The following is a 54,003-nucleotide window of genomic DNA, read 5'->3' as shown; positions in this document are numbered from 1 at the left end:
ACCCACCGCCGTGAAGAGCGAGGGCCACGAGCGCACCGCCGGCGCGGGCGCGAGCAGCGCGGCCACCCGGCGCGGCACCGGGCCCGCCGCGGCCAGACCGGCCAGACCCGCCGGCGCGGCGGCCGGGGCGGCCCGGGACACCAGCGCCGCCTTGCCGATCGCCCTGGCCACGGCACGACGGCTGCCGACCGTCCGCGCCGCGTCCTCGTCCGCCCACCGTTCCGTCGTGAACGACACCGCCGTGCGCAGCGGACGCAGGAACGGGTTGGCCTGCGCGGCCAGGCGCACCGCGAGCAGGAAGCGATGGTGACGGGCGGACAGGTGCGCCCGCTCATGCGCGAACAGTGCCCGCCGCTCGGCCGGTTCCAGACACTCCAGCAGGGCCGTGGTGACCACCACACGGTCCCGCCGGCCGCCGCCCGGCAGCGCGTACGCGTACGGGGCGCCGTCCGGCAGGACGGCCACCTCCGTGTCCCGCAGCCCCGCCAGCGCCCGATGGGCCCGGCGGCGCACCCGCGCGTGCCGCCACCACGTCCGGCCGCACACGGCCAGAACGGCGAACAGCGCGGGAATCGCCGCCTTGCCCACCACCTCGTCGTACGGCACCGCCGCCCGCACCTCCGGGTCCGACCAGCCGTCGGGCAGCGGATTGCCGGGCAGCTGGGCGGTGCCGACCACCATCACCAGGGCGAGACAGAGCGTGCTGCACGCCGCCATCACCGCGGCCACCCAGGTCAGCAGTCGCGTCGCGGTCCGCGGATGCAGATGCTGCTCGGCCAGGCGCGCGATCGGCCATGCCGTCAGCGGCAGCACCAGCGGCAGGAAGACGAAGACCCCCATGAGGCCTCAGTCTTCCCCGTCGGGCCCCGACGGACGCAGCAGCTCCCGCAGCAGCCGCTCGTCGTCCGGCCCCAGGCCGGTCACGAAACTGGCCAGCACGGCCTCACGGTCGCTCTCGGAGTCCAGCACCTTGCGCATCCGCCGGGCGGCCAGCCCCGCCTGGTCCAGCGCGCACGTCCAGGCGAACGACCGCCCCGACCGCTCCCGCGTGACGGCGCCCTTGGCCAGCAGCCGGGTCAGGATGGTGATCACGGTCGTGTACGCGAGATCGCCGCCCAGACGCTCCTGCACCCAGCCGGCGGTGGCCGGGCCGTCGGCCTCCTTGAGCGCCGACAGGACCAGCGCCTCCAGCTCGCCCTGCCCCCGCCGCCGGGGACGCTGCCGCTGCTCGCCCACGTCCTGTCTCCCTCCTGCCGCCGTGCGTTTCCCGCGCGGACATCGTATAGACGCCCGCGGGCCCGCCTGCGGCGCGCCAGGTGCGGGTCGGGCGACCGGCGCACGTGACCGGCGCACGTGACCGGCGTACGTGAAGTACGGTCCCATGCCCTGCCCCGCGATCTCTACAGTGATGTAGATTCGTAGCTCCGGAACCGAGCCGCGGGTCCGACCGCACCGGCCAAGAAGGAGCACACCGTGGGAGTTTCCCTGTCCAAGGGCGGCAACGTCTCGCTCAGCAAGGAGGCGCCGGGTCTGACCGCCGTCCTGGTCGGCCTCGGCTGGGACGTCCGTACGACCACCGGCACCGACTACGACCTCGACGCGTCCGCCCTGCTCCTCGACGCCTCCGGCAAGGTGCTGTCGGACCAGCACTTCGTCTTCTACAACAACCTGCGCAGCCCCGACGGTTCGGTGGAGCACACCGGCGACAACCTCACCGGCGAGGGCGAGGGCGACGACGAGAGCGTCAAGGTGAACCTCGCGGCCGTGCCCGCCGAGATCGACCGGATCGTGTTCCCCGTCTCCATCCACGACGCGGAGAACCGCGGCCAGAGCTTCGGCCAGGTCCGCAACGCGTTCATCCGCATCGTCAACCAGAACGGCGGCGCGGAGCTCGCCCGCTACGACCTCTCCGAGGACGCGTCCACCGAGACCGCGATGGTCTTCGGCGAGCTCTACCGGCACGGCGCCGAGTGGAAGTTCCGCGCCGTCGGGCAGGGTTACGCCTCCGGCCTGGCCGGCATCGCCGCCGACTTCGGCGTGAACGTCTGACCCGGAGAGACAGAGGGAGCGGAAGACCATGTTCGGACTGAGCGAACTGGCCATCATCCTCATCGTCGTCGTCGTGATCGTCCTGGCCAGAAAGGGCCCCGAACTGGCGCGCAACGCGGGCAAGTCGGCCCGCATCCTCAAGGCCGAGGCGCGCGCCATGAAGGAGGCGGAGCAGCGGCAGACGACGGACACGCCTCCGCGGATCATCCAGGGCGAGACGATCCCGGACCGCACGGAACACCCGCACGCGGACGGCAGCCGGGACACCGGCCGCCTGTAGTGGACGACGGGCGACGGCTGCCGGATCTGATCACCACGCGATCATCCCGGCAGCCGTCTCCGTTCGACTCCACACGCGCCGTCGCCGAAATAGAACGCGCGCAGGAGCGCCTCGAACCCCACGCCGAAGCCGTTGGAGGCCCCCTGTCCTGCCCCTAAGCTGAGCGTCTCGCGGACGTCACATCGCCCGTCTCTGTCGACGAAGGCGATCACACGCGGCGACGAAGGGGTGGGAGCAGTCGATGAGCGATGACCCGTACCTGCGGCGGTACGACGTCACGAGGGGTTTCTCGGCCGGGTTCCTCATTCCGGCGGGCGCCGGGCTGACAGCCGCGGCGCTGCCCTTCGTGTTCGACGAGGAAGTTCCCCTGTGGGCCACGATCCTCGTGATCGCGGTGATCGTCCTCCTGGCCGTCTGGGTGGCCGCCGCGTACCGCCGGGCGGCGACGATCCTCTACGAGGACCACATCCTGATCCGGACGGCGTTCACGACCAGGCGCGTGGCCTGGGAGGACGTGCAGGAAATCCGCAACGAACGCAATCCGGGGGCGGATCAGCACAACCTGCCCAAGAGCGTGATGGTGCTCTACGACCGTGACGGACGCCGACTCGCGCTGCCCCACCTCAGCGAGTGGGCCGTGGACTCCCTCGACGAGGAGCTGCGGGTACTGCGCGACATGTGGACCCGGCGGCGCGGAGAGGACTGGGCGCAGCTCCCGGAGGTCACCACGAAGCTGGACGCGGTCACGGCCAAGTCCGAAAGGGCGGCCGAACAGTTGGGCCTTCTCTCCATCGCCGTGGGAGGCTGCGCCGTGTGGCCCGTGATCGCGGTGTTCCTCATCCTGGGCCTCAACACGGACGTCCTGGACGGCATGTCGGGGAACGTCATGGCCGTCGTCCTCGTGGGCACCTTTCCTGCGGTGAGCCTCATGGTCTACGTGCCCTTGGCCCTGCGCCGCAGACGCCGCCGAACGTGACCCGGAGCCGACCTCTCGCTTGCGAGGGCTTGCAAGGGACGACCACTAACTGGCGTCCACGTATGCGAGATGCGCACCGCAGACCGTGCAGCGAAAGAGCAAGGCGGTCGCACCGCCGCCCAGGTGGGTCAGGAAGCGTTCGATCTGCTCCTCGTCGTACAGGCCCATGAGACGCATCTCCGACCTCAACTGCTCCAGCGCTTCCGGGTGTTCCGCCAGCTCGGCATACCCGACCTCGCCGACGAAGGCCGCCGCGTCCTGGCAGTGGACCAGCCAGTGCGGATCCTGCCAGGCGGAGAAGCCGGGTGTGCGTCGGGTGACCTCGTGCAGGACGTCCTCGCTGACGCCGTCGAGCCCGTAGGAGTCGGTGAAGTCACCCTCGAAACGTTCGGCCGCGCTTCCGTCCGCGATGCACCACGGGCACAACGGTCCATCGACGTCGTGCGCCGTGTAGAAGGTGGCCGTATAGATCCAGCCCCTGCCGCGCTCGCAGCACGCGCACCTGTCGTCGGACGCGCGGACGGATCCGGTGGCCACAGGGTCCGGGTGATAGCGGAAGAAGGGCAGGCCGTCAGGCGTCGCCGGTTCCCGGACGTGTCTCATGGGGAGCAGTGTGTCCGTGAGTTTGTCGCTGATCAAGCGAGGTCTTGCACGCGGCGTTCCAGGACGACGGCGTGACGCGCGGAGACGGACGCGTCCGTCCAGCAGGTCGCGGTCAGGTCCGCCCAGTCGGCGCGGTCGTTGTATTCGCCGTCCCCGACGACCAGGTCGAGCACCCGGACGCCGGTCACGTCGCCGTCCGCATCGCGTACCGGCCGCCCGTAGTGGGCGACGGGGGACGGCTGCCGGGACTGGTCACAGCGCGATGAGTCCGGCAGCCGTTGCCCTGAACCCACAGGCATTGAAGTAGAACGCGCGCAGGTGCGCCTCGAAGTCGACGTGCAGCCACTGACAGCCCGCCGCGCGGCTCCCCTCGGCGGCGGCACGGACGAGGGCGGTTCCTACGCCGTGGCCACGGCACCGCTGTGCCACAACGGTGTCCAACACGAAGGCGTGGACCCCGCCGTCCCAGGCGACATTGACGAACCCGACCAACTCCGCGCCGTCCCGGGCGCACACCCACCCGAGGCTGTGCCGCTCCAGCCTGCCTCGCCAGTCCGTCCGCCCGGCCGGCCCCCCGAACCCTTCCGCGTGCAAGGCGTTCAGGGCGTCGTTGTCGACCTGGCCCCGCCACTCATACGTGATCGTCATGAGGGTGCAGCATGCCCGCGGCGATCTCCCGTACCCGGTCCACGGTGATCCCGGTGCGCTGCTCGACGGCGAGGGGGTGATCGGTCGGCTCGAGCTCGACGTACGGACGCTCGCCGACCGGGCGGGTGTGCACGAGCGTTTTGAGGTTGAGGGTCGTCTGCGGATAGACCATCAGCTCGGTCGTCAGCCACCCGAAGTAGGGCTCCTCGGCCTCACGGCCGGGTTGGTCCCACAGTTCCGCGGCGCGGGCGAAGTTGGCCCGGCTGAGCGACACCCAGACACCCCAGGAGAAGACGTCGTCGGTACCGAGAACGGGTACCTCGACGAGCCCCTTGACGAAGTAGTGCTCGGCCCTGACCACGCACTGGTCCGAGGAGAGCAGACAGTCGTCGGCGTCGGCCAGGCCCGCGTCCCACACGGCCGGTGCGTCGGCGGAGTAGTTCATCGGCAATTCGGGGTGCCGGGCCCCGCATCCGGTACAGGTGAACCCAAGATCACTGGCCATGGTGCGGAAGTGTACGGCGCGGCTGTCGGGCCGCGCGCTGGAGGGAAACCACATGGCTGCCCGCCCACACCACCGCTATGGTGCGCAGACCGACCCACCGCATCAGCGGCCATCCGGGCGGACGGACGATCCGAGAACTGTGCATTCCCGCGGAGGACCTGGACGAGTTCAAGCGGGGGGGCGTTCCAGGACCTCGACGCGACACGCGGCTGCACCCCGGCCGCCCATCAGGCGTGTCACCGAGGTGCAGTCGCTGCTCGACGACGTGCGTGTCGCGGCCGTTCAGCAGGCCGCGGTCAGACCCGCCCAGTCGGCGCGGTCGTTGTACCCCCCGTCACCGGCGTCGCCGACCACCAGGTCGAGCACCCGGACGCCGGTCACGTCGACGTCCGCCTCGCGGACCGCGTCCCGGGTCACCACCCCGCTGTCGAACAGCACCCGCCCGTCCCCGATGATCTGGAACGTCGACGTGCCGCCCTCCGGGCCGACGTTGCGGACGGCGTCGTCGATGCCGACGGTGGTCCGCAGCCGGGTGCACCGGTCGCCCAGGTAGTAGCGGACGGTGGACGGCGAGGCGACTCCGAGACCCGTCCCGTGCACCTGACCGAGCAGGCTGATGGGCGACCCGCCGCCCACGCTCCGGTCGACCGTCGGGCTCATCCATCCGCTGGTGGCGCTGATCCACTCGTGGTGCGACAGCGCGACGTCGGCACCGTCCGGCGCCGCCGGCGCCACCCTCAGCGCCGCTGTCGTCGTCAGCCCGAGGCGCCCCCGGCCCGGCACCTCGTACGAAGTCTTCGCGGTCAGCGCTGCGTCACCCGGCGCCGCACCGCCCGGCAACGTCACCGTGAAGGCGAAGGCCGCCGTGTGCCCTGGCGGCAGCAGTCGCGGCGACGCGCCGGCGGCCCGCAGCGTCCATCCCTCCGGCGCCGTCAGCCGCACCCGCGGTGCGCCGACCGGCCGAGCACCGTCGTTGCGCACCGCGACCTCGACCCGGGCCCGGTCACCTCCCGCCGCCACCGGAGCGACCCCCGCCGGCACCGCGTCACCGCCGACGGCCGTCACCTGAGGAAGACCGGCGACCACATGCGGCGCGCCCGGCTTCCCCGACGCCCGTCCGACCCGGAACAGAGCGGCACCATGAGCCGGCACCGCCGCGCTGATGGTCCCCGCGCTCTCCGTGACCCGGTCCGTCCACGCGTCCTTCAGCGTGAAACGGCCGCCGGTCAGACCGACCGCCCGGGCCGTCGTCGTCAGCGTCGCCGGACTGTCGCCCCGGTTGAGCAGCACCACCGCGCGGTCGCCGTCGGCGAGGCGCTTCACCCATGTCTCCGTCGTCCCGGCGGGGCCCACCCGCACGGCCTGGACGGCGGCCCTGTCCTGGTCGATCGCGAGGACGTCGCGGTCGGCCAGGATGCCGAGCGAGGTCGCGCTGAGCTTCCGGACGTCGCTGCCGATGACCAGCGGCGCCGCCGCCACCGACCAGAGCGTCATCTGCGTACGGAACTCCTCGTCCGACATGCCCAGTTCGGGTCCGAGGTAGTCGGGGTCGTTGAAGCGTCCCGGCCCGGCCACCTCGGGGTGCCGCGCGTTCGCGTCGTAGTTGCGCAGCACGTCCTTGAACTTGATCGCGCCCACGAACCCGACGTCCGTGTAGGTCCGCCAGGACTGCGCGATCCCCGGTGCGTAGGACCAGGAGTACGTCGACTGCTGCTCCTCCGGGTAGTCGCCCCAGTCGGGGGAGGTCACCGGGTTGCAGAGGTTGAAGATCATGGGCCGGCCGCTGGAGTTGTTCCGCAGCGCCCGCGCGAACTCGGTGTAGACCGTCTTCGGGTCGAGGCCGGCGGCGATCCCGCAGAGGTAGTCCACCTTCACCGCGTCGAACTCCCAGGCGGCGAACTGGTCGGCGTCCCGCTGGTAGTGACCGCCGCTGCCGAGCCCGCACTTGCCGGGGATGTAGGGACCGGCGTCGGTGTAGATGCCGGCCTTGAGGCCCTTGGAGTGGATGTAGTCGACGAGCGGCGCGAGCCCGTGAGGGAACTGGCCGGGGTTGGGGACCAGGTCGCCGGCCTCGCTGCGCGGCGTCGGCGCCGCCCAGTTGCCGTCGATCCACACGTAGGCGTAACCGGCGTCGCGCAGACCGCTGCTGACCAGGAAGTCGGCGATCGACCTGATCTCCGCGTCGGTCGGGTCGCCGCCCAGCGCGTAGTAGGTGTTCCAGCCCATGTACGGCGTCGGGCTCAGCACCGGCGGTGTGCCCTCGCCGCCGGCGTCCGGAGGGGCGGCCTGGGCGGGCGCCTGCACGACCAGGAGTGCCGTCAGGAAGGCCAGCAGGACGGTGAGTTGTCGTTTCACATCGGATCCTTCGCTGTCCGATCAGGCGTGCGCCCGGCTCAGGGGTCGCGTCATGGTCCGTCAACGGACGTGCGCCTGCGGGATGTTGCCAGGGATCCTCCAGTCACCTCCCACCCGCGTCAACAATAATTCCTAAATTAAGAGTTGCCGCCGCGGTGCGGGTCGCATCGTGGGTAGCCCGTTCACGCATTAATTAGTAATAATCCTTGACAGCGGCTGCGACCGCCGCCACAGTCTTCGCCGTGACACCGGCGCCCCGCCCGGACTTCGGCGGGTCCGCCCCCGTGTCCACACCCCGCCCCGACCCCGCGTGCCGGCCGTCGGTCGCATCCGCCTCCGCACCCGCACCCGCCCGCCCCGCCGGGCGGCTGTCGATTAATTAGTAATTATCCTTGACGTGGCGCCCCCGCCACGCGAACCTGTAAGCGCCGCGACCAGCGCCCCGCCCCCCACCGGAGCCGGTCCCGCCGCGCGGATCCCCAGGGAGTGCTCATGACCCACCACCAGCCCAGCCGACGACGGTTCCTCGCCGGGCTCGGCGCCGCCGGCACGGCGGCCCTGCTCAGCGGCTGCGTCACCTCCGGCTCCTCCGGCAAGAGCTCCTCCGGGGGCGCGGTGACCCTCCAGTCCAACCTGTCGGCCCCGCAGGCCAAGGCCGCGATGGAGGACCTCGTCGCCGCCTACGGCGAGAAGGGCGCCGGCGAGGTCCGGCTCAACACGGTCGCGGCCGAGACCTTCCGCACCCAGCTGCCGACGTACCTCACCTCCGCCAACCCGCCGGACGTCTACACCTGGTACCCGGGGTCCGTCGCCGACGCCTACGCCCGCAAGGACCTGCTGCTCGACCTCGGCGAGGTCTGGTCCTCACCCGAACTGCGCGGCTACTCCAAGGCGCTGAACACCCTGTGCACCGCCGGCTCCGGCAGAAAGGTGTTCGTACCCACCACCTACTACTGGTGGGGCATGTTCTACCGGAAGTCGAACTTCGCGAAGTGGGGCGTCAGCGAGCCCAAGAGCTGGGACGAGTTCCTCGACCTGTGCGACACGCTCAAGAGCAAGGGCATCACCCCCATCGGACTCGGCGCGGGCGGCAACACCGCCTGGGTCGCCTCCGCCTGGTTCGACTACCTGAACATCCGCGTCAACGGCGCCACGTACCACCGCGACCTCCTCGCCGGCCGGCACCGCTTCGACGACCCCGAGGTGCGCAGGGTCTTCGACCGCTGGCGGGAGGTGCTGCCGTACTTCGACCCGGACGGCACCGCCGTCGCCTTCCAGGACGCCTCCACCTCCATGCTCAACGGCCGCAGCGCCATGATGCTGATCGGCACCTTCTTCGCCGACGCCGCCCCCAAGGACGCCCTGGACGACATCGACTTCTTCCGCTTCCCCGTCATCGACCCGAAGGTCCCGCTCGCCGAAGAGGCTCCCACCGACGGCTACTTCGCCGGCGCCCGCACCGGCCGCCGCGACGAGGTGATCGACCTGATGCGCTTCCTCGGCACCGCCGAGGCCCAGGAGATCTACATCAAGGGCTCCTCCGGCACCGTCCTGCCCTGCCACCCCGACGCCAAGGACGCCGGCACCCCGCTCGTCCTCAAGGGCCGCAAGCACATCGAGGAGGCCGCCGAGATCACCCAGTTCTTCAACCGCGACTCCAGCGACGCCCTCCAGCCCACCGCCGACAACGCGCTCACCCGCTTCATCGCCGAACCCAAGACCATAAGCTCGATCCTCACCACCTGGCAGCGCGACGCCGAGAAGATCTGGAACGCCTGACGTGGCCGTGCTGACCCCGACCAAGAGCACCTCCCCGGCCCCCGCCCCGCCCACCGGCAGGCGGCGCCGGGGAGCCGCCCGCCGCACACCCCCGCTGGTGCTCGCCTTCGTCCTGATCCCGCTGCTCGCCGAGGCCCTGTGGGTGTTCTGGCCCGCACTCCAGGGCTTCTACCTCGCCCTCACCGACTGGGACGGCGTGTCCGCGCCCACCTTCGTCGGCCTGGACAACTTCCGGGAGATGGCCGGCGACGACACCTTCCGCAGCGCCACCTGGCACACCGTGCTCTGGCTGGTCCTGTTCGGCGGCCTTTCCGCACTCCTGGGCCTCGCCACCGCGCTGCTGCTCCAGCAGGAACGCCGCGGCGTCGGCTTCTACCGGGCCGCCCTGTTCCTGCCCGTCGTCTTCTCCCTCGTCGCCACCGCCCTCGTCTGGCAGGCGATCTACCAGCCCGACGGCGTCCTCAACCAGGTCCTCGCATCCGTAGGACTCGAAAGTCTGCGGCACGCCTGGCTCGCCGACCAGGACACCGCCCTCTACGCGGTCATCGTGCCCGCCCTCTGGCGGCAGATCGGCTACGTCATGGTGCTGTACCTGGCCGGCCTCAAGGGCATCGACCCCGCCCTGTACGAGGCGGCCAAGGTCGACGGCGCCGGCGCCTGGCAGCGCCTCCGGCACATCACCCTGCCCCAGCTGCGCAGCGTCAACGCCGTCGTCCTGTCCGTCATCGTCATCGACTCGCTGCGCTCCTTCGACGTCGTGTGGTCGCTGACCCGCGGCGGCCCCTACCACTCGTCCGAGCTGCTGAGCACCTACATGTACTCCACCGCCTTCCAGTCCCTGCGCCTCGGCTACGGCTCCGCCCTCGCCGTCGTCATCTTCGTGCTCGCCTTCGGCGTCATCGCCTCCTACCTCGTCCGCGCCTTCCGGGAGGCCGACTGATGACGACCACCTCCGCGGCCGTACGCCGCCGCCGCGCCGCCACCGCCGGCTTCCACCTCGGCGCCGGCACCCTCGCGCTGCTGTGGCTGCTGCCCATCGCCCTGGTCCTGGTGACCAGCCTGCGCTCCTTCGACGACATCGCCGCCAACGGCCTGGGCAGTTGGCCGCACTCCTTCACCCTCGACAACTTCCGCCAGGCCTGGGTCGACGGCGGCCAGCAGCGCGCGCTGATCAACAGCCTGCTGGTCACCGTCCCCGCCGTGCTGCTCACCCTGGCCCTCGCCGCCATGGCCGCCTTCGCCCTCAGCCGCTACGAACTGCCCTTCCGCCGAACCCTGTTGCTGCTGATGCTCGGCGGCAACCTGCTGCCGCCGCAGATTCTGCTCATCCCGGTGTCCAAGCTGAGCGAACTCATGGGTGTGTACGACACCTTGCCCGCCCTGATCGGCGTGCAGATCGGCTTCGGCGTCGGCTTCTACGTCTTCGTCCTGCACGGCTTCATGCGCGCCATCCCCGCCGAGATCCAGCAGGCGGCCGTCGTCGACGGCGCGGGACCCTGGCAGATCTTCTGGCGGATCGTCCTCCCGCTCACCCGGCCCGCGCTGGCCGCGCTGAGCGCCCTGTCCTTCACCTGGATCTTCAACGACCTGCTGTGGGCCATCACCGTGCTGCGCAGCGACACCAAGATGCCCGTCACCGCCGCCCTCATCGGACTCCAGGGCCAGTACGTCTCCATGTGGAACGTCATCGCCGCGGGCTCCGTCATCGCCGCCGCGCCGACCGTCGCCGTGTTCCTGCGCTTCCAGCGGCACTTCGTGGCCGGCCTCAACCTGGGAGCGGTCAAGTGACGTACCGGCGCTGGACCTTGCGCACCGACACCACGAGCTACACCGTCCGGCTCTCCCCGGACGGACCCTGGGCCGAACTCGACGCCTGGGGGCCGCACGGCTGTGAGGACGGCCCGTCCGCCTACGACTGGTCCCGGCGCACCCACTTCCTCACCCCCGCCGACGCCGCCCCCGCCGAGTACCTGCCGTCAGGACTCCGCCCCTTCACCGGCGCCGACCTGGTCGCCTCCCGCCCCGGCGGCGACCGCGGGGTGTGGTGGGAGTTCGCCGGCGCCGAGGAGGGCGAGGGCTGGCTGCGGCTGGCCTTCACCGACGCCGTCCTCGGGCTGCGGACCGTCCTGTGCTACGCCACCGTCCCCGGCACCGACGTCGTCCTGCGCTGGACGCAGCACACCTGCACCGGCGACGAGCCGCTGCGCCTGGAGCGGTTCGACTCGGCCGCCGTCAACCTTCCCGCGGCCGACGGCGTACGGCTGACGTACCTCGCGGGACAGTGGGCGCAGGAGTTCCAGCGCACGCAACTCGACCTGACCCGCGGCACCTTCACCATCGGCAGCGTCCAGGGCGTGCCCGGACACGCCTACGCCCCCTGGCTCGCCGTGCAGGACCGCACCGCGCCGCACGACGGACCCGCGCCCGCCTACGGCGTCGCCCTGGAGTGGCCCGGCAACTGGCACATCACCGCCGAGGCCGAACCGGGCGGAGCCGTACGCGTCCGCGCCGGACGCGTCCCGCACGAGGGCGCGGTGCTCCTCGCCCCCGGCGACACCCTCACCACGCCCCGGCTGGCCTGCGCGTTCAGCCCTGACGGACTCGACGGACTGGCCCGCGTCCAGCACCGCTACGAACGCCGGCTCAGCGGTGAGCGCCTCCACCGCCCCCGCAAGGTGCTCTACAACTCCTGGGAGGCCACCGGCTTCGACGTCGACGCCGCCGGCCAGCTGGACCTGGCGAAGGCGGCCGCCGGCATCGGCGCCGAGCTGTTCGTCGTCGACGACGGCTGGTTCACCTGCCGCACCGACGACACCGGAGGCCTCGGCGACTGGTACCCGGACCCGACGGCCTTCCCCGACGGCTTCGACCGCTTCGTCGCCGACGTCCGCGCGCTCGGCCTCGACTTCGGCCTGTGGGTGGAGCCCGAGGCGGTCAGCCCGGGCAGCCGCCTGCACACCGAACACCCCGAGTGGGTCTACCGGATCGAGGACCGGCCCGCCCGCCTGGTCCGCAACCAGCTCCTCCTCGACCTCGGCCGCGAGGACGTCCAGGACTTCGTCACCGGCACCCTCGACCGCCTGCTCACCGCCTACGACATCAGCTACCTCAAGTGGGACATGAACCGCCCGCCCACCGAACGCGGCCGGCCCGGAGCGGGGCCCGCCGATCGCCTCGACCTGGACGCCGCCCACGTCACCGGCTACCTCCGCGTCCTCGACCACCTGCGCACCGCCCACCCGCACGTCACCGTCGAGGGCTGCGCGGGCGGCGGCGGACGCGTCGACCACGCCACCCTCGCCCGCACCGACGTCGTCTGGCCCAGCGACAACACCGCCCCGCTGGACCGGCTGCGCATCCAGTACGGCTTCCTGCACGCGCACGCCGCGCACGTGATGAGCTCCTGGGTCACCGACGCGCCCGGTCTGTTCGACCCGCGCCCGCGCAGCCTCGCCTTCCGCTTCGTCACCGCGATGTGCGGCGTGCTCGGCATCGGCGCCGACCTGCGCACCTGGAGCCCGGAGCGACACGCCGAGGCGGCCCGGTGGATCGCCCGCTACAAGCAGGTACGGGACGTCATCCACCACGGCGAGGCGCACCTCCTCGCCACGCCCGACGACCCCACCTGCGGCGTGCAGTACGACGCCCCGGACGGGACCCGCACCGTGGTCGCCGCCTTCAGCACCGGACGGCTCGACGGCGCCCCGCTCGTCCCCGGCCGCCCGGCCCGGCTGCGGCTGCGCGGCCTCGACCCCGCCGCCCGCTACCACGACACGCACACCGGCGTCACGTACGGCGGAGCCCATCTGCTGCACTACGGTCTGCCGTTCGCGTGGACCGTCCGCCACGACGCCGAACTGGTGGAGCTCGTACGGCAGTAGCCCCGCGCCGTCCCCCTGCCCGTCACCACCCCCGCCATCACCCTGCTGCACCGAAGGAGCCGGACCCCGCGATGGACCAGCCAGCACGACGCCACGGCGACCGCTACCACGGCCGAACCGCCGTGGTCACCGGAGCCGCCTCCGGCATCGGAGCCGCCACGGCCGAGCGCCTGGCGCAGGAAGGAGCCGCCGTCGTGCTCGCCGACGTCGCCGACACGGCCGGCGAGGCCGTCGCCGCCCGCATCACCGGCGCGGGCGGCCGGGCCGTGTTCGTCCGCGCCGACGTGTCCGCCGAGGCGGACTGGGACCGCGTGGTGGCCGCCGCGCACACCTTCGGCCCGGTGGACCTGCTCGTCGGCAACGCCTACACGGTGGAGGTCGCCCCCGCCCACGAACTGTCCCTCGCCTCCTGGCAGCGGCAGCTCTCCGTCAACGTCACCGGCAGCTTCCTCGGCTTCCGCGCCCTCCTCGACGACCTGCGGGCACGGCACGGCGCGGTCGTGCTGACCTCCTCCGTCCACGCCCACGCCGGCATCCCGGGCCACCCCGCCTACGCCGCCTCCAAGGGCGCCCTGCTCTCCCTGTGCGGGCAGCTCGCCGTGGAGTACGGACCGGAGATCCGCGTCAACGCCGTCGTGCCGGGCCCCATCCTCACGGCGGCCTGGGACAGGGTGCCCGCCGACGAACGCGCGCGCAGCGTCGCCGGCACCGCGGCCCGGCGCTTCGGAACCCCCGGTGAGGTGGCCGCCGCCATAGCCTTCCTGGGCAGCGACGACGCGTCCTTCGTCACCGGCTCGCACCTGCTGGTGGACGGCGGCTGGAGCGTCGTCAAGGACTCCGCATGACGACCACCGACCGTACCCCGCAGCAGAAAGGCTCTCCGACATGACGCCCTACGCCCGTCGCGGTGTGCACGGCCAGACCGTGGAAGCCCTGGCCCGCCGCATCCTGGGTGGGGAGATCCCCGAAGGCGCCACGCTCGACCTGGTGGCCCTCCAGAGCGAACTCGACGTGAGCCTCACGGCCCTGCGCGAATCGCTGAAGGTCCTCGCCGCCAAGGGCATGGTCGACGCACGCCAGAAGCGCGGCACCTTCGTCCGGGCGCGCGGCGACTGGAACCTGCTCGACGCCGACGTGCTGCGCTGGCAGTTCGAGGGCGGACGCACCACGGAGGCCGACCGCGCGCTGCTGCGCAACCTCGCCGAGGTGCGCGCCATCATCGAACCGGCCGCCGTCCGGCTCGCCGCCGCGCGCCGCACCCCCGACGACCTCGCCGCCCTCGACGACGCCATCCGGGCGATGGGCGAGGACGACAGCGACGCCGGCCACGCCGTCGCCGCCGACCTCGCCTTCCACCGGGCCCTGCTGAAGGCCACCCACAACGAACTGCTCGAACGCATGGAAATGGTCATCGAGTCGGGCCTCGCCCACCGCGACCGCATCGTGCACAGCTCCCCGCACAGCGAGAACCCTGTCCCCGCCCACCGGGCCGTCCTCGACGCGGTGCGCGAGCAGGACCCCGACGCCGCCGAGACCGCCATGCGGGCCCTGCTCGACCAGGCCGGCCGCGACCTGGAACGGATCGACGGCGACGACGAGACGGAAGGCCCCGGCCCGCAGTGAAGATCGCCCGCATAGAAACGTTCCTGGTCCCGCCGCGCTGGCTGTTCTGCCGCGTGGAGACCGACGACGGACTCGTCGGCTGGGGCGAGCCCGTCGTCGAGGGCCGCGCCGAGGTGGTGCGCAGCGCCGTCGACGTGCTGTCCGAGCACCTCATCGGCCAGGACCCGCTGCGCATCCAGGACCACTGGCAGGTGCTCACCAAGGGCGGCTTCTACCGCGGCGGACCCGTCCTCTCCAGCGCCGTCGCCGGACTCGACCAGGCCCTGTGGGACATCGCGGGACAGGCCTACGGCGCCCCCGTGCACGCCCTGCTCGGCGGCCCCGTACGCGACACCGTCCGCGTCTACGCGTGGGTCGGCGGCGACGAACCGGCCGGGCTGCGCGAGCAGATCACCGCCCAGGTCGAGGCCGGTTTCACGGCGGTCAAGATGAACGCCGCCGGCGCCACCTCCCCGCTCTCCACCCCCGCCGAGACCGCCGCCGTGATCGCCCGGGTCGCCGCGGCCCGCGACGTCCTGGGCCCCGACCGGGACGTCGCCGTCGACTTCCACGGCCGCTTCACCGCGGCCACCGCCCGCCGCGTCCTGACCGAACTCGCGCCCCTGCACCCGCTGTTCGTCGAGGAACCCGTCGTCCCCGAGCAGAGCCACCTGCTGCCCGGCCTGGTCACCGCGAGCCCCGTCCCCCTCGCCACCGGCGAACGCCTCTACTCACGCGGGGAGTTCCTGCCCGTGCTGAACGCCGGCGTCGCCGTCGTCCAGCCCGACCTCTCCCACGCGGGCGGCATCTCCGAGGTGCACCGCATCGCCTCCCTCGCCGAGACCTACGGCGCCCTGCTCGCCCCGCACTGCCCGCTCGGCCCGATCGCCCTCGCCGCCAGCCTGCAGATCGCGTTCGCCACACCGAACTTCCTGATCCAGGAGCAGAGCCGCGGGATCCACTACAACAAGGACGCCGACCTGCTGTCCTACGTCGTCGACCCCGAGCCGTTCCGCTTCGTCGCCGGGCATGCCGTACGCGGCGACCGCCCCGGCCTCGGCATCACCGTGGACGAGACCGCCGTGCGCGCCGCCGACCGCGCCGGACACGCCTGGCGCAACCCCGTGTGGCGGCACGCCGACGGCTCCTTCGCGGAGTGGTGAGCATGGCGCCGCTGCGGATCACCACCGACCTGGAGCACGGGGGACGCTGGACGTCCCTGCGGGCCGGTGACCGCGAATGGCTCTGGCGCGGGGAGGCGTCGGGGCGGGAGGCCGTCGCACCGGGGGACGCCTTCGTCGACGCGGGCGGCCTGGAGGAGTGCGTCCCCACGGTGCGAGGCACCCCCGACCACGGGGACGCGTGGGCGCGCCGCTGGTACCGGGAGGGGGAGAGCGACCGGGTCGACTGCGAGCGCTTCAGCCTCACCAGGCGCATCCGGTGTGCGGGCGCACGTGCGGAGGCCGACTACACGCTCACCGCCGACCCCGGGTTCCGGTTCGTGTGGGCGGCACACGCGCTGCTCGCCCTGTCGGACCGGGCGGTGCTGTGCGCGGCACCGGGGGCACCGACCCGCCTGTACCCGGAGGCGGCGCCGCTGGTGTCGGAGCCGTGGCCCGCCGGCGCACCGTGGCTGGAGGGGGAGTGGCCTGCCCCGTACGGGCTGCGTCTGGACCGGTTCGGTCCGGACGACGGGACGGCGGCGGGCGCGATCGTGGCGACCGACCGGGTGTGCGTTCACGACGGCTCGGAGGACCGGCTGTCCCTGTCCCTCCAGGCCGAGGGCCGGCCGGTCTCGGTCGCGTTGTGGCGGAACCTCGGTGGCTGGCCGGAGGAAAGGCCGTACCGCAGCACGGGTGTCGAACCGATGCTGGGACGGGTCTTCGACGTGGCGGAGGCGGTGGAGGGAGACGCGGCATGCGTACCGGCCTCCGGGGAGGTGGCGTGGCGGCTCACCGTGACCGCGGACTGCGGCTGCCCTTGAGGGACACCCGGGTGTGAGCTTCGCCCCACGACCGTCGTTGTCCGTACCTGAGTCCGTAAGGAAGGGAATCCGTGGTGGATCTCAAGGCCGCGCTGGCCACCCACCGCCTGGTCGCCATCGTGCGCGGAGGCGACGCCGACGCGTCGCTGAACACCGTGCTGACGCTGGCGGAGGAGGGCGTCGAACTGATCGAGGTGTCCCTCACCGGGGCCGGCGCTTTGACGGTGATCGCCCGGGCCCGCGCCGTGTTGGGCGACGCCCGCCCGCTGGGCGCCGGCACCGTCCTCACCGCCGACGACGCCCGCGCGGCGCGTGACGCGGGAGCCGACTTCCTCGTCACCCCCGCGCTCGGCGAGTCGGTGAGCGCGGCCCGCGACGTGCAACTCCCGGTGCTCGCAGGGGTGTTCACGCCGACGGAGATGGTCACCGCCCGCTCGCTGGGCGCGACGGCGCTGAAGATCTTCCCCGCGGCGCAGGCCGGGGGACCGGCGTACGTCAAGGCACTGCGCGGCCCCTTCCCGCACGAGACGCTCGTCCCGGTCGGAGGCGTCGACGAGGAAGCCGCCCGCGCCTATCTGGCAGCGGGTGCGACGGCGGTGGGCGTGGGCTCCCCGTTGACCGGCGACGCGGCCGACGGTGGAAGCCTCGCCGCCCTGCGTGCCCGCGCCCGTACGTTCATGGCAGCAGTGGCGGAGGCGACCAGGTGACCGATGAACTGCGCGCCAGCCGCCCCGACCGCCTCGAACTGGGCGAAGGCATCCGCGACGCCGACGGCCGCCTCGTGCTGGTCGACCTCCTGGCAGGCCGCTTGCTGGCCGCTCCCGACGACCCGGCGGCGCCTCTCCGCACACTGGCCCAACTGCCGTGCGTGCTGGGCGCGGTGGCACCGGTGGCCGGCCACCCCGGCCACTGGATCGCCGCGGCGGACACCGGCATCTGCCTGCTCACCCCGGACGGCACACCGCACTGGCTGGCACGACCGGAGGGGCAGGGCATGCGCATGAACGACGCCACGGCCGACCCGGCCGGCCGCTTCTGGGCGGGCAGCATGTCCTACGACGCCAAGGAGGGCGCGGGCTCCCTGTACCGCGTCGACCACGACGGCACGGTCCACCGCGTGCTGGACGGCATCACGATCCCCAACGGCCCGGCCTTCACCCCGGACGGCCGGCGGATGTATCTGGCCGACAGCGCCCGGGGCCTCGTCCGCCGGTACCCCGTCGACCCGGCGACGGGCGCGCTCGGCAGCCCCGAGGAGTTCGTACGCGTCGAGGACGGCAGCCCGGACGGCATGACGGTCGACGTCGAGGGTGCGGTGTGGATCGCGGTCTGGGGCACCGGCACGGTCCGCCGTCACCTCCCCGACGGCCGCCTCGACCGGACGGTGCGCCTGCCGGCCCGCCGGCCGGCCGGGGTGTGCCTCCAGGGCCACACCCTGCACATCACGTCGGCACGCCTCGGCCTGAAGGACCCGGGCCCGGACGACGGCGCGCTCTTCAGCACGCACGTCGCCGTACCCGGACTGCCGGCCGCCCCGTACCGGCCTGAGTTCTCCCTCCCGGAGCCGCTGTGAACACCGTCCTCATCCCCGCCGAAGGCCAGGTGGTCTGCGTCGGCGAGACGATGGCCGCCCTGACCCCTGACCCACCGGAGCCGCTGGAACGCGCCGAACACCTGCGGCTCGCCGTGGCCGGCGCGGAGTCCAACGTCGCCATGTACCTGGCCGACCACGGCATCCCCGCCGCCTGGCTCTCGGCGGTCGGCGACGACCCCCTGGGCCGACGCGTCCTGGCCGCGGTGTCGTCGGCGGGCGTCGACGTGTCGTACGTACGGACCGACCCGCACCGCCCCACCGGGCTGATGGTGAAGAACCCGGGCCCCGAGGGCACCCGCGTCCACTACCACCGTTCCGGCTCGGCGGCCTCAGCCCTGGGCCCGGACCTACTGAACCGGGAACCGGTGACGACGGCCCGCCTGCTCCACTTCTCCGGCATCACCCCCGCCCTCTCGACATCCTGCCGAGCCCTCATGGACCGCGCCCTGGAGCCGCCGGCCGCTCAACGCCCGTACGCCGTCAGCTTCGACGTGAACCACCGCGCCGCCCTGTGGCCCGCCGACGTCGCCGCACCGGTCCTCCGGCGACTGGCGAACAAGGCGGACATCGTCTTCGTCGGTCTGGACGAGGCACAGGGACTGTGGGGAAGCGACCTCACCGCCGACGACGTACGGCATCTGCTGCCCGGTCCGGGGATCGTCGTCGTCAAGGACGGATCCCGGACGGCGACGGCCTTCACACCCGAGGGCCCGGCCACCGTCCCCGCGCTGCGGACACGGGTGGTGGAACCGGTGGGAGCGGGGGACGCCTTCGCGGCGGGCTTCCTGACGGGCGTCCTGCGCGGCCAAACCCTCACCCGCGCCCTGCGCCTGGGCCACATCACGGCGGTCTCGGCCCTCCAGGTGACCGCCGACCACGGCCCCCTACCGCCCCCACGGGAGACGGAACGCCTGCTGAGCCTGAGCGACGAGGAGTGGCAGTCGCTCACCGGGCGTTGAGGGCGAGAAGCAGCGGCGATCCGACCCGCCGGAGCGCCTCCGACGGGTAAGCAACCGCCCGGCTCTCCTCTCGGAACTCTCGGTGGAAGTCCCCCATCACGTCCGCGACCGGTGCGTACCGGGCAACGAGACCGGCGATTCCAGCCGGCATCCCCCGGGGGCGCACCCCCTCCGCGCACGCCCGCACGAACGCTCTACGCTCCTCCGGCCCGTGTCCGAGCAGAGCCACGGCCAGCCAGTTCACGAGATGCGTGACGGCGTAACACGGGTCGTACGTGCGGTGCTGCTCGACGAAGTCAGCTTCGTCCGCCGCGAGTTCGAAGCGCGAGGAGAGCGCGAGGCCGAAGTCGGTGAAGAAGAGCCGCCGGCCGTCGGTGAGGATGTTCTGGAAGTGCGTGTCGAAATGCAGCAGGCCGCCCGCGTTCATGAACGAGATCCCGGCCCTCAACTCACCGTCCACCAGCGCACACGCCCGTTCGGCGGTCTCCACACCGTGGCTCATCCGCTCACTCAGCCAGTCGTGCAGGTTCTGCGGGATGTACTCCATGAACAGGAACAGACTGGCCGAGGACTGCTCCAGACCCGCGATGCGCTCGCGTACTTCGGCCGCGCCTCCCCAGTAGGCGACGGCGCGTTCGACGTCGGCCAGTTCGTCCGGCAGAGGGTGGCCGCCGTCGTCCGGCAGCACACGCCAGTGGTACATCAGCGGAAAGCCCTCGTAGTCGCCCGCGATGACCCAGTTGGTCGTCATGTGATGCGCGGCCAGCTCCCGCCACGCGCCGAAGCCAGGGCCGCCGATCGTGCCGACTCCGTAGTGGCAGAAGAGCGGGAGATCGAACAGGTTCGCCGTGGAGTGCAAGTTGTCCGGTCGCCGCTCGAGATCGGTCAGTCGCACCTGCTTGACGAACACCGGAGTCCCGGCGACGTCCAGCAGTACGGTCCGCCCGCCGATGCCGGAACCGACCGGCGTGCCGGCGTCCACGAGTTCACGCAGCCTGCGGTCACCGCACAGGGCCAGCCAGGTGGAGACGGTGCCGTGGGCGGTCAGGCGGGCGTCGCGGGACATGTCAGGATGCTTCACGCCCGCCTCCCCGTCACGCGGTGGACCCGTCACCGCAGTGTCTGCGTCAGCTCGCTCCGGCTCGCCGTGTGCACCACACGCCCGTACGCTCCGTTGACGATCGGCATGTACGGCGGGACGTGCCCGCACTCGACGTCGGCGATGATCGGGACGTTCAGGGAGCCGAGGGCGTCGAGGACCGCTTCGTTCTGGCTGAGGGACGGGCGGTCCGGTGCGGCGGTCCGGCCGACGAGGATCGCGTTCGCGCCGTCGAAGAAGCCGGCGAGCCGCATGCCGTGCAGCTGGCGACAGGTGGTGAACGCGTCGCTCTCGCAGACCTCCACGTACACGAGGAGTCCCTCGGGGGACCTTTCGCGGGCGAAGGCGGGGACGTCGAGATACCGCGTCCCGGCCAGGTTGCACAGCACGTCGACGCAGCCGCCGATCAGTCGGCCCTCGGCCACCACGTCGCCGTCGCCGTCCAGCCGCGTCCAGCCGCCCCGCGCGTCGAGCGTGTAGTCGCGTACGTCGGGGTGGAGGACGTAGTCGTCGAAGCCCACGGTCCGGTGGCGTCCGGGCGGGGTCTGCGCGAAGCGGTGGCCGGGTGGCGCGGCCACGACGTCCAGCCAGGACAGCAGCCCGTCCGGCACGCGGTAGGGCGTGTCCATGAGGTTGTTGCCGTGCAGGGTCGCCATGCCGGTGAGCAGCGTGAGGGGGGTCATCAGGGTCGACATGTCGGAGAAGCCGACGACCCACGTCGGTTCGGCGTCACGCAGCCGGTCCCAGTCGAGCAGCGGGATCAGGTCGATCGCGGTCTCCCCGCCCCACGGCGGCACGATCGCTTTGACGGCGGGATCGGTGAGCATCGACATCAGCTCGTCCGCACGCTCGGCGGCCGGGGCGCTGACGTGCCCGGAACCGTCCATGCACGCTCCGACGACGACCTCGTACCCCCGTGCCCGGATGTCGGAAAGGGCGACGTCGAGCCGTCCGCGCATCGCTTCCGGCACTCCGCTCGACGGAGCGGTCACACCGACACGGTCACCGGGACGCAGAGGTTTCGGAAAGCGCACTGACATGCGGGGATCTTGACATAGAGCGGCGTCCCCGCGACAGCGGGTTTCAGCGCGCCCAGGCCCGTACGGGACGCGTCCGACACGTGCGTTGAACTCCGGCCCCCGTCACCGGCGTTCGTACAGCGCCGCCACCGCCCTCGCCCGCTCGACCAGCCCCGCCCGCAACCACTCCGGCTCCAGCACCTCCGCACCAGGGGCGCTCTCCCACAGCGCCCACTCCGCGTGCCGCGGGTCCTGGAACACCACGGTCAGCCGCAGCCGGCCGTCCGCGTCGGTCCCCTCCTCGCTCACCACCAGAGCCGTGGCGATCAACCGGTCCCGGCGCGCCGGATCCACGCGCACCAGCACCTCCGTCGTGTCACCGCCCGTACGGAACCGCACCTCACGCTCCCGCCAGGCACGGTCCAGATCGACGGAGTCCGGGCGCCGTGCCGGTTCGTCGAGCTCCTCGGCCGCCAGCACCCGCGACAACCGGTACGTCCGGTCCTCCGTGCCGCGCTTGGCCAGCAGATAAGCCTGGTCCTTGACGGTGACCAGCCCGATCGGGTCCACGGTGCGCCACTTCGGGGGCTGGTTCACCGCCGCGTAGTGGATGCGCAGCCGGTGCCCGCCGAACACCGCCCGTCGCACCTGCGTGGCCACCGCGTCGGGCACCTCGTCACGGGCCACCGCCCGGGCCAGCAGATCCGTCTCCGGGTCGACCAGCAGCCGCTGCGCCGCACCCGCGGCGGTCTCCCGCAAGCCGTCGGGCAGCGCGTCGACCACCTTCAGCACGGCCGAGGCGAGCGCCGACCCCAGACCGAGCAGCTGCGCTCCGCGCCGCGATCCGGCGACGAGCAGGGCGAGCGCCTCGTCGTGGGTCAGACCGGTGAGCGCGGTCCGGAAGTCCGGAAGCAACGCGAAGCCGCCGTGCCGGCCGCGCTCCGCGTAGACCGGGACGCCCGCCGCGGACAGTGCCTCCATGTCCCGCAGCACCGTCCGGGTGGACACCTCCAGCTCGCGGGCGAGTGCCTCCGCTGTCATCCGGCCCCGTTGGCGGAGCAGGAGCACGAGGGACACCAGGCGGTCGGCTCGCATGGAAGGGACCTTAACGAAATACGTGACCGGAGATGTCATGTTTCCCTGCGAGGCTTCACCGCACGACGTCGGAGCAGTGCCAGCCCACACGTGGACGGACGGAGCAGATGCGGTGATGGAACGTGAAGCGGTCAACCCGGTGTCGTGGTCGGTCGACATGGGCTTCACCCAGGGGGAGCTCGTCTCCGGGCACTCCCGCACCCTCTACCTCTCCGGCCAGACCGCGATGAGCGAGGACGGCAAACCCCGGCACGACGGCGACATGGCGGCCCAACTGGCGCTCAGCGTCGACAACGTCGAGGCGGTGCTCGCCGAGGCGGGCATGTCGCTGGCGAACCTCGTCCGGCTGAACGTCTACACGACCGACGTCGACCTGCTGTTCCGGCACTACGGTGTCCTGGCGGGCCGTCTCGGCGCGGCCGGCGTCGCGCCGACCACGACCATGCTCGGCGTGACCCGCCTGGCAATCCCGGGCCAGATGGTCGAACTCGAGGGCACGGCAGTCGCGTAACGGAACCTGGACGGCTGGGCGGCTGGGCGGCTGGGCGGCTGGACGGCGGCGGACGGGAGTGAACTCCGTCCGCCGCCGCAGGCGTTGGTCAGTCGCGGGGGAGCACTCCCAGCAGCAGCGACGTCACGGCGAGCCGTAGCGCGTCCGGCAACTCCATGTGCAACACGCTCAGTTCGGGCTCCTCCGCGTAGGCGGCGAGCACACTGGGCGGCGGCGGGACGTACGTGTCGAGGGCGCCCGCCACGGCCAGGGCCATCAGGCAGAAGTTCTCCGCGGCGTCACCGATCTCGGGCACGTGGCCGCGCAGCAGCTCGGCCATGGTCGCGAGCCTCGCGATGGACGCCCGCTTGTGCCGCTTGACGACCTCGACCGAGACGTTGCGTTCGAGAACGCCGCCCTGCGCGCCGAACAGGTCGCACAGCACCGTGCGCTCCGCGAGCGACCGGCTGATCACCTCGGCCGCCTGGCGTGCCCGCACCTCCGGTCCCGCTCCCGCGTCGATCTCCTGGGCGAGCTCGTCCGCCAAGACCTCCAGCCAGCTGCCCAGGAAGTCGTCGAGCAGTTCCAGCAGCACCGCCTCGCGCGACTCGAAGTAGCGCAGGACGTTGGACTTGGCCAGGCCCACGCGCCGGCTGAGCTCGTTGAGGCTGACCTCGGCCACCGGCATCTCGTCGAGCATCGCGGCCGCCGTGTCCAGGATCGCCCGGCGGCGTATCGCCCGCTGCTCCTCGCTTCGCGCCCGCTTGAAGGTCATGCCCGCAGTCTAGCTTACAGACCATCGGTCTCTTGACATTGTACCGTCGGTCTCTTACGTTCGTTGCTAACAGACCAGCGGTTCCTTAAAGCTTCAGGGGTGCGTCATGAGTGAGAAGTGGGACGAGCGGAACATCCCCGGCCAACACGGCCGGGTGGCGATCGTGACCGGCGCCAACACCGGGCTGGGCTTCGAGACGGCGCGGATGCTCGCCGAGCGGGGCGCCACGGTGGTCCTGGCCGTCCGGGACGTCGAGAAGGGCAAGCAGGCCGCCGCCCGCATCAACGGCGACGTCGGCGTCCAGGCCCTCGACCTGGCCTCCCTCACCTCGATCCGGTCGGCGGCGGCCGAGCTGCGATCCCTGCACCCGCGCATCGACCTGCTGATCAACAACGCGGGCGTGATGTACCCGCCGAAGCGGACCACCGCCGACAGCTTCGAGCTGCAGTTCGGCACGAACCACCTGGGCCACTTCGCCCTCACCGGCCTGCTGCTCGACCGGCTCCTCGGCGTCCCCGGCTCCCGCGTCGTCACGGTCAGCAGCGCCGGCCACCGCATTCGCGCCGCCATCCACTTCGACGACCTGCACTGGGAGCGCTCGTACAGCCGCGTCGCCGCGTACGGCCAGTCGAAGCTGGCCAACCTGATGTTCACGTACGAACTCCAGCGCCGGCTCGCGCGGCACGGCACCACGGTCGCGGTGGCCGCGCACCCCGGCGTCTCCAACACCGAGCTGCTCCGCAACTCGCCCGCCGCGTTCCGCCTGCCGATCACCTGGCTCGCCCCGCTGATCACACAGAACGCCGCGATGGGCGCCCTGCCCACGGTGCGCGCCGCCACCGATGCCGACGTGCGCGGCGGCCAGTACTACGGCCCCGGCGGCTTCCAGGAGGTCCGCGGCCACCCGCAGCTGGTGCAGTCCAGCCGCGACTCCCACGACCGAGCCGTCCAGCAGCGCCTGTGGACCGTCTCCGAGGAACTCACGGGCGTGACGTTCCCCGTGTGACGGCACGGCCGGCCTCATCCCAGGCCCAGAACCTCCATCGTGTGCTCGGCCATCCGCCGCTCACCCAGGGCGTTCGGGTGGACGGGCACCAGGCTCGTGCCGAACAGCAGGGGCTCGATCCAGCGCGTGCCGAGGGGCGTGCACGCGTCGTGGCCGTCGGAGACGCGGGAGAAGTCGACGAAGACCGCGCCCGTCTCCTCGCTGGCGCGCTCGACCGCCGCGTTCAGGTGGGTCTGCACGTCACGCAGGTACGGCACGTCACCGGCGGCGATCGGCAGCTTCAGGTAGCACGACGGGTCGGCCTTCTCCGGGGTGATCCAGGGGTAACCCAGGACCGCCACCCGGGCGTTGGGCGCCTTGGCGCGTACGGCCCGCAGAGCGCTCTTCAGCGCCGGGTACGTGTTCTTCTCGATCTGGTCGGTGAAGGTCGTGCCGTACAGGTCCTTGCACGGGCTGCCCTTGCCCGCGGTGAGCAGCCCCGCGCTGCCGCAGGCTGTGATGGCGTTGATGAAGGTGCCGTTGTCGTTGCCGCCGATCGTCAGCGTCACCAGGTCGGTGTCCGCGCCGAGCGCGTTCACCTGCGGCGGGACGCCCAGGTACTGCGACGAGGTGAAGTCCTTGGTCTCGGCGGCGCCGCAGGTCACGTCCTTGAGGCGGGCGCCCGTCCGGTCCGCGATCACGTGCGGGTAGTTCGCCGTGGAGCGCAGGCACAGCAGGTTACTCGTGTCCACGGGCAGGACGCCGGAGCCGGCGCTGTAGCTGTCACCGAGGGCGACGTACCGGAGTGGGTCGGACGACGACGCCTGGGCCGTGCCGCCTGCGGTGACGCTCAGGGCGAGCACACCGGCCAGCGCGCATGATGCGGCCATGACATTGCGGCGCATGGCGGTACGGCGCGAGACATGCTTCTGCATGTGATCCCTTTCCGGAGGGAGGGCGGGGCTGCGGGTGCGGGGCTGCGGGTGCGGGGAAGGGCGCCTGACCGAGCGGTTACCGGCTGGTTCTACCGTCAAGTAATGTGCAGCCGCCCCGATCGGGAGTCAACATTGTTGACCGAACTTCTCGAAACGCACACGCAATCCGCGTCCGGCCGCTGTGAACGTGTGAACGCGCAGTCGCGAAGCGCACCGCCGCCTATCCTGACCCGCATGCTGCAGACCGGCTCCCGCGTGTCGACCCGCGAGTCCATCCACTCGGCCGCCGCCCAACTGTTCCGGACCAGGGGCTATTCACGGACCACCGTCCGCCGGATCGCCGCCGAGGCCGGCACGGACCCCGCCCTGGTGATCCGTCATTTCAAGAGCAAGGAACTGCTGTTCCTGGAGACGATGCACCTGACGCTCGACGTCGGACCGCTGCTCGACGTACCGCTGGAGCGCCTGGGCGAACGCCTCGCCGAACTCCTCCTCGACCTCGGCGGCTCGGCACGCGGCGTCTTCCTCGCGCTGGTTCACGGCAGCAACGAACCGCACATCCGCGACCGGCTGAGGGACACGCACGAGCACCTCTTCGTCGAGCCCCTGCGCCGCCGGCTGACCGGCCCGGACGCCGACCGCCGCGCGCGGACGGCGGCCGCCGTGGCGGGAGGGCTCCTCTACGCCCTGTGGGTGGCCGGGGACCAGGGCCTGCTCCGCATGGACCGCACGGAACTGGTGTCGCGGTACGGCACGCTGCTCCAGCAGGTGCTGACTCCCCGGGATTCCCCGGTTCCCCAGGTCCCCTGAACGGTCTGCTGCATCTCCCGGCAGCCGCCTTGAACGCCTTTTGCCGCCGCGCCGACCGGCAGCCGCGGCCGGGCGGCGCGCGCCGACCGCACATAGGGGCGGCGCCCGGCGCCTCCCGGCGACGACGGGCACCGCCACCGTCAGCACACGGGGGGCGTGGAGAACTCGGGTGCGTCCGGACCCGGGGGTCTGCGAGCATGCGTGGCCGTGAAGACCGACGTGCAGACCAACGACGTTGTCGTCCGCCGTGCGGCCGGCCCCGATGCCGCCGCCGTCGCCGAGGTGTGGCTGCGCTCCTTCACGGCGGCGCTGCCGGGCGTGCGCCGGGCGCACACGGACGACGAGGTGCGGGCCTGGATCCGCGAGGTGGTCGTACCCGCCCGGGAGACCTGGGTGGCGACGGTGGACGAGACGGTCGTCGCCATGATGGTGCTGGACGGCGAGGACCTGGACCAGCTCTACATCGACCCCGCCTGGCACGGCAGAGGCATCGGCGGACGCCTCGTGGACCTGGCGAAGGAGCGGAGCCCGTCAGGGCTGACGCTGTGGACGTTCCAGGTCAACGAAGCGGCGCGTCGCTTCTACGAGCGACATGGTTTCGTCGCGGAGGAGTGGACCGACGGCCGGTACAACGAGGAACGGGAGCCGGACGTCCGGTACGTGTGGCGCCCCGGCCGGCCGCGCCGCTGAGGTCAGCCGGGCAGCGCCGCTGTCAGGTCGACCTCGACCAACTGCCCGGAGAAACCCAGCTGGGTGACCCCCAACAGCGTGCTCGCGGTGGTGAACGCCGGTCCGATGACCGACGAGTTCAGGCTTCGCCAGGCGGCGCCGAGGACCGGCTCACCGGCGCAGACCACGTAGATCACCGATCGGACGACATGTTCCGGTCCGGCGCCCACCGCGTTCAGGGCCGCGAGGGCGTTGGCCGCGACCTGGTCGATCTGGGCGTCCAGATCACCCGGTCCGACGAGCTCCCCGGCCGGGTCGAGCGGCACCTGCCCCGCCAGGTAGGCCGTCCGCCCCGCCTCCACGACGGTGATGTGGTGGTACCCCGGCGTCGCGTGCAGCTGAGGCGGATTGATGCGTGTGATCGGGCCCGTCATGGGCGCGAGTATCCCGTCACGAACGCCCCCGGCGCACGCCGTTTTCCCGGCGCGCGTCACCCCCCCTCAGCACCCCGTCACGCCAGCAACAGCGGCATGTCCCAGTCGGCCGGTGTGCCGTCCACCGCGTACGAGTCCAGCGCGAGCGCGACACCGGCGGCGCCGTCCAGGTAGCCGGACACGTCGGAAGCGAACGGCACCTTCGTCATCGTGAACCGCAGTCCGAACGGCAGCGTCGGGTCGAAGGCGGACAGGAGTTCGGCGGCGATGTCGTCCCGCAGCCCGCTCAGCCGCGGATCCCGCCACTCCTCGTTGAGCCGGCCGAGCTGGTGCAGTGCCCCGGCCCAACCGTGGCACAGCGCATGGTCGTTGATTCCCCAGTCCGCCCGGGGGAGGGCGAGCAGCCGGTCCACCGAGGCGCGGGCGAGGTCCGAGAAGTCCGTCCGGCCGAGAGCCCGCCCGGCCAGTTGCAGCGCGCGGGACACCCCGGGAGCCCCGTAGCACCAGGCCGGCCACTTCGCGGCTCCGTCGTAGGCGGCGGATCCGCGCTGCCATTCGGCGAAGGACAGGTAGCCGGGCCAGAAGACGCCGTGCCGGTCCGCCACCGCCCAGGTCCGCAGCAGGTCGGCCGTCGCCTCCATCGCGTTCTGCTGCCCCGGCACCCGCACGCCGCGCTCCCACGCCAGGGCCAGCAGCGCGAGAGGCCCGGCGACGCCGTGCGACAGGCCGAGGTTGAGATGACCCCCGGGGAACGCCCGCTCCGCACCGATCCGGGGCGCGTCCAGAGCCCACCAGCGCGGCACCTGTGCGCCCTGATGCCGCACGGTGCCCAGCGACAGACGCACGAGGTGGTGGAGAACCGCCGTCAGCGCCTCCTCGCAGGTCTCCGCCCGGGCCAGCAGATAGCGGCCTACTCCGGTCAGTCCACGGACCACCTCGTAGTGCCCGATGGTCGGCAACGGCCGGTCCTCGACCGGCGGCAGAACGGTCCGTACGAGATCGCGCTGGTAGGCGTCGAACCGCTCCAGCGCGGAGACGTATCCGCCGGTGGTGCGGTGGGCGACCAGCACGGCGAACGCCAGCGCACCGGGCCCTTTGAAGATCCCGCTCGCGGCGGCGGCCCCGCCCGAGACGGCACGTGTGCCCGTCGTCAGGTACGCGTGAGCGCGCGGGACCTGCCGCGCCGCGTCCCGGGCGACCCCCGCGAAAGCGAGCGCCAGTCCGGGACTGCCGCTGCCCAGCGTCAGCTCGGCCCAGACCGGCTCCGCGCGCCCGTCGTCCGCGGCCTCGGCCGGGATGCGCGTGGCCGCCGTCGTGGCGGCCGGGTCTGACAGCCGGTCCAGGATCTCGGCGGACACGGCACCGGCTCGCTCCCTCAGCCCCTGGGCGGTGCTGCGGCTCGCCGTCCCCCGAGTGCCACCGCTCCCGGCCACGTCCGTCGCACCGCTCATCGACCGCTCCCGTTGCCGTCCGCGTCCGCGCCGCCGTGCCGCCGCCGCCCGAGATGACTGCGTACCGCGCCCCGCAGCACCGCGTATCCCCGCGCCTCCGCCGACCGGTCGATGCCGAACCCGCGGTTGTGCCGCATGTGCAGCAGCGACAACAGCGCCTCGTCGCGGTCGGCCTCCGCTGCCGACAGGAGCAGCCGGCCGTACGCACGCGGCTCGGGCGACTCGGACCACAGTGCACCGAGCGCGGGCGCCCGTAGCGCTTCCGCAGCCGCCGCGACCACGCTCCCCGGCGTGATCAGCCGGTCGGCGAGGGCACGGTGCCGCTGGTAGACCTCGTGCTCCTCGGTCTTGGTGAACATCCGGTCGACCCAGCCGCACCAGTCCCAGTCCCCGAGCGACTCCAGAAGCACCGCGTGTCCGAGCCCGGCGAGCACGTCCGCGGGGAGAGCCCGCCCCGCGGCCCGCGCGGCACGCACCTGCACGATCGCCGACAGACTGTCCGTGCGGAAGAGACGCTCGGCGGCCTCCTGAAGGGCCTCCCCTCCGTACCGGTCGCTCTCGGGCCGGTAGGTGTCCACAGTCATCGAACGCAGGGCCCCGCTCTCGACGAGCCCGCGCGACGCACGGCTGAGCGCGGGCAGCACCCGGCCGTTCAAGGCCTCGCCGGCACCGTGGAAACGCAGCCGCAGATGCGGCTCGGGATCCTGGTACCGCACGAAGAACCAACGGTCGACGTCGTCCTCGATCTCGGCGAGCACGGCGGGAAGATGATCCGCGAGCAGGGCTTCGTGGGCCGACGGCTCCGCGTACCACTTGACGAACAGCCAGTCCTCGCCCGGCAGATGGAACCGGGTGGGAGCCCGCCTGACCGGAGGCGCGGACCGCGCCCGCTCCCCGCCCGTCGTCTGCGCCGCACCGCCGGAGGGCCGCGCCCCGGTGAGGGGCACCACGATCTCCGTGCTGTGACCGCCGTTCCAGCCGAGCCCCGCACCATCGGCCGTCATGTCCTCGTAGAGGACGAACCGAGGTTGTGGAGCGGTCAGTTCGGCGCGCAGGAGATCACGGTCCCAGTGGTCGCGCAGATCGACGGGGTACATCTGGTCGTTGCGCGCGATCTGAAGCCGGTCCGGCACGGCGAGACGCCGCCGCCATGCGTCGAGGCCCTGCTCCCACGCCTCGGCGCCCTTGGCACGTGCCGCGTCCCGCAGCCGGCGCCCCGGCAGCCACCGCTTCGGCATCGCCACCACCCGGCCGTACCGCACACGCGGCAGATACGGCAGGCTGTCGTGCCCGGCCCAGTCCCAGCCGGACCACACCCGCGGTCGCGCCGTCGCCAGATCCATCAGGAACCGGGCCACCGGCGGAGCCTGCGCGTCCAGGGCCAGCATGTGCGGCAGCACCGGCCGGACCGGGCGTCCGCTCTCCGGGTGCAGCAGTCGCAGGCCGTCCGAACCGGCGGCGACGAGCAGCGAGCGCCAGTCCAGACAGCGGGGGTCGTCCCGGTCGTCGGGCACGCCGACGGGAATCCGGTACGGCAGCAGCCGCGGCACCTGCACGATGTTGAGTCCGCGCGGCTCCCGGGGCAGCAACTCCACCTGCGCCGCCAGCACTTCGCCGTCGGAAGATCCGGATGTCCCGGCGGCCAGCCGGGTCAGCTCGGCGGTCAGGCCGGCGGCCTCCGCGAAGCGGCCCGCGGTGGCGCCGGCCGCCCAGGCGCCGATGTGCGGGCTGCCGAGCAGGCGGAAGTCGCCGCGGTCCAGGGCGCCGATGCTCTCGGCGAGCACCTGGAAGCAGAGTTCGAGACCGCGCGGCGGCGCGGCCTCCGGATCGTGCCGGGCGGCACCGGCCAGACGCCCTACGACCTCGTCGGTCAGCACCAGGTCGCCGCCGGACAGGACGGCCTCCTGGATCAACTCCCCGACCAGCGCACGACGCGGGGCGTCCGCCTCGTCGCCGGGCCCGCTGCGCGCGTACGCCGGCTCCGCGCCGTACTCGGGAGGCAGACCGAGGCCGCGGTGCGGGTCGGCCAGCTCGCCGAGCGGCACGGCGCAGGCGGTGCCGTACCGCTCGATGAAACGGTCGCGGTAGTCACGCATGTACGCGAGCGTCGTCCACTCCGGGGTGATCGCCCAGATCGCACCCGCGTACCGGCGCACCTCCTCACCGACCGCGTCCGGGACGACGAACTCGCCGGGGATGTGGAGGTCCACGTGCACAGGCGGTCTGGCGTACGTGTCGTCGCCCGTGCCGGGAACGTCCAGCCGCTGTATCTCGTCCAGCAGTTGACGCCAGGAGTCGCCGCCCAGGCCCGGGGCGTCCTGCTGATGCCGCGCACAGGCCGCCCGGATGTCCCGCAGCGCCCGCGCGTCGTCGGGCAGCGCTTCGTCGAGCACCGCCTCGATGCCGTCCAGCAGCGCGGCGTCGATGCGGTGCGGGGTGATCGAGGTGAGCAGAAAGCCGTGCCGGACGAGCTCGGCGAGCCGGCGGTCGAGCTGCCCGGCATCCAGCGACGGGAAACGCCCGGTGAGCGAGTCGAGCAGTTCGCCGTACGCCACCAGGCTCCGGGCCCGCTCGCGGACCGCGCCGACCAGCGCGTTGTCCCGCACCGACTGCTCCTGCCCGCCGGTACGCAGGTACAGCCGCCCGTCCCGCAGGACGCACAGGTCGTTGAGGACCACGTCCACGCGCCGGCGTACGGAGGGCTCGGCGAGCCAGGCCGACACCCGGCGCCGCAGCCACGCCCCGTCGAGCCGGACCGCGACCTCACCGGTCCCCGGCTCCGCCTTCGCCGCGGAACCGAAACGGGCCCTGCCCACACCCGCGAACAGACCGAACGGCGTCGGACGCGCGGCGGCCCGGCGGGCGTACCGCGTCAGGGTGCGCGCGGCGCTCAACGTCCGCTTCCGGCCCAGCGCGGCCACGCCCTCGTCGCTGGTCAGACGGTCCAGACTGTGCGCCAGGGTACCGCTGGCCACCCGGACCGCCTGACCGAGCAGGGGATCGGCGGCCAGTCGCCGTGCTCCGGGCACCGGATCGGTGGCATCGACGCCCGCGAGGGCGGTGCCGCGCGGCCGGCTCGCCATACGGACGAGCACGGGCTCCCGTACGTCGAATGCTGCCAACGCCTGATGGGGTACGGACTCCGCCGCCACGTGTGTGCTCTCCTCGCCGCCGTCGTACCGTCGTACCGTCGTACGGAAGAGCGGGGCGGTCCCAGCACCGCCCCGCCCGGAAGAGCCCCTGAGGGGCATCAGCCCGTCAGCAGCAGATGGGACAGCGCGTGCCGATCGCGTAGCTGCTCGGCGAGGTGTAGGTGCCCTGCCCGAAGGACTCGGTCTGCTCCGGAAGGTCGGAGACACGGAGGTCCAGGTCGAGGTCCAGCTCGGGGGCGTCCTGGGACAGAACGATCTCGGTACGCATGCTTCTCCCTTGGGTGTTGGGGTGCACGGACTCGAACGCGCCGGGCCGCGGTGGCGGCCCGGACATGCGTATCCTTCGCGCCCCGCCGGGACAGCTGGTAGATGAATTCACGCCATTGATCACGGCATGGCGAGCGGTCCGGCGGCGCTCCCGTCTGCGACCGCGGCCCGCTGCCCGGCTTCGAAGGCGGCCGGTTCCCGTCGCCCGTACCTTCCAGCCGGGGCATGCCCGCGTGGGCCGGAGGCCGCCCGGGCTCCGCCGCGCGGCGTCCCGACGGCGCCGCTCCCGACGAGGTGAATGGCGATTCACTGCTAAGGTGAATCGTCATTCACCAAGAAAATCACCGTCCAGGTCTGCCGCTGGAGAGCCCATGGCGTCGCCCGCCCCGACATCCCGTCCGCCCCGCGACAGCACCGGCCTCCGGGCCCGGCTCACCATCCCGGTCCTGACCTACTGCGGCATCCTCATGGCGGTCATGCAGACCGTCGTCGTGCCGTTGCTTCCCGACCTGCCGCGTCTGACCGGCGCCTCGGCGTCCACCGTCTCCTGGATGGTGACCGCGTCCCTGCTCGCCGGCGCCGTCCTCACCCCCGTGCTGGGCCGCGCCGGCGACATGTACGGCAAACGCCGTGTGCTGCTGCTGTCCCTCGCCCTCATGACCGCCGGCTCGGTGATCTGCGCCCTCACCGCCGACATCGCGCTGCTGATCACCGCACGCGCGCTCCAGGGCGCCGCCGTCTCCGTCGTACCCCTGTCGATCAGCATCCTGCGCGACGAGCTCCCCCCGGAACGCCGTAACGGCGCCATCGCGCTGATGAGCTCCACCGTCGGCATCGGCGCCGCCCTCGGCCTGCCCGCCGCGGCCCTGATCATCCAGTACGCGAACTGGCACGCCATGTTCTGGGTCACCGCCGGCCTCGGCACCGCCGGCGTCCTGCTGATCCGCTGGGCCGTGCCCGAGTCACCGGTGCGCGAGAGCGGCCGCTTCGACGTCACCGGCGCCCTCGGGCTGGCCGCCGGCCTGGTCTGCCTGCTCCTCGCCGTGTCCCAGGGCGGCGAGTGGGGCTGGGGGAGCGCCCCGATCCTCGGCCTCCTCGCCGGAGCCGTCCTCGTCCTCGCCCTCTGGTGGCGCCATCAACTGGGCGCCAAGCGCCCGCTGGTGGACCTGCGGCTGGTCTCCCGGCCCCGCGTCGGCCTCTCCCACGTGGCCGCCCTCCTGACCGGCTTCGCCTTCTACGCCAACACCCTCGTCACCGCGCAGCTCGTGCAGGCCCCTGAGGCCAGCGGCTACGGGCTCGGCCTGTCCATCGTCCAGACCGGCCTGGTGCTGCTGCCGAGCGGCGTCGTCATGCTGCTGCTGTCCCCGGTCTCCGCCCGCATCTCGGCCGCGCGCGGACCGAGGATCACCCTCGCCCTGGGCGCCGCCGTCATCGCCGCCGGCTACGGCGTGCGCATCGCCGACAGCCGCTCCCTGGTCATGATCATGGTCGGCGCCACGGTCGTGTCCATCGGCACCACCCTCGCCTACTCGGCGCTCCCCGCCCTGATCCTGCGCGCCGTCCCCGCCACGCAGACCGCCTCCGCCAACGGCGTCAACGTCCTGATGCGCACCGTCGGACAGGCCGTCTCCAGCGCCGCCGTCGCCGCCGTCCTGGTGCACCACACCAGCCTCGTCGGCGGGCTCCCGCTGCCGACCCTCCACGGCTACCTCGTGGCCTTCTCCGTCGCCGCCACCGTCGCCCTCGCGGGCAGCGTCGTGGCCCTGCTGATACCCGGCGACCCGGCCCCCGAGAACGAGCCCACCCGCACGGAAGGCGTCCGGTCCGTCGCCGACGGCACCGCCATGGAGGACGCGTGAGCACCGAGAACCCGCCGCCCGGCGAGGCGCCCCGTCCCGCACGACGGGACGCCGAGGCGACCAAGGCGGCCATCCTGCGGGCCGCCCGCCACTTCCTCGCCCGCCAGGCGCACGCCGACATCACCCTCAAGGCGGTCGCCGAGCGCGCCGGGGTCAGCCCGCCGCTGATCCTGAAGTACTTCGGCAACAAGGACGCCGTCTTCGCCCGTGTGATGTCCTTCGAGGAGGACGCCGAGGCCCTCCTCGACGCGCCGCTGGAGGATTTGGGCCGGCACATGGTCCGGCACGTCCTGGTCAGCCAGCGCGAGCACGGCTCCGACCCGCTGCTGCGGATCGCCTTCGCACCGCTCCAGGGCGACCACGGCGACATCCTGCGCGCCAACTTCCGCGCCCAGGTCACCACGCGGCTCGCCGCCCGCCTCCCCGGCCCCGACGCGGGCCTGCGCGCGGAACTGGCGCTGGCCGCGCTCCTCGGGCTGGGCGTGATGTTCGGCATCGCCCGCGGAACGGACGTGCGGTCGACCCCTGTCGAGGAGACGGTGGAACGGTACGGCCCACTGGTCCAGGCGCAGTTGATCCCGCGGGCATGAACCTACGTGGGTGATGCAGCGGTCCCACGCGACATCACCCACACGCTCCCGTCAACCGGGTCGCCGATGACTTCCGAGGACGAACCGGGTCTCCACTGACATGACCCGCATCATCGCTGACATCTCGATTTCCCTCGACGGCTACGTGACCGGCCCCGACCCCGGCCTGGACAACGGCCTCGGCACCGGCGGGGAGGGCCTGCACACCTGGGCGTTCTCCGACGACCCCGAGGACCGCCGGATCGTACGCGAGAGCACCGAACGCTCCGGCGCGGTCGTCCTGGGCCGGCGCCTCTTCGACATCGTCGACGGCCCCAAGGGCTGGAACGACGAGTCCGGCTACGGCGCCGGGGAGGTCGGCAAGCCCGCGTTCGTCGTCGTGACGAGCGAGCCGCCCGCGTCCGTACGCACGTCCGACCTCGACTGGACGTTCGTCACCACCGGTGTGCACGACGCCGTCTCCGCCGCACGCGAACGCGCGGAGGCGGCGTCGGCGCGCAGCGGCAAGGACCTCGACGTGTACGTCATGGGCGGTGGCGTCACGATCAGCTCGGCCCTCGACGCCGGCCTGGTCGACGCACTGACCCTGCACCTCGCCCCCGTCGTGCTGGGCGCGGGCACCCCCCTCTTCTCCGGCGGGATCCCCCGCACACTCACGCAGCGAAGCGTGACCCGCACGACGACGGCGACCCACCTCACGTACGACGTACCGCGCTGAATCCCTGGGGGGCCATGCATCTACGTGTTGGCGGCGCCGTAGCGCACGTCGTCACCTTGGGGAAGCAGGTATCCGATGTCCCGCGTCTGCGGCATCTTCCCCGCCAGCGTCGACGCGTCGGCGCAGCCGGAGACTTCGAAGCCGACGACCCCCAGGCTGAAGGGGACGCGCTTGAAGGTTTCGGCCCCGATGCCGGCCAGCCAGTCGTCCATCACGTCGGACCTGAAGGACGGTCGACCGTCCCAGTAGGCGAGGCCCGCCTTGCTCAGGGCGCCGAGGGGGACGTAGAAGTCCAGCCAGTCACTGCTTCCGTCGTCGCCCCGGATCGCCAAACAGCCACAAACGGTCAGCCGGCCCGTCGGCAGCCGGACCTGGCCATGGAGGTGACCGAACTCGGTCAGTGAGCCGACCGTGCACGGCACGGGATCCTGCTCCTCGGGTTCACGGTCTCTCCGCCCGAAGCACCCCTGGACGTCCGCGGCCGACCACAGTGCGCTCAGGACGGCTTGGATCTGGGCATCATCGGTCGACCCGACCTCGATGCCCAGCTCGTAGTAGCCGTCGCCCCAGTTGGTCGGGTCCCGGAAGACAGCAGGACTCGTCACGCCGTGATCATCCGGCAGAGCCGCCCCTCAACGCCAGTCGATATGCACGCGCGAGAGGCAGCCCCGCTCCGACGGCGAGGGCTGCGCCCCGGAGTTCATATTTTCTTCACACAACCGCTACAGTTCGTGCTTCAACCAGCACCCGGGGGGGGCGCCATGACCAATCCGTACACACCGGCAGGCCGCACCGCGCCGAAGTGGGCGCGTAAGCGGTACGTGCTGCCGGCGCTCGGCCTCGCCTTCTTCATCGGCATCGGAGCGGGCGCCGAGGACAGCAGCGCGAAGGATGATGCGAAGCCGCTGGCGGCCAAGCCCCAGCCGACGGTGACCACGACCGCAACGGTGACCGCCACACCCACCGCCGATCCGGAACCCGCGCCGACCGTCACGGTGACGGAGACGAAGACGGTCAAGGTGAAGGTGACCAAGACGGTGACCGAGGAACCCGTCGAGGAGGACTACAGCGGCGGCGGGGGAGGCGGCGGCAGCGTCTACTTCGAGAACTGCGACGCCGCCCGAGCCGCAGGCGCGGCACCCGTCCACGTCGGAGACCCCGGCTACGGCGGCCACCTCGACCGCGACGGTGACGGCACCGGCTGCGAGTGACGCACCGGGAATGGGACGCCGCCGGCACCCGTCCGACGCGGGTCCACGGGCGGCGGCCCCCGCTGTCACAGCGGCGCCGCCCACCGCACAGGACGAGCCTCCGACGGCAGGGGACGGTGCCGAAGTGACCGGGAGCAGTGGGAGCGGCCTCACCCGGACCGGGCGCAGGCCATGAGGCGCGGCAAGCGGTACGCCGTCGCCGCCTCCGGTCAGTGGACCGACGAGGACGACGGCCGCCGCAGGCTGCCCGCCGGGGAGGTGCACGCCTGGGAGCCCGGCCGCAGCGAGACCGTGTGCGGCCTGTCCCTCAGCCGGTCGCGCCTCGCCCGCTTCTCGCACGTCAGCTGGCCCGACACGTTCCCCGAGTCGGGCGGCGCGGCCGACAAGGTGCAACGGGTGTGCCCCCGCTGCGCGTCGGTGGCCGGGCGCCGCGGCAGCGACGCACGCCCCCGCTGGGTGCGCGTCCGGCCGCGTCCCTGAACCGGACCCACCGTCTCTCAGGCCCCGGTCAGCAGGTCACCCTCCTCCACGGCCGACAGCGACAGCGTCTTGTACCCGACCTGCTCGAACAGCACGACGACCCGGTCGTCCTCCCGGCGCATCACCGTGCCCGCACCCCAATCCGCGTGCCGCACCCGCTCGTTCGGCTCGTACGGCCCTGCCTCCCCGGCCGGGGGAGCGGCGTCGGCAGGCCGCACGGGGTCCGACGCCGCGGGCTCGTTGTCCAGACGCTCACACCCGTCGCAGTGGCCGCACGGGGTGTCGAGCTGCTCACCGAAGTAGCCGAGCAGGTACTGGCGTCGGCAGCCCGGCGTCTCCGCGTAGCCGCGCATCATCTCGATGCGCGAGCGGTCGATACGGCGCCGCCGCTCGAACACCTCCGCCGCCGCCTCCGCGGCGTCCTCCGCCGACCGCCCTGCCACGGCCCGCACCGCACGGCGCCTCCCCTCGACCGCGACGGCGCCCGCCTCCTCCAGCAGGTTCAGCAGATCGCCGGCCTTCCGGCGCGACAGTCCGCACAGCTCCGCCGTACGGCTGCGGCTCTGCGGGGCGTCCTGGTCGAGCAGCACGCTCATGACGCGCCGCAGCGCCTCCGTGTCCAGCGACCGGGAGGTCAGGAACTTCTGCAACCCCAGATCCTCGGGCCGGTAGAACAGCACGGCGTCGGCCGCCTCCCCGTCCCGCCCGGCCCGCCCGACCTCCTGGTAGTACGAGTCGAGCGACTCGGGCACGGACGCGTGCGCGACGAACCGTACGTCGGGCTTGTCGATGCCCATCCCGAACGCCGAGGTGGCGACGACCACGGCGGGGGCGCCGGCCATGAAACCGTCCTGGATGCGCCGGCGCTCGGCCGCCTTCAGACCCGCGTGGTACGCCTCGGCGTCCACCCCGTCCTCCCGGAGACGCTCCGCATACGCCTCGGCGTCCTTGCGGGTGGCGGTGTAGAGGATGCCCGGGGTGGGCGCCTCGGCCGTCCAGCGGGACACGGCCTCACGCTTGGACGGGTCGTCGGTGTACGTGCGCACGGTCAGCCGGATGGCGGGCCGGTCCGTGCCCGTCGTCACGAGCCGGGGATCGCGCATGTGCAGGTGCTCGACGATGTCCTCCCGTACGGGGGCCGCCGCGGTCGCCGTCAGCGCGAGCACGGGCGGCCGGCCCAGCCGCTCGGCGGCCTCACCGAGGGTGAGGTAGTCCGGACGGAAGTCGTGCCCCCACGCGGAGACGCAGTGGGCCTCGTCGACGACGAACAGCGACGGCCGCAGCTCACGCAGCCGCTCCAGCACGTCCCTCTTGGCCAGCTGCTCGGGGGAGAGGAACAGGTACTCGGCGTCCCCGTCCTCGACCGCCTGCCAGCCCTCGTCGGTCACCGACCGCGACTGGGCGGAGTTCACGGCCACGGCGTCCGGAGCCTCACTGTCCCGCAACCCCGTGACCTGATCCCGTTGCAGGGCGATCAGCGGCGACACGACGACGGCGGGGCCGCCCAGCAGCACGGTCGGCACCTGGTAGATCGCCGACTTCCCCGAGCCCGTGGGCATCACGACCAGCACGTCACCACCGTCCAGCAGCGCCTGCATCGCCTCGGCCTGCTCCGCGCCCAGGTCACTCCACCCGAACCGCTCGCGGGCGACGCGACGCAACTCGGCGCCCCGCTCGTGCTCATCCATCGCGTACGCCCTTTCCAGCCCCTGACCAGTGAGTTCCCGGCCCGGGTGCCCGCTGCGGGGGCGGGGATGCGCGTCGCTGATCCGGAAACGAGGCTCAGCCGGAGGGAGCCCGAGCAGTGATACGGACGCGGGCTGTGCAGGTCACCGCACAACCGCCGCCGCAGCAGCCTCCCCCACCCCCGGCGCGCTGTGCGCGCGCCGGTACGCCGCCGGTGACAGGCCCACGTACGTGTGGAACTGCCGGCGCAGCGCGACCGGGTCGCCGAAGCCGCAGGCGGCGGCGATGCGGGCGACGGGCAGGGCGGTGGACTCCAGCAGATGCCGTGCGTGGGCGAGCCGGCGCTGGGCCAGCCACTTCAGCGGGCTGAGCCCGGTCTCCTGCCGGAAACGGCGCGTGAACGTGCGCACGCTCATGTGCGCGTGCCGCGCCATGTCCTCGAGGGTGAGCGGCTCGGCCAGCCGTTGCAGTGCCCACTGCCGGGTCTCCGAGGTGGACCGGTCGGCGTCCTGGGGCACCACGTGCTCGATGAACTGCGCCTGCCCGCCTTCACGCCACGGCGCCGCCACGCACCTCCGCGCTGCCGCCGCCGCGACACTCGCCCCGTGGTCCAGCCGGACCAGGTGCAGGCACAGGTCGATGCCCGCCGCGCCGCCGGCGGACGTGAGGATGCGGCCGTTGTCGACGAACAGCACGTTCGGATCGACCTCGATCCCGGGGAAGAGCTGCGTGAAGGCCTCGCACAAGGTCCAGTGCGTGGTCGCCCGCATCCCGTCCAGCAGCCCGGCCGCCGCGAGCAGGAAGGCCGAGGTGCACAGACTCACGATGCGCGTCCGGGGCCCGATCGACTTCAGCACCGCGGTGACGTCCTCGGGCAGCGTCCCCGTCGCGAGCAGGTCGGGGGTCGGCTCCTGGGTGGCGATCACCACCGTGTCCGCGGTCTCCAGCAGCGACTCGTCGTGCTCCACGACGATCCGGAAGTCCTCGTGCGTACGGACCGGCCGCCCGCCGAGGGAGCAGGTCCTGACCGAGTACAGACGGCTGCCGTCCGGACCCCGGGCCTCGTTGAACACGCGGGCGGGGATGCCCAGGTCCAGCGGCAGGACCCCGTCGAGGGCGAGAACGGCAACCCGATGCGTCATGGCCGGAATAGTACGACAGGTGTCCCGCAGGCCACTCACGCACGCCGGCACCGGCACGGCAGGCTGGTTCTCGCCGGGGACATCCCGGCGATGGAGCGGGGAACGCCCCGGTCATGGATCCGTACGACACACAGGAGCGAGAAACGATGAGCGGCCACACCATGCGCGCCGTCACGATCAGGGAGTTCGGCGGCCCGGAGGTCCTCACCCCCGAGGACGTGGCCCGCCCCGAACCCCTGCCGACCGAGGTGCTGGTGCGCGTGCACGCCGCCGGCGTCAACCCGGTGGACTGGAAGACCCGCGCGGGTCAGGGCATGGCGGGCCTCCAGACCTTCCCGCTGACCCTCGGCTGGGACGTCTCCGGCGTCGTCGAGCAGGCCGGCTTCGGCGTCACCACACTCCGGCCGGGCGACGAGGTGTACGGCATGCCGTGGTTCCCGCGCGCCGGCGGCGCCTACGCCGAATACGTCACCGCACCGGCCCGCCAGTGGGCCCGCAAGCCGGCCACCGTGGACCACGTGCACGCGGCCGCCGTGCCCCTGGCGGCGCTCACCGCCTGGCAGATCCTCGTGGACACCGCCCACGTGCAGGCGGGGCAGCGCGTCCTGATCACGGCAGCCGCCGGAGGCGTGGGCCACCTCGCCGTCCAGTTCGCCCGCCACCTGGGCGCACACGTGATCGCCACGGCGAGCGCCGCCCGCCACCCGTGGCTCAAGGACCTCGGCGCCGACGAGACGATCGACTACACCACCACCCCCTTCGAGGAGGCCGCGGCCGGCGTCGACGTGGTCGTGGACCTGGTCGGCGACGCGCACGACCGGACCAGCACCCGCGCCCTGAAGACCCTGTCCCCGGGCGGGCTGCTGATCGCCGTCCCCGGCGGCGTCTCCCCGGACCTGGCGGCGGCCGCCGAGGCGGCGGGCGTACGGACCACCGGGTTCCTCGTCGAGCCGGACGGCCCCGCGCTGACCCGGATCGCCGACCTGATCGACGCGGGCGAGGTGAGCGTCGAGGTGGAGAGGACCTTCCCCCTCGCCGACGCCGCCGCGGCGCACACCCACGGCGAAGCCGGCCACACGCGCGGCAAGCTGGTCCTGACCGCGACGGACTGACGTCCGGGTCGTGCCAGGTTCGGGCCGAGCCGCACGGGGCACCTCGTCGAGGTGAACGCCGACCAGTCGCCGGAGCGCACTCCCGACGGACACCACATCGTCGTCCGGGGCAGGAAATGGCGGGCGACCGACCCGTCCATCCCCGAGGAGACCGCCGCACGCCTGCGACGCCATCTCATGTCGGCACGCCGCGCGGTGCGCTCCGCGACGACCGCGGGCGACGAGCAGGCCGAGCGCGCGGCACGGTCCCGCGTGCACCGGGCCAAGGTCGCGCTCGGCGAGCGGGGCACCCCGTGGTGGGAAGAGCCGGAGGACGTCCGTCGACGCCGCTGGGAGCAGGGCCTTCAGTCCCTCGACGCCGAGGACGACGGCTGAGACCTCCCGGCGGCGTCCGTCTGTTCTCCGGTCGCCGACCCCGGATCTCTTACGTTCGGACGCTCAGCCCAGTCCGCCGGTCGCCCGCAGATTCTGACCGGTGATCCACCGGCCGTCCGGTCCCACGAGGAAGGCGACGACGTCGGCCACGTCGGACGGCTGCCCCAGCCGGCCGAGCGGCGTCATGCCGGCGACCGCGTCGAGCGCCTGCGGGGGGTTGGTCGTCCGCAGCAGCTCGGTGTCGGTCGCGCCGGGGGAGACGGTGTTGACGGTGATCCCTCGGGGCCCGAGTTCCCTCGCCGCGACGGCGGTCAGCTGCTCGACCGCGCCCTTGCTGGCGGCGTAGGGGGCGATGCCGGGGGCGGGCCGCACCGTGTTGAGGGTGGAGATGTTCACGATCCGGCCGCCGTCGCGCATCGTCCGGGCCGCATGGCGCATCGTGAGGAAGACCGAGCGGGTGTTGACCGCCATGACCGTGTCGAAGACGTCGACGTCGGTCGAGGCGAGCGGGGTCGGGGTGAAGGACATCGCGGCGTTGTTCACGAGGATGCTCAGACCGCCGAGATGAGCCTCCGCGGCTTCCATCAACCGCTCGGGCCCACCCTCTTCGCCGAGGTCGACACGCATCGCCTTGACCGTGCCGCCGTCGGCCTCCACGGCACGGACGACGGCCTGCGCGGCGCCTTCGTCCTTGACGTAGGTGAACACCACGGACGCCCCGTCCCGGCACAACCGCTCGACGATCGCCCGACCGATACCCCGGGACCCGCCCGTGACGACGGCGGTCGCATCCTCCAGCACTGTGTCCTCCACACCAGCGTGACGACGCATGGGTTCTGAACGTACTCGGACGCCGGTCGGCGCACCGGGTTTTCGCCGTGCGCGATACCCGTCCGGGTCGCCGCCGTCCGGCCGCACGGTCCGCCGGACGGCTAGTCTCCTCAGGCACCCCTTCGGACCACGCGGACCATGCCAGGAGAACCCGTGTCGCAGCCGCTCACCCCCGGAGATCCACTCACCCCCGCGGAGTGCCTCGTCGAGGCCAAGGAGCGGCTGCGCCTCCCGCGTATCGTCGTGATCTGCGGCTCCACCCGGTTCATGAGCGAGATGGCCGAGGCCGATCTGCGGGAGCCGGTGAAGGGCAACATCGTCGTCAAGCCGGGCTGCGACCTGAAGTCGCCCCACGTCCTCTGGTCCGATCCCGGCGAGGCCGAGGCGCTGAAGTCCCGACTGGACGATCTGCACCGGGCGAAGATCCGGCTCGCCGACGAGGTGCTCGTGGTCGGCGACTACATCGGGGACAGCACCCGGGCCGAGATCGCCTACGCCCGGTCACTGGGCAAGCCCGTGCGGTTCACGCACCCCGAGGTCGACCCCGGCGCCGACTAGGACGGGGCCTACACCTGGACGCTGGTGCCGGGCTCGAGGGACTCGAGCGGGATGCCGGTCAGGCCCTGCTCGCCGAGCAGGCCGGCGGCGGACTGCCGGCCGAGGTCGCTGAGCATGAGTTCGTGGATCTGGATGACCCGCTCGGGCTTCACGGCGCGGACGTAGTCGGCGGCTTCCCCGAGCTTCGTCCAAGGTCCGCTGGTGGGCAGCAGCAGGGTGCGCACGGGGGCCTCGGGCACGCAGTAGGCGTCGCCGGGATGGTGGACGGTTCCCTCGTCGAGGAGGTAGCCGACGTTGTCGGGGCACGGGATGTCGGGGTGGATCAGCGCGTGCCGGTGGCCGTGCACGCTGACGGCGACGGACCCGACGTCGAAGGTGTCGCCCGCGGCGACGGCGTGCACGCGGCCGTCATGGCTGCCGAGGGCGGCCGCGACAGCGGCAGTGCCGTACACCCGCAGCGCGGGCCGGTCCTCCAGAGCGGCGTCGACGAGCCGTTCGTCGAAGTGGTCGAAGTGCTCGTGGGTGATCAGTACGGCGTCGGCCCGGGCGACGGCTTCGGCCGCGTCCGGGGTGAGGGTGCCGGGGTCGATGACCAGACGGGTGCCGTCCTTCTCGAGCGTGACGCAGGCATGGGCGTGCTTGGTGAGCTTCACAGGGGGGCCTTTCCGGGCCGAGGGTTGAAGATCTACAACCTAACTGTACAACTAGGGTGATGAAATCAGGTAAAGTGGTGGTCATGGATGACAGACAGCTGGCCGAGGAACTCCGCCTGACCGTCGGACGGCTCGTGCGCACGGTGCGCAGCGCCGACACGATGCCGCCCGGCGAGGCCGCCGTCCTTGGCTACCTGGACCGCGGCGGCCCGCTGACCACCGCCGAGATCGCACAGCAGCGGGGGGTCAGTCACCAGTCGGCCGCCAAGACGGTCAAAGGGCTCCTGGCGCAGGGCCTGGTGCGCGCCGAGGCACACCCCGACGACGGGCGCAAGCTGCTCCTCACCCTCACGCCGGCCGGACGTGACCGTCTGGCCGAGGAACGCCGACGTCGCGCCGACCGGCTCGGCAGCGCGATCAACGCCGTCCTCAGCCCGGAGGAGCGCAAGACGCTCGAGGCGGCGCTGCCGCTGCTGTCACGCCTGAGCACGCACGGGAACGGCGAGTAGCCCGCGCTTCCCCCGGCCGGTTCGCCCTGCGGACGTGCGCCGCCCCTTGCCGTCGCGGACAGTGGAAGACAGGAAGGAGCGTTCCGCGAGCGGCCGGTCCGGACGGAGCTCGCGCCGCATGCTCCGCACGAGCTCACGAGAGGGGCGATCCGCCATGGCAGCCACCCCCGTCATGCAACTGCCCGTCATCAGCGAATGCGCGGCCGAGGGCTGCGCCTACAACCACGACCACGCGTGCCATGCCGCGGCGATCACCGTGGGGGACCTCGACAGTCCCGTCTGCGACACGTATCTGGGCGCCGATCTCGAGGGCGGTGAGCCGTCGACCACCGGCAGGGTCGGCGCCTGCAAGATGGCCGACTGCCGGCACAACAGCGGACTCGAGTGCCACGCCCCGGCCATCACCGTCGGCTTCGAGCACGAGCAGGTGGACTGCCTCACCTACGCGCACAAGTGACAGACACACGCACGTGGCGTCGCCCGGCACGATGCCGTCGGCCGCGGACCGGGACACCACGTCGCGCCCGCCGGCAGACGTGTGCCCCGCGCCGGCGGTCGTAGGGGGGGGCGTACGCGCCGGGCGGGGCCTCGAAGGTCAGTCGGCGGTGGTGAACCGCGCGGTCACGGCGGCCTCGACGGCCGCGGTGTCGGCGTCGTCCGCCGCCCAGGCCACGTATCCGTCGGGCCGGACCAGCACGGCGGTACGCCGGTCGCCGGCCCAGTGCTCGACGACCGGCAGCGAGCCGCGGTCGCCGTCCGTGGTGGCGGTGGCGCTGTGGGGGAGCCGCACGGTGGGCGGGGTGACGAGGACGAAACGGCCGCCGCGCAGCGCCTCGTACAGGCGGGTGCCGCTCCGGAGGGCGACGTCCGGAACCCGGGTGCCGACGAGGCGGTGGGCGCCGCGCGGGGCGGGGTAGCGGTAGCCGATCCCGGTGATCTGGGCCAGGGCCTTGGTGCGGGCGGGGGCGGCGGCGTTGACGAGGGCCGAGACGACGGCGCGGACGGCCCGCAGCGCCGGGCTCTGCGCGCGGGCCAGCCGGACGAGACCGCCGCTGCTGCGCAGGACCGCCTTGCCGACCGGGTGGCGTTCGCCCTGGTAGGTGTCCAGGAGGCTGTCGGGGGCCTGCCCCGTGACGACGGCGGCGAGCTTCCAGCCAAGGTTGGCCGCGTCCTGCAGGCCGGTGTTCATGCCCTGCCCGCCGGCCGGGGAGTGGACGTGCGCGGCGTCGCCGGCGAGGAACACCCTCCCGACCCGGTACTCGGGAGCCTGGCGTTCGTCGCTGTGGAAGCGGGAGAGCCAGCGGGCGTCGTGCATGCCGTAGTCGGTGCCCAGGGCACGGCGGGTGACGTCCTTGACCTCGTCGAGGTCGAGGGGGTGGTCGTCGGGGACCTCGTTGCGGCGGTTCCAGCCCATGACGCGGTACCAGCCGTCGCCGAACGAGGCGATCATCGCGAACACGTCGCCGGCGCCGTCGACGGTGAGGACGCTCTCGGGCTTCTCGGCGAGGCGGACGTCCGCGAGGAAGAGGGAGGTGATGACGGAGACGCCGGGGAAGGGCTGGCCGATCGCCTCACGCACGGCGCTGCGGTGGCCGTCGGTGCCGACGACGTACGCGGCGCGGTGCGTGGCGGTCGTTCCGTCCCCGGTGCGGACGTCGATGTCGACACCGTCGGCGTCCTGGCGCAGCGCGAGGAGCTCGGTCTCGTACTGGAACCGGACACCGAGCCGCCGGGCCCGCCGCTCCAGCAGGCGCTCGACCTCGTACTGGGGGGTGATCAGCAGGAACGGGAAGCGGGAGGGCAGCGTGGTGAGGTCGAGGGAGAGGCGGCGGAAGAGCCGCAGCCGGGTGATGGTGCTGCCGGTGGCGAGCAGGTCGTCGGCGAGGCCGCGGGCGTCGAGCTGCTCCAGCGTGCGGGCGTGCACGCCGAACGCCCGGGAGAGGTTGCTGATCTTGTGCGGGCGCTTCTCCAGCAGGGTGACGGGGACGCCGGCCTCGGCGAGGTCGCCCGCCAGGAGCAGGCCGGCGGGGCCGGCGCCGACGACGATCACGGGGTGCGCCGAACGCTCGGTGCCCTTGCCGGTGCCGGTGCCGGTGCCGGTGCTGGTGCTGGTGCCGCTCATGGTGACCTCCCAGTCGCCAACGATTGTAGGCCAACAGTTGTTGGTCAACGTCTGTTGGCAACTGTAGGCGGGCGCCGGCGTGCGCGTCAACACTTGTTGGCCTACGTATGTAGGCATACGATCGTTGGCATGAACGAGAGCACGTCCGCCGCCCCCGCCCGCGGCTCCGCCCCCGCCCGCCGCTCCGACGCCACCCGCCGGGCCATCCTGGAGGCGGCCCGTGAGCGGTTCGCCGCCGACGGCTACGACCGCGCCACCATCCGCGCCATCGCCCACCAGGCGAAGATCGACCCCTCCATGGTCATGCGCTACTACGGCAACAAGGAGGGCCTGTTCGCGGCGGCCGTCGCCATCGACCTGAAGCTGCCGGACCCGGCCTCACTGACCCGTGACGAGGCCGGCCGCGCCCTGGTGACGCACTTCCTGACCCAGTGGGAGGAGAACGAGGTCCTCACCGCACTCCTGAGGGTCGGCGTGACCAACGACGCCGGCGCCGAGCGCATGCGCGGCATCTTCAGCGACCAGCTGCTCCCGCTGGCCCGCCGGGTGTGCCCCGACCCCGAACAGGCACCGGCACGCGCCGCACTGGTGTCCTCGCAGCTCCTGGGCCTCGCCCTCACCCGCTACGTCCTGCGCTTCCCGCCCGCCGCGCACCTGCACCCGGACGAGATCACGGCCTGGCTGGCGCCGACCGTGCAGCACTACCTCACGGCACCCCACCCCGGGGTGTGACTCCCGCGCCGGCTCCCCGGCCCTTCTGCTGTCGGCAGACCGACTGGACGGCAGACGGTGAGCTGCCACGATGTGACGGCATGGGAAACATGACGGTACGTCGACTCGATCTCGGGTACTTCATCCGGCCGGCGTCGGAAACGGGCAGCTCACAGCCACGAGTCGAGCCCGTCCTCGCCTACCTCGTACGACACGACAACGGGCTGATCCTCTTCGACACCGGCATCGGCGACGCGGACCCCGAGACCGAGGCCCACTACCGGCCACGCCGCCGCGCGTTGCAGGAGGCACTGTCGGCGGCCGGGGTCGGCCTCGACGACATCTCCGTGGTGGTGAACTGCCATCTGCACTTCGACCACTGCGGCGGCAACCCCCTCCTGGGCGGCAGGCCCGTCTACGTCCAGGAGGCCGAACTGGCGGCCGCCCGCGCGGGTGACCACACCTTCGACGAACTGGTCGACTTCCCCGGCGCGACCTACGAAGTCGCCGTCGGCGAGACCGAGATCTGGCCGGGAGTCCGGATCATTCCGACGCCTGGGCACACGCGGGGACACCAGTCGCTGGTCCTCCGGCAGAACGACGGCACGGTGGTCCTCGCCGGCCAGGCGCACGACGTCGCTTCCCAGTTCGCGTCCGACCAACTGGCCCGCCGCGCGGCACTCGACGGCGTGGAACAGCCCCTTCCGCCGTACCGGCACTGGCTGGACCGACTCGCGGATCTCGACCCGCGACGCGTGCTCTTCGCCCATGACTGCTCGGTCTGGGAACCGCCACGGACCACTCATCCCTGACCACGGCAGAACACCTCACCGGCCTTCCGGACCGTCGGCCAGGCGGCGCCACCACCAGCGGTCGGGACACCACGGGCGATGAGCCGCGAACCGATCCGGCAGCGTGCGTTCGGCATACCTGGCGTCCAGGGCCCGCACCCGGTCCCTGAGCTCGGCCAGCGGCCGGGGCGGCAACCGCCGCAAGACGTCCTCGAGCACATCGCGGGCGTGCCGGACGTCCTCGAAGGAACAGCCGCGGCATGAACATCCCGTCTCCTGCGGATACAGGGGCCGTCGGCCCGGAGGTCGCAGGAACGCCGCGTATCGCCGCAGCGCGCGGTCGGTGGCGCCGGGGTAGAGGTCATAGTCGTCCGAGAGTCTCTCCACCCGGTCTATCGCCACACTGGTGCGCGACGAGAGGCCGTGGATCCGGGGTGGGGGAACGCTCCACGGGACACGGGGAGACCGTTCGGCGCGCAGCGCGCCGGGCCGTCTACGCGGCATCGGCCTTTCGGTACAGGGCGTGCAAGGTCATGAGCGTCATCATGCCGGCACATGCCGTCCGGCGACCCGGCGACCCGGCGACGGCCTGGAAGCCGCACCCGAACGGTATTCACGGGGTAGCGTCCCAAGCATGGCTTCTCACACCACCGTTGAGCGCGCTCAACGCCTCGCGCAGCTGCACGCCCAGCACAAGCCGCTCGTACTGCCGACCGTCTGGGACGTCTGGTCCGCACGGACAGCCGTCGACGCCGGGTTCCTCGCCCTCACGATCGGCAGCCACCCCCTCGCCGACTCCCGTGGGGCCGGCGACCAGGAGGGGCAGACCTTCGAGGAGGTGCTCGCCGCCGTCAGGCCGATCGTCGCGGCGGTCGACGTCCCGGTGTCCGTGGACCTGGAGGCCGGTTACGGGCAGAAGCCGGCGGATCTCATCGCCGGGCTGATCGAGGTCGGCGGCGTCGGTCTCAACGTCGAGGACACCGTCCACTCCGAGGGCGGCCGCGTACGCGGCACCCAGGAGCACGCGAGTTACGTCGCCGGCCTGCGCGCGGCGGCCGACGACGCGGGGGTCCCGGTCTGGGTCAACGGGCGCACCGACCTCTTCATGCACGCGCGGGACGCCTCCGCCGTCCTCGACGAGGCGATCGGGCGGCTGCGTGCCCTGGTGGAGGCCGGCGCCGACAGCGTCTACCCCGTGGGCATCCAGGACGACGACGAGCTGCTCGCCGCGGTGACCGGCGCGGTCACCGTACCCGTCAACTCCACGGCCCACCCCGTCAAACACGACCTCGACCGCTTCCGTCGCCTCGGCGTGGGCCGGATCAGCTACGGCCCCCTGCTGCAGTGGGCGCTGACGGACACGGTGAAGGACATGCTCAAGCCGTGGGCGCCGTGAGGAACTGACCGGCCCGTGAACCCCCTGGCGTGACCCTGACGCCACTCGCGTGTTCAGCGCGGATGGTGCAGGTCACGCCAGTCGCGGGGTGACATCCCGTACGCGCGCCTGAACACCTTGCTGAAGTGGGTCGCGTCCACGAAACCCCACCGCCGGCCTGTGGCGGCGATGGTCCGCGACCTGCCGTACGGCCCGGCGAGTTCCCTTCGGCACTCCGCGAGGCGCAGTGCGCGGATGTGGTCGCCGAGGCTGATGCCGGACCGGGCGAGCACGGCGTAGAGGTGTCGTACGGAGATGCCGTGGGCGTCGGCGATGCGGGCCGGCGACAGGTCGCGGTCCGCCAGGTGCTCGCGGATGTACCGGGTGATCCGCAGGCTCAGTGTCGCCTCCATCGGCTCCCGCGCCCGGTCCGTCGCACCCTGCTGGGAGGTCAGGACGGCCCGCAGCAGTTCGACGCTCGGCGTCACGACGGCCTCGGCGCGCGCGCCCTGATGGAGCGCGTCGTCCGTCGCGAGCCGGGAGAAGTAGTCGAAGGCGATACGCGCGACGGGATTGCCGGGCCCCAGGGCGACCGTGCCGGTGTCCCGCAGCAGCCGGTCGGGCAGCGCGAGCGCCGAGCGGGGGAAGCGCAGGAAGTGGTGGTCCACCCCCTCGTCGAAGAGGAGGGTGTACGGAGCGATCGACTCGTAGACGGCGAACTCGCCCGGCCGCAGTACGCATTCGCGGCCCCTCTGCGCCACCAGACTGGCGCCCGAGACCTGAAGTCCGAGGAAGACGGCCGGCTCCTCGTCGTCGCGGCGAGCGAGCCCGGCCGTGCGGTGGATGGTGACCGCGGTCGCCCGCGCCGAACAGATCCGCATCGGGCCGACGGTGCCCAGCCCGATGCGTACGGACATCTCCTCGGCGGGCGGCCCGTGGTCGATGTCGACCGCCACCACGGACTCCCACACCGCGTTCCGGACCACTTCCTCCCGGTCCCCGGGCGGTACGAGGGCCGTGTCCAGCACGGGGCTCACCGTGCTGCCCTCTGTCCGCTACGGAAACCCGGCCGGCCCGGCGCCACCCCGGTCCGTACTCTCATCCGCCCCCCTGACACCCCTGAGACGACGTCGACATCCAGAAGGGTTGCATCAAGCCCGCAGAAATGACGACACGCCGCGCCCGGTCCAACCAGGACGTGTGGTCAGGGAGTTGGCGGCTGTGGCCGATCAGCCGCAGGGAGGTTCACTGCTCCGTCGGCGGCGGCAGCTCGACGGGGTAGGGCTCGGCGAAGTCGGCCGAACGGCTCACCGCCTCCCAGGCGCCCGCCTCGTCCAGCTGGCGGCGGGAGTAGTCGAGCGCGAGGGTCACGGCGTTCACGCCGAGCAGCAGATGACTCGGGACCTCGCCGCGCCGCACCGTGCGCACGATGATCTCCGCGGCACGCTCCGGATCGCCCGCGCTGCCGGCGGTGCCCTGCCGCACCCGGCGGTTCATGGCGCCCACGGTGGCGTCGTAGGCGTCGGGGACGGGGTGGACGGTCATGGAGGAGCCGGCCCAGTCGGTGGCGAAGCCGCTCGGCTCGACGACCATGAACTGCACCCCGAGCGGCGCAGTCTCCGCCGCCAGCGACCGGGTGAACCCGTCGACGGCGAACTTCGCCGCCTGGTACGAGGCGATGCCCGGGGAGCCGCCGACCCGCCCGCCGACGGAGGAGATCTGCACCACGGTCCCCGCGCCCTGCCGGCGCAGCACCGGCAGCGCCGCCCTGGTCACGTGGTACACACCCCAGAAGTTGGTCTCGAACTGGGCGCGGAAGTCCTCGTCGTCCGCGGTCTCGACCGGCGACACGTTCGCGTACCCGGCGTTGTTCACGACGACGTCGAGGCGCCCGAACCGGTCGACCGCGGCGTCGACGGCCGTGCGGGCCGCATCCGCGCCGGTGACGTCCAGCGGCAGGGCGAGGACCCGCTCCCCGTACTCCTTCAGCTCTTCGGCGAGCGGCTCGGGGCGGCGGGCGGTGGCCACGACGATGTCACCCGCGTCGAGGACGGCGGTGATCAGGGCGCGCCCGAGCCCGCGGGAGGAGCCGGTGACGAACCAGACCCGCTGCTGCGCGCCGCGCTCATTGTCTGCACTTTCACTCATACAGTTAGGGAAACACCGTTCTCCAAATAAAGCAACAGCGTTGCGTTATGTGTTCCTATGATGGCCCTATGACACAGCCAGCCTCCTTCCAGCGGGCCCGCAGCGCGGAAGCCAAGCAAGTACGCGAAGCAGCGATCCTGGAGGCGGCCCGCACACTCGGACGGGAACGCGGCATCCGCGACGTCACCCTCACCGACATCGCCGCCCAGGTGGGGATGCACAAGTCGGCGCTGCTGCGCTACTTCGAGACCAGGGAACAGATCTTTCTCGAACTCACCGCGCAGGGCTGGCGCGAGTGGTCCACCGCGCTCCGCACCCTCCTGCGGGCGCGAGACGCGGCCGACCCCGCCGCTGTCGCAGACGCCTTCGCCACGACCCTGGCCGCACGCCCCGTCTTCTGCGACCTTCTCGCCCAGGCCCCGCTCAACCTCGAACGCAACGTCTCACTCGAAGCCGTACGCGACTTCAAGCTCGTCACCCTCCACGAAGTCGCCCTCATCGGCGCCGAGGTCGACCGCCTCCTCGGCCTCGACGAACAGCAAGCCGTCGACCTGATCTCCACCGCAACCGGCATGGCGGGCGCCCTGTGGCAGATGGCAAGCCCCGGCCCCCGCATCCGCGAGCTGTACGTCACCGACCCCCGGCTCGGTCACGCCGTGGTCGAGGTGGAGCCCCGCCTGCGCCGCATACTCACCGCGTTCCTCACGGGCACGACCGCCTGACGCCTTCCGCGGGCCGACGGGTGGGTGCCCTCGGTGCCGTGAGCTCGTTCGCGCCGGGCCCTTGGACGCTTGGACGGTCGGACAAGGGTGGTGGACGATCAAGCATGGTCCGCCGGGTGACGCCTTCCTAGGGTCGGTGGGGAGCCGGTCGTGGTCACGCCCCTGTGGCGGGCCGCTGCGCAGGACCGCAGTCCGCGTACGGCTTCGATTCCTTGCCGGGGGAGACCTCGGTTGTTCCTGTTTCAAAGGCCGATTCATGACCAACGCAGTACAGGGCGAACCCACCATCCTGCTTGTCCACGGTGCCTGGCATGGCGCCTGGTGCTGGTACAAGCTCGTTCCGGAGCTCACCGCCCGGGGATGGCGCACTCTCACCGTCGACCTGCCGAGTGCGTCGACGGGCAGCAACGAGACAGCGGGGATGTACGACGACGCGCGTGCCATTCGCGCCCAACTGGCAGACGTGGACGGGCCGGTGACCGTCCTCGCGCACTCGTACGGGGGCGTGCCGGTCACAGAAGCCGCCGCTGCGGCTTCCCAGGTGTCACGCATCCTCTATCTCGCCGGCTTCCAGCTGGAGGCGGGCGCTTCCTTGGTCGGCGAGAGCGGAGGAGAGCTGCCGAGCGGCGACACGGGAACCTCGCCGGTTCCCGACGACGCGGCGAAGGCGCTGTTCAACGACATCGCCGCGGAGGAGGCCGACCGGGCTGTGCGGCGGCTGACTCCCCAGAGCGTACGGTCGTTCAGCGAACCGCTCACCGCGGCGGCATGGAAGACGGTGCCCTCCCGCTACATCGTGTGCGAGCACGACGAGATGCTCCCGCCGGCCTACCAGGAGTCGATGGGGAGCCGCGCCGACCGCGTGTACCGCCTGCCTTCCGGCCACTCGCCGTTTCTCTCCATGGCGAGCGAGCTGGCGGAGCTGATCACCGCGGACGCCGACAGCTAGGGACGGGGTGGGTCTCACCTCTCGGCCTTTCTTGACTGCACGTTCCGTAACCCTGTCCGCCTGCTCGCAACACCCTGCGCGTGGGCGCAGCAGGATGGGAATTTTCTTTACCGACCATTCATTCCTGATACTGTACGGTGAAGAGGCAGGTCCCGGAGAGGAGCCTCCGGCCTGCTCAGGGCGCTTGCCCGTCAATGTCGAACATCCCCGGAGTCGTGGCTGTGTCACCCCGGGCAGAAAGGGAGCACGTATGTCCAGCCGCCTGCAGTCAAAGATCGTCATTGTCACCGGGGGTACCTCCGGAATGGGTGAGGCTGCGGTGAGGCGACTCGCCGGCGAGGGGGCGACCGTGGTCATCGGGGCGCGGGACAAGGCGCGCGGTGAGGCGGTCGCGGCGGAGACTTCGGCCGACGGCGGCAAGGCCGTCTTCGTTCCCACGGATGTGACGCGTGAGGAGGACGTCGCGCGCCTGGTGGACTTCACCGTCAGCGAATTCGGCGCCCTGCACGGCGCGTTCAACAATGCCGGCGGGGGAAACAGTCAGGGATCGATCCGTGAGATGGACGCCCCCTTCTGGGAGAGTGTGATCTCCCTGAACCTGACGAGTGTCTTCTACAGCCTCAAGCACGAGATTCCGGCCATCATCGCCAGTGGCGGAGGCTCCATCGTCAACAACGCCTCCGTGGTGGGTGCGGCGGGTGACCCGTCGGCCGTCGCCTACTCGGCCGCCAAGCACGGTGTCGTCGGTCTGACCCGTTCGACGGCGCTGGACGCGGCGAAGGACGGTGTCAGGGTCAACGCCCTCCTCACGGGCCTGGTCAACACGCTGCTCTGGCAGGGCTTCACGGCGAGCGACCCGGAGGCCGCGAACAGCATCCTCAGCCGGCAGCCGACGGGTCGCTCGGCCGACGTCAGCGAGATCGCCGCCTTCACCGCCTTCCTGCTGAGCGACGAGAGCCGGTTCATCAGCGGTGCCGCCCTGGCGATCGACGGCGCGCTCACCGCGGGCTACTGATCACGCTGCCAGCCGGCCCGTTGAATCACGGTCGCGGCCTCGATCACACG

The 54,003-nt window shown here is 72.2% G+C and carries 58 protein-coding genes (1 of these 58 running past the window's edge); 34 read left to right on the top strand and 24 right to left on the bottom strand.

The window, feature by feature from the left end; all coding sequences use genetic code 11:
• Positions 1–840: the 5' portion of a M56 family metallopeptidase gene (locus tag ACFOSY_RS05330; protein ID WP_394305543.1), read on the bottom strand. 105 nt of this gene lie to the left of the window's left edge; 840 of the gene's 945 nt are visible here — the first part of the coding sequence; it begins with the start codon at positions 838–840; its stop codon lies off the left edge, out of view.
• A 6-nt stretch (positions 841–846) separates the two neighbouring features.
• Positions 847–1,236: a BlaI/MecI/CopY family transcriptional regulator gene (locus ACFOSY_RS05325; protein ID WP_394305542.1), complete on the bottom strand. Its 390-nt coding sequence runs from the start codon at positions 1,234–1,236 to the stop codon at positions 847–849.
• 237 nt (positions 1,237–1,473) lie between these two features.
• Here ACFOSY_RS05325 and ACFOSY_RS05320 point away from each other — a divergent pair, with 237 nt between their 5' ends.
• The 3 genes from ACFOSY_RS05320 (at position 1,474) to ACFOSY_RS05310 (ending at position 3,305) form a co-directional block, all read left to right on the top strand.
• On the top strand, positions 1,474–2,049 hold the full coding sequence (locus tag ACFOSY_RS05320) for a TerD family protein (RefSeq protein WP_394305541.1): 576 nt from the start codon (positions 1,474–1,476) through the stop codon (positions 2,047–2,049).
• Positions 2,050–2,077: 28 nt separating this feature from the next.
• Positions 2,078–2,329, top strand: coding sequence for a twin-arginine translocase TatA/TatE family subunit (locus tag ACFOSY_RS05315; protein WP_394305540.1), 252 nt, complete (start codon positions 2,078–2,080; stop codon positions 2,327–2,329).
• Between the two features lie 241 nt (positions 2,330–2,570).
• Positions 2,571–3,305 carry a hypothetical protein gene (locus ACFOSY_RS05310; protein WP_394305539.1) on the top strand — a complete coding sequence of 245 codons (735 nt, stop codon included), beginning with the start codon at positions 2,571–2,573 and terminating at the stop codon, positions 3,303–3,305.
• Between the two features lie 45 nt (positions 3,306–3,350).
• Here the strand turns inward: ACFOSY_RS05310 and ACFOSY_RS05305 are convergent, their stop codons facing one another.
• The 5 genes from ACFOSY_RS05305 to ACFOSY_RS05285 form a co-directional block, all read right to left on the bottom strand.
• Complete coding sequence (locus ACFOSY_RS05305) at positions 3,351–3,908, bottom strand: CbrC family protein (protein ID WP_394305538.1); 558 nt, start codon at positions 3,906–3,908, stop codon at positions 3,351–3,353.
• Positions 3,909–3,940: 32 nt separating this feature from the next.
• Positions 3,941–4,096 carry a hypothetical protein gene (locus tag ACFOSY_RS05300; RefSeq protein ID WP_394305537.1) on the bottom strand — a complete coding sequence of 52 codons (156 nt, stop codon included), beginning with the start codon at positions 4,094–4,096 and terminating at the stop codon, positions 3,941–3,943.
• Between the two features lie 64 nt (positions 4,097–4,160).
• On the bottom strand, positions 4,161–4,556 hold the full coding sequence (locus tag ACFOSY_RS05295; protein WP_394305536.1) for a GNAT family N-acetyltransferase: 396 nt from the start codon (positions 4,554–4,556) through the stop codon (positions 4,161–4,163).
• Positions 4,540–5,001 (bottom strand): DUF2199 domain-containing protein, encoded by a 462-nt coding sequence (locus ACFOSY_RS05290; protein WP_394305783.1) that lies wholly within the window; start codon positions 4,999–5,001, stop codon positions 4,540–4,542. The genes ACFOSY_RS05295 and ACFOSY_RS05290 overlap by 17 nt, the downstream gene beginning before the upstream one ends.
• A gap of 342 nt (positions 5,002–5,343) precedes the next feature.
• Positions 5,344–7,416 (bottom strand): NPCBM/NEW2 domain-containing protein, encoded by a 2,073-nt coding sequence (locus tag ACFOSY_RS05285; protein ID WP_394305535.1) that lies wholly within the window; start codon positions 7,414–7,416, stop codon positions 5,344–5,346.
• 492 nt (positions 7,417–7,908) lie between these two features.
• Here ACFOSY_RS05285 and ACFOSY_RS05280 point away from each other — a divergent pair, with 492 nt between their 5' ends.
• The 11 genes from ACFOSY_RS05280 to ACFOSY_RS05230 all read left to right on the top strand — a co-directional run bounded on the left by ACFOSY_RS05280 (position 7,909) and on the right by ACFOSY_RS05230 (position 19,215).
• Entirely contained in the window at positions 7,909–9,195 is a 1,287-nt protein-coding gene (locus ACFOSY_RS05280; RefSeq protein WP_394305534.1) for an ABC transporter substrate-binding protein, read from the top strand.
• A gap of 1 nt (position 9,196) precedes the next feature.
• Positions 9,197–10,135 carry a carbohydrate ABC transporter permease gene (locus ACFOSY_RS05275; RefSeq protein WP_394305533.1) on the top strand — a complete coding sequence of 313 codons (939 nt, stop codon included), beginning with the start codon at positions 9,197–9,199 and terminating at the stop codon, positions 10,133–10,135.
• A complete protein-coding gene (locus ACFOSY_RS05270) occupies positions 10,135–10,983 on the top strand; it encodes a carbohydrate ABC transporter permease (protein WP_394305532.1) in 849 nt (282 codons plus the stop codon). The genes ACFOSY_RS05275 and ACFOSY_RS05270 overlap by 1 nt, the downstream gene beginning before the upstream one ends.
• Positions 10,980–13,076, top strand: a complete 2,097-nt coding sequence (locus ACFOSY_RS05265; protein WP_394305531.1) for an alpha-galactosidase — start codon at positions 10,980–10,982, stop codon at positions 13,074–13,076. Before ACFOSY_RS05270 ends, ACFOSY_RS05265 begins: the two co-directional genes overlap by 4 nt.
• A gap of 71 nt (positions 13,077–13,147) precedes the next feature.
• Entirely contained in the window at positions 13,148–13,921 is a 774-nt protein-coding gene (locus ACFOSY_RS05260) for an SDR family NAD(P)-dependent oxidoreductase (RefSeq protein ID WP_394305530.1), read from the top strand.
• A gap of 40 nt (positions 13,922–13,961) precedes the next feature.
• Positions 13,962–14,699: a FadR/GntR family transcriptional regulator gene (locus ACFOSY_RS05255; RefSeq protein ID WP_394305529.1), complete on the top strand. Its 738-nt coding sequence runs from the start codon at positions 13,962–13,964 to the stop codon at positions 14,697–14,699.
• A complete protein-coding gene (gene dgoD, locus ACFOSY_RS05250) occupies positions 14,696–15,841 on the top strand; it encodes a galactonate dehydratase (RefSeq protein ID WP_394305528.1) in 1,146 nt (381 codons plus the stop codon). The genes ACFOSY_RS05255 and dgoD overlap by 4 nt, the downstream gene beginning before the upstream one ends.
• 2 nt (positions 15,842–15,843) lie before the next feature.
• Positions 15,844–16,662: a hypothetical protein gene (locus ACFOSY_RS05245; protein ID WP_394305527.1), complete on the top strand. Its 819-nt coding sequence runs from the start codon at positions 15,844–15,846 to the stop codon at positions 16,660–16,662.
• A gap of 74 nt (positions 16,663–16,736) precedes the next feature.
• Positions 16,737–17,369, top strand: coding sequence for a bifunctional 4-hydroxy-2-oxoglutarate aldolase/2-dehydro-3-deoxy-phosphogluconate aldolase (locus ACFOSY_RS05240; protein WP_394305782.1), 633 nt, complete (start codon positions 16,737–16,739; stop codon positions 17,367–17,369).
• Positions 17,366–18,235 carry an SMP-30/gluconolactonase/LRE family protein gene (locus tag ACFOSY_RS05235; protein ID WP_394305526.1) on the top strand — a complete coding sequence of 290 codons (870 nt, stop codon included), beginning with the start codon at positions 17,366–17,368 and terminating at the stop codon, positions 18,233–18,235. Before ACFOSY_RS05240 ends, ACFOSY_RS05235 begins: the two co-directional genes overlap by 4 nt.
• Positions 18,232–19,215 carry a sugar kinase gene (locus ACFOSY_RS05230; RefSeq protein WP_394305525.1) on the top strand — a complete coding sequence of 328 codons (984 nt, stop codon included), beginning with the start codon at positions 18,232–18,234 and terminating at the stop codon, positions 19,213–19,215. Before ACFOSY_RS05235 ends, ACFOSY_RS05230 begins: the two co-directional genes overlap by 4 nt.
• On the opposite strand, the gene ACFOSY_RS05225 is transcribed toward ACFOSY_RS05230, so the two are convergent.
• The 3 genes from ACFOSY_RS05225 to ACFOSY_RS05215 all read right to left on the bottom strand — a co-directional run bounded on the left by ACFOSY_RS05225 (position 19,202) and on the right by ACFOSY_RS05215 (position 22,428).
• Complete coding sequence (locus tag ACFOSY_RS05225) at positions 19,202–20,281, bottom strand: protein kinase family protein (protein WP_394305781.1); 1,080 nt, start codon at positions 20,279–20,281, stop codon at positions 19,202–19,204. The two genes, ACFOSY_RS05230 and ACFOSY_RS05225, sit on opposite strands and share 14 nt — an antisense overlap.
• A 44-nt stretch (positions 20,282–20,325) precedes the next feature.
• Positions 20,326–21,354, bottom strand: a complete 1,029-nt coding sequence (locus tag ACFOSY_RS05220) for a S66 family peptidase (protein WP_394305524.1) — start codon at positions 21,352–21,354, stop codon at positions 20,326–20,328.
• Between the two features lie 102 nt (positions 21,355–21,456).
• The gene (locus ACFOSY_RS05215; protein ID WP_394305523.1) at positions 21,457–22,428 is read right to left on the bottom strand and encodes a helix-turn-helix transcriptional regulator; all 972 of its coding nucleotides are present in this window, start codon (positions 22,426–22,428) and stop codon (positions 21,457–21,459) included.
• Positions 22,429–22,543: 115 nt separating this feature from the next.
• Here ACFOSY_RS05215 and ACFOSY_RS05210 point away from each other — a divergent pair, with 115 nt between their 5' ends.
• Entirely contained in the window at positions 22,544–22,939 is a 396-nt protein-coding gene (locus ACFOSY_RS05210; RefSeq protein ID WP_394305522.1) for a RidA family protein, read from the top strand.
• A gap of 88 nt (positions 22,940–23,027) precedes the next feature.
• Here the strand turns inward: ACFOSY_RS05210 and ACFOSY_RS05205 are convergent, their stop codons facing one another.
• Positions 23,028–23,693, bottom strand: a complete 666-nt coding sequence (locus ACFOSY_RS05205) for a TetR/AcrR family transcriptional regulator (protein WP_394305521.1) — start codon at positions 23,691–23,693, stop codon at positions 23,028–23,030.
• Positions 23,694–23,799: 106 nt separating this feature from the next.
• On the opposite strand from ACFOSY_RS05205, the gene ACFOSY_RS05200 reads away from it, so the two are divergent.
• Complete coding sequence (locus ACFOSY_RS05200; RefSeq protein WP_394305520.1) at positions 23,800–24,699, top strand: SDR family NAD(P)-dependent oxidoreductase; 900 nt, start codon at positions 23,800–23,802, stop codon at positions 24,697–24,699.
• A 14-nt stretch (positions 24,700–24,713) separates the two neighbouring features.
• Here ACFOSY_RS05200 and ACFOSY_RS05195 read toward each other — a convergent pair whose 3' ends face one another.
• Complete coding sequence (locus ACFOSY_RS05195) at positions 24,714–25,613, bottom strand: SGNH/GDSL hydrolase family protein (RefSeq protein ID WP_394305519.1); 900 nt, start codon at positions 25,611–25,613, stop codon at positions 24,714–24,716.
• Between the two features lie 234 nt (positions 25,614–25,847).
• On the opposite strand from ACFOSY_RS05195, the gene ACFOSY_RS05190 reads away from it, so the two are divergent.
• Both ACFOSY_RS05190 and ACFOSY_RS05185 read left to right on the top strand, forming a co-directional pair.
• Positions 25,848–26,423: a TetR/AcrR family transcriptional regulator gene (locus ACFOSY_RS05190; protein ID WP_394305518.1), complete on the top strand. Its 576-nt coding sequence runs from the start codon at positions 25,848–25,850 to the stop codon at positions 26,421–26,423.
• A gap of 207 nt (positions 26,424–26,630) precedes the next feature.
• On the top strand, positions 26,631–27,113 hold the full coding sequence (locus ACFOSY_RS05185; RefSeq protein ID WP_394305517.1) for a GNAT family N-acetyltransferase: 483 nt from the start codon (positions 26,631–26,633) through the stop codon (positions 27,111–27,113).
• 2 nt (positions 27,114–27,115) lie between these two features.
• On the opposite strand, the gene ACFOSY_RS05180 is transcribed toward ACFOSY_RS05185, so the two are convergent.
• From ACFOSY_RS05180 to lanA, 4 genes are all read right to left on the bottom strand, one after another.
• Complete coding sequence (locus ACFOSY_RS05180) at positions 27,116–27,526, bottom strand: RidA family protein (protein WP_394305516.1); 411 nt, start codon at positions 27,524–27,526, stop codon at positions 27,116–27,118.
• A gap of 77 nt (positions 27,527–27,603) precedes the next feature.
• A complete protein-coding gene (locus tag ACFOSY_RS05175; protein WP_394305515.1) occupies positions 27,604–28,977 on the bottom strand; it encodes a lanthionine synthetase C family protein in 1,374 nt (457 codons plus the stop codon).
• On the bottom strand, positions 28,974–32,129 hold the full coding sequence (locus ACFOSY_RS05170) for a lantibiotic dehydratase (protein WP_394305514.1): 3,156 nt from the start codon (positions 32,127–32,129) through the stop codon (positions 28,974–28,976). Before ACFOSY_RS05170 ends, ACFOSY_RS05175 begins: the two co-directional genes overlap by 4 nt.
• 106 nt (positions 32,130–32,235) lie before the next feature.
• Positions 32,236–32,397 carry an SCO0268 family class II lanthipeptide gene (gene lanA / locus ACFOSY_RS05165; protein WP_394305513.1) on the bottom strand — a complete coding sequence of 54 codons (162 nt, stop codon included), beginning with the start codon at positions 32,395–32,397 and terminating at the stop codon, positions 32,236–32,238.
• Positions 32,398–32,767: 370 nt separating this feature from the next.
• Between lanA and ACFOSY_RS05160 the strand changes: the two genes are divergently transcribed.
• The 3 genes from ACFOSY_RS05160 (at position 32,768) to ACFOSY_RS05150 (ending at position 35,563) form a co-directional block, all read left to right on the top strand.
• Entirely contained in the window at positions 32,768–34,255 is a 1,488-nt protein-coding gene (locus tag ACFOSY_RS05160) for an MFS transporter (protein ID WP_394305512.1), read from the top strand.
• Positions 34,252–34,845 carry a TetR/AcrR family transcriptional regulator gene (locus tag ACFOSY_RS05155; protein WP_394305511.1) on the top strand — a complete coding sequence of 198 codons (594 nt, stop codon included), beginning with the start codon at positions 34,252–34,254 and terminating at the stop codon, positions 34,843–34,845. The genes ACFOSY_RS05160 and ACFOSY_RS05155 overlap by 4 nt, the downstream gene beginning before the upstream one ends.
• Positions 34,846–34,945: 100 nt before the next feature.
• The gene (locus ACFOSY_RS05150) at positions 34,946–35,563 is read left to right on the top strand and encodes a dihydrofolate reductase family protein (RefSeq protein WP_394305510.1); all 618 of its coding nucleotides are present in this window, start codon (positions 34,946–34,948) and stop codon (positions 35,561–35,563) included.
• 20 nt (positions 35,564–35,583) lie between these two features.
• Here the strand turns inward: ACFOSY_RS05150 and ACFOSY_RS05145 are convergent, their stop codons facing one another.
• Positions 35,584–36,168: a hypothetical protein gene (locus tag ACFOSY_RS05145; protein ID WP_394305509.1), complete on the bottom strand. Its 585-nt coding sequence runs from the start codon at positions 36,166–36,168 to the stop codon at positions 35,584–35,586.
• A 156-nt stretch (positions 36,169–36,324) separates the two neighbouring features.
• On the opposite strand from ACFOSY_RS05145, the gene ACFOSY_RS05140 reads away from it, so the two are divergent.
• Both ACFOSY_RS05140 and ACFOSY_RS05135 read left to right on the top strand, forming a co-directional pair.
• The gene (locus ACFOSY_RS05140) at positions 36,325–36,774 is read left to right on the top strand and encodes an excalibur calcium-binding domain-containing protein (protein WP_394305508.1); all 450 of its coding nucleotides are present in this window, start codon (positions 36,325–36,327) and stop codon (positions 36,772–36,774) included.
• Between the two features lie 171 nt (positions 36,775–36,945).
• Positions 36,946–37,254 (top strand): hypothetical protein, encoded by a 309-nt coding sequence (locus ACFOSY_RS05135; protein WP_394305507.1) that lies wholly within the window; start codon positions 36,946–36,948, stop codon positions 37,252–37,254.
• A gap of 17 nt (positions 37,255–37,271) precedes the next feature.
• On the opposite strand, the gene ACFOSY_RS05130 is transcribed toward ACFOSY_RS05135, so the two are convergent.
• Both ACFOSY_RS05130 and ACFOSY_RS05125 read right to left on the bottom strand, forming a co-directional pair.
• The gene (locus ACFOSY_RS05130) at positions 37,272–38,942 is read right to left on the bottom strand and encodes a RecQ family ATP-dependent DNA helicase (protein ID WP_394305506.1); all 1,671 of its coding nucleotides are present in this window, start codon (positions 38,940–38,942) and stop codon (positions 37,272–37,274) included.
• A 141-nt stretch (positions 38,943–39,083) separates the two neighbouring features.
• Entirely contained in the window at positions 39,084–40,082 is a 999-nt protein-coding gene (locus tag ACFOSY_RS05125) for a GlxA family transcriptional regulator (RefSeq protein WP_394305505.1), read from the bottom strand.
• 146 nt (positions 40,083–40,228) lie between these two features.
• Between ACFOSY_RS05125 and ACFOSY_RS05120 the strand changes: the two genes are divergently transcribed.
• Together ACFOSY_RS05120 and ACFOSY_RS05115 are read left to right on the top strand one after the other, a co-directional pair.
• Positions 40,229–41,194 (top strand): NADP-dependent oxidoreductase, encoded by a 966-nt coding sequence (locus ACFOSY_RS05120; protein WP_394305504.1) that lies wholly within the window; start codon positions 40,229–40,231, stop codon positions 41,192–41,194.
• 51 nt (positions 41,195–41,245) lie between these two features.
• Complete coding sequence (locus tag ACFOSY_RS05115) at positions 41,246–41,569, top strand: hypothetical protein (RefSeq protein ID WP_394305503.1); 324 nt, start codon at positions 41,246–41,248, stop codon at positions 41,567–41,569.
• 63 nt (positions 41,570–41,632) lie between these two features.
• Here ACFOSY_RS05115 and ACFOSY_RS05110 read toward each other — a convergent pair whose 3' ends face one another.
• Positions 41,633–42,400: an SDR family NAD(P)-dependent oxidoreductase gene (locus ACFOSY_RS05110; protein WP_394305502.1), complete on the bottom strand. Its 768-nt coding sequence runs from the start codon at positions 42,398–42,400 to the stop codon at positions 41,633–41,635.
• A gap of 138 nt (positions 42,401–42,538) precedes the next feature.
• On the opposite strand from ACFOSY_RS05110, the gene ACFOSY_RS05105 reads away from it, so the two are divergent.
• The gene (locus ACFOSY_RS05105; protein WP_394305501.1) at positions 42,539–42,958 is read left to right on the top strand and encodes a hypothetical protein; all 420 of its coding nucleotides are present in this window, start codon (positions 42,539–42,541) and stop codon (positions 42,956–42,958) included.
• 8 nt (positions 42,959–42,966) lie between these two features.
• Here the strand turns inward: ACFOSY_RS05105 and ACFOSY_RS05100 are convergent, their stop codons facing one another.
• A complete protein-coding gene (locus tag ACFOSY_RS05100) occupies positions 42,967–43,611 on the bottom strand; it encodes an MBL fold metallo-hydrolase (protein ID WP_394305500.1) in 645 nt (214 codons plus the stop codon).
• A gap of 83 nt (positions 43,612–43,694) precedes the next feature.
• On the opposite strand from ACFOSY_RS05100, the gene ACFOSY_RS05095 reads away from it, so the two are divergent.
• Both ACFOSY_RS05095 and ACFOSY_RS05090 read left to right on the top strand, forming a co-directional pair.
• Positions 43,695–44,120 carry a MarR family winged helix-turn-helix transcriptional regulator gene (locus ACFOSY_RS05095; RefSeq protein WP_394305499.1) on the top strand — a complete coding sequence of 142 codons (426 nt, stop codon included), beginning with the start codon at positions 43,695–43,697 and terminating at the stop codon, positions 44,118–44,120.
• 154 nt (positions 44,121–44,274) lie between these two features.
• Positions 44,275–44,577: a DUF1540 domain-containing protein gene (locus ACFOSY_RS05090; RefSeq protein WP_394305498.1), complete on the top strand. Its 303-nt coding sequence runs from the start codon at positions 44,275–44,277 to the stop codon at positions 44,575–44,577.
• A gap of 138 nt (positions 44,578–44,715) precedes the next feature.
• On the opposite strand, the gene ACFOSY_RS05085 is transcribed toward ACFOSY_RS05090, so the two are convergent.
• The gene (locus ACFOSY_RS05085) at positions 44,716–46,242 is read right to left on the bottom strand and encodes an FAD-dependent monooxygenase (RefSeq protein WP_394305497.1); all 1,527 of its coding nucleotides are present in this window, start codon (positions 46,240–46,242) and stop codon (positions 44,716–44,718) included.
• Between the two features lie 129 nt (positions 46,243–46,371).
• Between ACFOSY_RS05085 and ACFOSY_RS05080 the strand changes: the two genes are divergently transcribed.
• From ACFOSY_RS05080 to ACFOSY_RS05070, 3 genes are all read left to right on the top strand, one after another.
• Positions 46,372–46,974, top strand: coding sequence for a TetR/AcrR family transcriptional regulator (locus ACFOSY_RS05080; protein WP_394305496.1), 603 nt, complete (start codon positions 46,372–46,374; stop codon positions 46,972–46,974).
• A gap of 89 nt (positions 46,975–47,063) precedes the next feature.
• Positions 47,064–47,765: an N-acyl homoserine lactonase family protein gene (locus tag ACFOSY_RS05075; protein ID WP_449343579.1), complete on the top strand. Its 702-nt coding sequence runs from the start codon at positions 47,064–47,066 to the stop codon at positions 47,763–47,765.
• A gap of 613 nt (positions 47,766–48,378) precedes the next feature.
• Positions 48,379–49,140, top strand: a complete 762-nt coding sequence (locus ACFOSY_RS05070; RefSeq protein ID WP_394305494.1) for an isocitrate lyase/PEP mutase family protein — start codon at positions 48,379–48,381, stop codon at positions 49,138–49,140.
• Positions 49,141–49,193: 53 nt separating this feature from the next.
• Here ACFOSY_RS05070 and ACFOSY_RS05065 read toward each other — a convergent pair whose 3' ends face one another.
• Positions 49,194–50,156, bottom strand: coding sequence for an AraC-like ligand-binding domain-containing protein (locus ACFOSY_RS05065; RefSeq protein WP_394305493.1), 963 nt, complete (start codon positions 50,154–50,156; stop codon positions 49,194–49,196).
• Positions 50,157–50,364: 208 nt separating this feature from the next.
• Entirely contained in the window at positions 50,365–51,267 is a 903-nt protein-coding gene (locus tag ACFOSY_RS05060; RefSeq protein WP_394305492.1) for an SDR family NAD(P)-dependent oxidoreductase, read from the bottom strand.
• A gap of 68 nt (positions 51,268–51,335) precedes the next feature.
• Here ACFOSY_RS05060 and ACFOSY_RS05055 point away from each other — a divergent pair, with 68 nt between their 5' ends.
• From ACFOSY_RS05055 to ACFOSY_RS05045, 3 genes are all read left to right on the top strand, one after another.
• Entirely contained in the window at positions 51,336–51,989 is a 654-nt protein-coding gene (locus ACFOSY_RS05055) for a TetR/AcrR family transcriptional regulator (protein ID WP_394305491.1), read from the top strand.
• A gap of 256 nt (positions 51,990–52,245) precedes the next feature.
• Entirely contained in the window at positions 52,246–52,938 is a 693-nt protein-coding gene (locus ACFOSY_RS05050; RefSeq protein ID WP_394305490.1) for an alpha/beta fold hydrolase, read from the top strand.
• Positions 52,939–53,188: 250 nt separating this feature from the next.
• A complete protein-coding gene (locus ACFOSY_RS05045) occupies positions 53,189–53,953 on the top strand; it encodes an SDR family NAD(P)-dependent oxidoreductase (protein ID WP_394305489.1) in 765 nt (254 codons plus the stop codon).
• The last annotated feature ends 50 nt before the right edge of the window (positions 53,954–54,003 follow it).

Origin of the sequence: Streptomyces lusitanus, assembly GCF_042647945.1 — a bacterium.
GTDB lineage: Bacteria > Actinomycetota > Actinomycetes > Streptomycetales > Streptomycetaceae > Streptomyces > Streptomyces pseudogriseolus.
Note: the sequence above shows the minus strand (reverse complement) of the source record. Positions and strands in the feature narration are given on the sequence as shown.

What these genes read in the sequence shown, in the direction of transcription:
- ACFOSY_RS05315 (WP_394305540.1), top strand. Translation starts at nt 2,078, where the DNA reads ATGTTCGGACTGAGCGAACTGGCCATCATCCTCATCGTCGTCGTCGTG.
- ACFOSY_RS05310 (WP_394305539.1), top strand. Translation starts at nt 2,571, where the DNA reads ATGAGCGATGACCCGTACCTGCGGCGGTACGACGTCACGAGGGGTTTC.
- ACFOSY_RS05305 (WP_394305538.1), bottom strand. Translation starts at nt 3,908, where the DNA reads ATGAGACACGTCCGGGAACCGGCGACGCCTGACGGCCTGCCCTTCTTC.
- ACFOSY_RS05295 (WP_394305536.1), bottom strand. Translation starts at nt 4,556, where the DNA reads ATGACGATCACGTATGAGTGGCGGGGCCAGGTCGACAACGACGCCCTG.
- ACFOSY_RS05290 (WP_394305783.1), bottom strand. Translation starts at nt 5,001, where the DNA reads ATGAACTACTCCGCCGACGCACCGGCCGTGTGGGACGCGGGCCTGGCC.
- ACFOSY_RS05280 (WP_394305534.1), top strand. Translation starts at nt 7,909, where the DNA reads ATGACCCACCACCAGCCCAGCCGACGACGGTTCCTCGCCGGGCTCGGC.
- ACFOSY_RS05270 (WP_394305532.1), top strand. Translation starts at nt 10,135, where the DNA reads ATGACGACCACCTCCGCGGCCGTACGCCGCCGCCGCGCCGCCACCGCC.
- ACFOSY_RS05260 (WP_394305530.1), top strand. Translation starts at nt 13,148, where the DNA reads ATGGACCAGCCAGCACGACGCCACGGCGACCGCTACCACGGCCGAACC.
- ACFOSY_RS05255 (WP_394305529.1), top strand. Translation starts at nt 13,962, where the DNA reads ATGACGCCCTACGCCCGTCGCGGTGTGCACGGCCAGACCGTGGAAGCC.
- ACFOSY_RS05245 (WP_394305527.1), top strand. Translation starts at nt 15,844, where the DNA reads ATGGCGCCGCTGCGGATCACCACCGACCTGGAGCACGGGGGACGCTGG.
- ACFOSY_RS05225 (WP_394305781.1), bottom strand. Translation starts at nt 20,281, where the DNA reads ATGTCCCGCGACGCCCGCCTGACCGCCCACGGCACCGTCTCCACCTGG.
- ACFOSY_RS05220 (WP_394305524.1), bottom strand. Translation starts at nt 21,354, where the DNA reads ATGTCAGTGCGCTTTCCGAAACCTCTGCGTCCCGGTGACCGTGTCGGT.
- ACFOSY_RS05215 (WP_394305523.1), bottom strand. Translation starts at nt 22,428, where the DNA reads ATGCGAGCCGACCGCCTGGTGTCCCTCGTGCTCCTGCTCCGCCAACGG.
- ACFOSY_RS05210 (WP_394305522.1), top strand. Translation starts at nt 22,544, where the DNA reads ATGGAACGTGAAGCGGTCAACCCGGTGTCGTGGTCGGTCGACATGGGC.
- ACFOSY_RS05205 (WP_394305521.1), bottom strand. Translation starts at nt 23,693, where the DNA reads ATGACCTTCAAGCGGGCGCGAAGCGAGGAGCAGCGGGCGATACGCCGC.
- ACFOSY_RS05200 (WP_394305520.1), top strand. Translation starts at nt 23,800, where the DNA reads ATGAGTGAGAAGTGGGACGAGCGGAACATCCCCGGCCAACACGGCCGG.
- ACFOSY_RS05195 (WP_394305519.1), bottom strand. Translation starts at nt 25,613, where the DNA reads ATGCAGAAGCATGTCTCGCGCCGTACCGCCATGCGCCGCAATGTCATG.
- ACFOSY_RS05190 (WP_394305518.1), top strand. Translation starts at nt 25,848, where the DNA reads ATGCTGCAGACCGGCTCCCGCGTGTCGACCCGCGAGTCCATCCACTCG.
- ACFOSY_RS05180 (WP_394305516.1), bottom strand. Translation starts at nt 27,526, where the DNA reads ATGACGGGCCCGATCACACGCATCAATCCGCCTCAGCTGCACGCGACG.
- ACFOSY_RS05175 (WP_394305515.1), bottom strand. Translation starts at nt 28,977, where the DNA reads ATGAGCGGTGCGACGGACGTGGCCGGGAGCGGTGGCACTCGGGGGACG.
- lanA (WP_394305513.1), bottom strand. Translation starts at nt 32,397, where the DNA reads ATGCGTACCGAGATCGTTCTGTCCCAGGACGCCCCCGAGCTGGACCTC.
- ACFOSY_RS05160 (WP_394305512.1), top strand. Translation starts at nt 32,768, where the DNA reads ATGGCGTCGCCCGCCCCGACATCCCGTCCGCCCCGCGACAGCACCGGC.
- ACFOSY_RS05150 (WP_394305510.1), top strand. Translation starts at nt 34,946, where the DNA reads ATGACCCGCATCATCGCTGACATCTCGATTTCCCTCGACGGCTACGTG.
- ACFOSY_RS05140 (WP_394305508.1), top strand. Translation starts at nt 36,325, where the DNA reads ATGACCAATCCGTACACACCGGCAGGCCGCACCGCGCCGAAGTGGGCG.
- ACFOSY_RS05135 (WP_394305507.1), top strand. Translation starts at nt 36,946, where the DNA reads ATGAGGCGCGGCAAGCGGTACGCCGTCGCCGCCTCCGGTCAGTGGACC.
- ACFOSY_RS05130 (WP_394305506.1), bottom strand. Translation starts at nt 38,942, where the DNA reads ATGGATGAGCACGAGCGGGGCGCCGAGTTGCGTCGCGTCGCCCGCGAG.
- ACFOSY_RS05125 (WP_394305505.1), bottom strand. Translation starts at nt 40,082, where the DNA reads ATGACGCATCGGGTTGCCGTTCTCGCCCTCGACGGGGTCCTGCCGCTG.
- ACFOSY_RS05120 (WP_394305504.1), top strand. Translation starts at nt 40,229, where the DNA reads ATGAGCGGCCACACCATGCGCGCCGTCACGATCAGGGAGTTCGGCGGC.
- ACFOSY_RS05110 (WP_394305502.1), bottom strand. Translation starts at nt 42,400, where the DNA reads ATGCGTCGTCACGCTGGTGTGGAGGACACAGTGCTGGAGGATGCGACC.
- ACFOSY_RS05105 (WP_394305501.1), top strand. Translation starts at nt 42,539, where the DNA reads ATGCCAGGAGAACCCGTGTCGCAGCCGCTCACCCCCGGAGATCCACTC.
- ACFOSY_RS05095 (WP_394305499.1), top strand. Translation starts at nt 43,695, where the DNA reads ATGGATGACAGACAGCTGGCCGAGGAACTCCGCCTGACCGTCGGACGG.
- ACFOSY_RS05090 (WP_394305498.1), top strand. Translation starts at nt 44,275, where the DNA reads ATGGCAGCCACCCCCGTCATGCAACTGCCCGTCATCAGCGAATGCGCG.
- ACFOSY_RS05085 (WP_394305497.1), bottom strand. Translation starts at nt 46,242, where the DNA reads ATGAGCGGCACCAGCACCAGCACCGGCACCGGCACCGGCACCGGCAAG.
- ACFOSY_RS05080 (WP_394305496.1), top strand. Translation starts at nt 46,372, where the DNA reads ATGAACGAGAGCACGTCCGCCGCCCCCGCCCGCGGCTCCGCCCCCGCC.
- ACFOSY_RS05075 (WP_449343579.1), top strand. Translation starts at nt 47,064, where the DNA reads ATGACGGTACGTCGACTCGATCTCGGGTACTTCATCCGGCCGGCGTCG.
- ACFOSY_RS05070 (WP_394305494.1), top strand. Translation starts at nt 48,379, where the DNA reads ATGGCTTCTCACACCACCGTTGAGCGCGCTCAACGCCTCGCGCAGCTG.
- ACFOSY_RS05060 (WP_394305492.1), bottom strand. Translation starts at nt 51,267, where the DNA reads ATGAGTGAAAGTGCAGACAATGAGCGCGGCGCGCAGCAGCGGGTCTGG.
- ACFOSY_RS05055 (WP_394305491.1), top strand. Translation starts at nt 51,336, where the DNA reads ATGACACAGCCAGCCTCCTTCCAGCGGGCCCGCAGCGCGGAAGCCAAG.
- ACFOSY_RS05050 (WP_394305490.1), top strand. Translation starts at nt 52,246, where the DNA reads ATGACCAACGCAGTACAGGGCGAACCCACCATCCTGCTTGTCCACGGT.
- ACFOSY_RS05045 (WP_394305489.1), top strand. Translation starts at nt 53,189, where the DNA reads ATGTCCAGCCGCCTGCAGTCAAAGATCGTCATTGTCACCGGGGGTACC.